Source organism: Kitasatospora cineracea, assembly GCF_003751605.1.
Lineage (GTDB): Bacteria > Actinomycetota > Actinomycetes > Streptomycetales > Streptomycetaceae > Kitasatospora > Kitasatospora cineracea.
Genome location: NZ_RJVJ01000001.1, coordinates 1,705,532 through 1,760,681, shown reverse-complemented (window position 1 = coordinate 1,760,681; position 55,150 = coordinate 1,705,532). Strand labels below are relative to the sequence as shown.

The 55,150-nt window shown below is 74.6% G+C and carries 53 protein-coding genes and 1 pseudogene (2 of these 54 cut by a window edge); 26 read left to right on the top strand and 28 right to left on the bottom strand.

Annotated elements, in window-relative coordinates; all coding sequences use genetic code 11:
* Together EDD39_RS08000 and EDD39_RS07995 are read left to right on the top strand one after the other, a co-directional pair.
* On the top strand, positions 1–539 hold the 3' portion of the coding sequence (locus tag EDD39_RS08000; protein WP_123554339.1) for a hypothetical protein. 130 nt of this gene lie to the left of the window's left edge; the window shows 539 of its 669 coding nt (coding positions 131–669); the start codon falls outside the window, past its left edge; its stop codon occupies positions 537–539.
* A gap of 486 nt (positions 540–1,025) precedes the next feature.
* Entirely contained in the window at positions 1,026–3,467 is a 2,442-nt protein-coding gene (locus EDD39_RS07995; RefSeq protein ID WP_244256640.1) for a helicase C-terminal domain-containing protein, read from the top strand.
* Between the two features lie 277 nt (positions 3,468–3,744).
* Here EDD39_RS07995 and EDD39_RS07990 read toward each other — a convergent pair whose 3' ends face one another.
* Positions 3,745–6,117 (bottom strand): Dyp-type peroxidase, encoded by a 2,373-nt coding sequence (locus EDD39_RS07990; RefSeq protein WP_123554337.1) that lies wholly within the window; start codon positions 6,115–6,117, stop codon positions 3,745–3,747.
* A 97-nt stretch (positions 6,118–6,214) separates the two neighbouring features.
* On the bottom strand, positions 6,215–8,095 hold the full coding sequence (locus EDD39_RS07985; RefSeq protein ID WP_123554335.1) for a galactose oxidase early set domain-containing protein: 1,881 nt from the start codon (positions 8,093–8,095) through the stop codon (positions 6,215–6,217).
* A gap of 217 nt (positions 8,096–8,312) precedes the next feature.
* On the opposite strand from EDD39_RS07985, the gene EDD39_RS07980 reads away from it, so the two are divergent.
* Entirely contained in the window at positions 8,313–8,720 is a 408-nt protein-coding gene (locus EDD39_RS07980) for a hypothetical protein (RefSeq protein ID WP_123554333.1), read from the top strand.
* A gap of 175 nt (positions 8,721–8,895) precedes the next feature.
* On the opposite strand, the gene EDD39_RS07975 is transcribed toward EDD39_RS07980, so the two are convergent.
* A complete protein-coding gene (locus EDD39_RS07975) occupies positions 8,896–9,117 on the bottom strand; it encodes a hypothetical protein (protein WP_030464383.1) in 222 nt (73 codons plus the stop codon).
* Between the two features lie 452 nt (positions 9,118–9,569).
* Here EDD39_RS07975 and EDD39_RS07970 point away from each other — a divergent pair, with 452 nt between their 5' ends.
* From EDD39_RS07970 to EDD39_RS39410, 3 genes are all read left to right on the top strand, one after another.
* Positions 9,570–9,773 (top strand): cold-shock protein, encoded by a 204-nt coding sequence (locus EDD39_RS07970; protein ID WP_030916923.1) that lies wholly within the window; start codon positions 9,570–9,572, stop codon positions 9,771–9,773.
* A 6-nt stretch (positions 9,774–9,779) separates the two neighbouring features.
* Entirely contained in the window at positions 9,780–11,234 is a 1,455-nt protein-coding gene (locus EDD39_RS07965) for a DEAD/DEAH box helicase (RefSeq protein ID WP_425269742.1), read from the top strand.
* Positions 11,235–11,345: 111 nt separating this feature from the next.
* Positions 11,346–13,400, top strand: a complete 2,055-nt coding sequence (locus EDD39_RS39410) for a sensor histidine kinase (RefSeq protein ID WP_123554329.1) — start codon at positions 11,346–11,348, stop codon at positions 13,398–13,400.
* 72 nt (positions 13,401–13,472) lie between these two features.
* Here the strand turns inward: EDD39_RS39410 and EDD39_RS07955 are convergent, their stop codons facing one another.
* On the bottom strand, positions 13,473–14,081 hold the full coding sequence (locus EDD39_RS07955; protein ID WP_123554327.1) for a response regulator transcription factor: 609 nt from the start codon (positions 14,079–14,081) through the stop codon (positions 13,473–13,475).
* Positions 14,082–14,166: 85 nt separating this feature from the next.
* Between EDD39_RS07955 and EDD39_RS07950 the strand changes: the two genes are divergently transcribed.
* Together EDD39_RS07950 and EDD39_RS07945 are read left to right on the top strand one after the other, a co-directional pair.
* Complete coding sequence (locus EDD39_RS07950; RefSeq protein ID WP_208765464.1) at positions 14,167–14,901, top strand: ABC transporter ATP-binding protein; 735 nt, start codon at positions 14,167–14,169, stop codon at positions 14,899–14,901.
* Entirely contained in the window at positions 14,898–17,366 is a 2,469-nt protein-coding gene (locus tag EDD39_RS07945; protein WP_123554323.1) for an ABC transporter permease, read from the top strand. Before EDD39_RS07950 ends, EDD39_RS07945 begins: the two co-directional genes overlap by 4 nt.
* 21 nt (positions 17,367–17,387) lie before the next feature.
* On the opposite strand, the gene EDD39_RS07940 is transcribed toward EDD39_RS07945, so the two are convergent.
* From EDD39_RS07940 to EDD39_RS07920, 5 genes are all read right to left on the bottom strand, one after another.
* Positions 17,388–18,023 (bottom strand): hypothetical protein, encoded by a 636-nt coding sequence (locus EDD39_RS07940; protein ID WP_123554321.1) that lies wholly within the window; start codon positions 18,021–18,023, stop codon positions 17,388–17,390.
* On the bottom strand, positions 18,020–18,598 hold the full coding sequence (locus EDD39_RS07935) for an RNA polymerase sigma factor (RefSeq protein ID WP_123554319.1): 579 nt from the start codon (positions 18,596–18,598) through the stop codon (positions 18,020–18,022). The genes EDD39_RS07940 and EDD39_RS07935 overlap by 4 nt, the downstream gene beginning before the upstream one ends.
* Positions 18,599–18,724: 126 nt before the next feature.
* Entirely contained in the window at positions 18,725–19,870 is a 1,146-nt protein-coding gene (locus EDD39_RS07930; protein WP_123554317.1) for an alpha/beta hydrolase, read from the bottom strand.
* A 630-nt stretch (positions 19,871–20,500) separates the two neighbouring features.
* Positions 20,501–20,965, bottom strand: a complete 465-nt coding sequence (locus EDD39_RS07925) for an SRPBCC family protein (protein ID WP_123554315.1) — start codon at positions 20,963–20,965, stop codon at positions 20,501–20,503.
* A 75-nt stretch (positions 20,966–21,040) separates the two neighbouring features.
* Positions 21,041–21,934 (bottom strand): ketopantoate reductase family protein, encoded by an 894-nt coding sequence (locus EDD39_RS07920; protein WP_123554313.1) that lies wholly within the window; start codon positions 21,932–21,934, stop codon positions 21,041–21,043.
* A gap of 196 nt (positions 21,935–22,130) precedes the next feature.
* Between EDD39_RS07920 and EDD39_RS07915 the strand changes: the two genes are divergently transcribed.
* Together EDD39_RS07915 and EDD39_RS07910 are read left to right on the top strand one after the other, a co-directional pair.
* Positions 22,131–23,030, top strand: a complete 900-nt coding sequence (locus EDD39_RS07915) for a LysR family transcriptional regulator (RefSeq protein ID WP_123560239.1) — start codon at positions 22,131–22,133, stop codon at positions 23,028–23,030.
* A gap of 149 nt (positions 23,031–23,179) precedes the next feature.
* Positions 23,180–24,403: a hypothetical protein gene (locus EDD39_RS07910; RefSeq protein WP_244256639.1), complete on the top strand. Its 1,224-nt coding sequence runs from the start codon at positions 23,180–23,182 to the stop codon at positions 24,401–24,403.
* Here the strand turns inward: EDD39_RS07910 and EDD39_RS07905 are convergent.
* Entirely contained in the window at positions 24,388–24,771 is a 384-nt protein-coding gene (locus tag EDD39_RS07905) for a hypothetical protein (RefSeq protein ID WP_244256638.1), read from the bottom strand. The two genes, EDD39_RS07910 and EDD39_RS07905, sit on opposite strands and share 16 nt — an antisense overlap.
* Before the next feature lie 213 nt (positions 24,772–24,984).
* On the opposite strand from EDD39_RS07905, the gene EDD39_RS07900 reads away from it, so the two are divergent.
* Positions 24,985–26,250 carry a metallophosphoesterase gene (locus tag EDD39_RS07900; protein ID WP_425269660.1) on the top strand — a complete coding sequence of 422 codons (1,266 nt, stop codon included), beginning with the start codon at positions 24,985–24,987 and terminating at the stop codon, positions 26,248–26,250.
* A 65-nt stretch (positions 26,251–26,315) separates the two neighbouring features.
* Here the strand turns inward: EDD39_RS07900 and EDD39_RS07895 are convergent, their stop codons facing one another.
* Positions 26,316–27,248 carry a LysR family transcriptional regulator gene (locus tag EDD39_RS07895; protein WP_123554311.1) on the bottom strand — a complete coding sequence of 311 codons (933 nt, stop codon included), beginning with the start codon at positions 27,246–27,248 and terminating at the stop codon, positions 26,316–26,318.
* Positions 27,249–27,478: 230 nt separating this feature from the next.
* On the opposite strand from EDD39_RS07895, the gene EDD39_RS07890 reads away from it, so the two are divergent.
* On the top strand, positions 27,479–29,452 hold the full coding sequence (locus EDD39_RS07890; protein WP_244256637.1) for a lamin tail domain-containing protein: 1,974 nt from the start codon (positions 27,479–27,481) through the stop codon (positions 29,450–29,452).
* 119 nt (positions 29,453–29,571) lie between these two features.
* Here EDD39_RS07890 and EDD39_RS07885 read toward each other — a convergent pair whose 3' ends face one another.
* Positions 29,572–30,357, bottom strand: a complete 786-nt coding sequence (locus tag EDD39_RS07885) for a helix-turn-helix domain-containing protein (RefSeq protein ID WP_123554310.1) — start codon at positions 30,355–30,357, stop codon at positions 29,572–29,574.
* Between the two features lie 254 nt (positions 30,358–30,611).
* Here EDD39_RS07885 and EDD39_RS07880 point away from each other — a divergent pair, with 254 nt between their 5' ends.
* From EDD39_RS07880 to EDD39_RS07870, 3 genes are all read left to right on the top strand, one after another.
* The gene (locus tag EDD39_RS07880) at positions 30,612–31,280 is read left to right on the top strand and encodes a DUF4097 family beta strand repeat-containing protein (protein WP_123554308.1); all 669 of its coding nucleotides are present in this window, start codon (positions 30,612–30,614) and stop codon (positions 31,278–31,280) included.
* 64 nt (positions 31,281–31,344) lie between these two features.
* The gene (locus EDD39_RS07875; protein ID WP_123554306.1) at positions 31,345–32,349 is read left to right on the top strand and encodes an ATP-binding cassette domain-containing protein; all 1,005 of its coding nucleotides are present in this window, start codon (positions 31,345–31,347) and stop codon (positions 32,347–32,349) included.
* The gene (locus tag EDD39_RS07870) at positions 32,346–33,122 is read left to right on the top strand and encodes an ABC transporter permease (RefSeq protein WP_123554304.1); all 777 of its coding nucleotides are present in this window, start codon (positions 32,346–32,348) and stop codon (positions 33,120–33,122) included. The genes EDD39_RS07875 and EDD39_RS07870 overlap by 4 nt, the downstream gene beginning before the upstream one ends.
* A gap of 480 nt (positions 33,123–33,602) precedes the next feature.
* On the opposite strand, the gene EDD39_RS07865 is transcribed toward EDD39_RS07870, so the two are convergent.
* Positions 33,603–34,475: a hypothetical protein gene (locus tag EDD39_RS07865; RefSeq protein ID WP_123554302.1), complete on the bottom strand. Its 873-nt coding sequence runs from the start codon at positions 34,473–34,475 to the stop codon at positions 33,603–33,605.
* Positions 34,472–34,984 carry a SigE family RNA polymerase sigma factor gene (locus EDD39_RS07860; protein WP_123554300.1) on the bottom strand — a complete coding sequence of 171 codons (513 nt, stop codon included), beginning with the start codon at positions 34,982–34,984 and terminating at the stop codon, positions 34,472–34,474. The genes EDD39_RS07865 and EDD39_RS07860 overlap by 4 nt, the downstream gene beginning before the upstream one ends.
* A 185-nt stretch (positions 34,985–35,169) precedes the next feature.
* Between EDD39_RS07860 and EDD39_RS07855 the strand changes: the two genes are divergently transcribed.
* Positions 35,170–35,631: a hypothetical protein gene (locus EDD39_RS07855; RefSeq protein WP_123554298.1), complete on the top strand. Its 462-nt coding sequence runs from the start codon at positions 35,170–35,172 to the stop codon at positions 35,629–35,631.
* On the opposite strand, the gene EDD39_RS40715 is transcribed toward EDD39_RS07855, so the two are convergent.
* Both EDD39_RS40715 and EDD39_RS07850 read right to left on the bottom strand, forming a co-directional pair.
* Positions 35,619–35,924, bottom strand: coding sequence for a sigma-70 family RNA polymerase sigma factor family protein (locus EDD39_RS40715; RefSeq protein WP_244257131.1), 306 nt, complete (start codon positions 35,922–35,924; stop codon positions 35,619–35,621). The genes EDD39_RS07855 and EDD39_RS40715 overlap by 13 nt on opposite strands.
* Positions 35,828–36,655 carry an RNA polymerase subunit sigma-70 gene (locus EDD39_RS07850; protein WP_244256636.1) on the bottom strand — a complete coding sequence of 276 codons (828 nt, stop codon included), beginning with the start codon at positions 36,653–36,655 and terminating at the stop codon, positions 35,828–35,830. Before EDD39_RS07850 ends, EDD39_RS40715 begins: the two co-directional genes overlap by 97 nt.
* A gap of 75 nt (positions 36,656–36,730) precedes the next feature.
* On the opposite strand from EDD39_RS07850, the gene EDD39_RS07845 reads away from it, so the two are divergent.
* Positions 36,731–37,096 carry a VOC family protein gene (locus EDD39_RS07845; protein ID WP_123554296.1) on the top strand — a complete coding sequence of 122 codons (366 nt, stop codon included), beginning with the start codon at positions 36,731–36,733 and terminating at the stop codon, positions 37,094–37,096.
* 55 nt (positions 37,097–37,151) lie between these two features.
* Here the strand turns inward: EDD39_RS07845 and gap are convergent, their stop codons facing one another.
* The 5 genes from gap to EDD39_RS07820 all read right to left on the bottom strand — a co-directional run bounded on the left by gap (position 37,152) and on the right by EDD39_RS07820 (position 41,950).
* The gene (gap, locus tag EDD39_RS07840; RefSeq protein WP_123554294.1) at positions 37,152–38,150 is read right to left on the bottom strand and encodes a type I glyceraldehyde-3-phosphate dehydrogenase; all 999 of its coding nucleotides are present in this window, start codon (positions 38,148–38,150) and stop codon (positions 37,152–37,154) included.
* A gap of 116 nt (positions 38,151–38,266) precedes the next feature.
* Positions 38,267–39,223, bottom strand: a complete 957-nt coding sequence (locus EDD39_RS07835) for a GlxA family transcriptional regulator (protein ID WP_123554292.1) — start codon at positions 39,221–39,223, stop codon at positions 38,267–38,269.
* 40 nt (positions 39,224–39,263) lie between these two features.
* On the bottom strand, positions 39,264–39,932 hold the full coding sequence (locus EDD39_RS07830; protein ID WP_123554290.1) for an NAD(P)-dependent oxidoreductase: 669 nt from the start codon (positions 39,930–39,932) through the stop codon (positions 39,264–39,266).
* A 373-nt stretch (positions 39,933–40,305) separates the two neighbouring features.
* Positions 40,306–41,190: a sigma-70 family RNA polymerase sigma factor gene (locus EDD39_RS07825; RefSeq protein ID WP_123554288.1), complete on the bottom strand. Its 885-nt coding sequence runs from the start codon at positions 41,188–41,190 to the stop codon at positions 40,306–40,308.
* Between the two features lie 145 nt (positions 41,191–41,335).
* Complete coding sequence (locus EDD39_RS07820; RefSeq protein ID WP_123554286.1) at positions 41,336–41,950, bottom strand: DinB family protein; 615 nt, start codon at positions 41,948–41,950, stop codon at positions 41,336–41,338.
* A 145-nt stretch (positions 41,951–42,095) separates the two neighbouring features.
* Here EDD39_RS07820 and EDD39_RS07815 point away from each other — a divergent pair, with 145 nt between their 5' ends.
* From EDD39_RS07815 to EDD39_RS07805, 3 genes are all read left to right on the top strand, one after another.
* Complete coding sequence (locus tag EDD39_RS07815; protein ID WP_123554284.1) at positions 42,096–43,082, top strand: helix-turn-helix transcriptional regulator; 987 nt, start codon at positions 42,096–42,098, stop codon at positions 43,080–43,082.
* Positions 43,079–43,459, top strand: a complete 381-nt coding sequence (locus tag EDD39_RS07810; protein ID WP_123554282.1) for a MerR family transcriptional regulator — start codon at positions 43,079–43,081, stop codon at positions 43,457–43,459. The genes EDD39_RS07815 and EDD39_RS07810 overlap by 4 nt, the downstream gene beginning before the upstream one ends.
* 67 nt (positions 43,460–43,526) lie before the next feature.
* A complete protein-coding gene (locus EDD39_RS07805; protein WP_244256635.1) occupies positions 43,527–45,026 on the top strand; it encodes an amidase in 1,500 nt (499 codons plus the stop codon).
* Positions 45,027–45,033: 7 nt separating this feature from the next.
* Here EDD39_RS07805 and EDD39_RS07800 read toward each other — a convergent pair whose 3' ends face one another.
* Both EDD39_RS07800 and EDD39_RS07795 read right to left on the bottom strand, forming a co-directional pair.
* Positions 45,034–45,555: a DinB family protein gene (locus tag EDD39_RS07800; protein ID WP_123554278.1), complete on the bottom strand. Its 522-nt coding sequence runs from the start codon at positions 45,553–45,555 to the stop codon at positions 45,034–45,036.
* Between the two features lie 3 nt (positions 45,556–45,558).
* Positions 45,559–46,356 carry a VOC family protein gene (locus EDD39_RS07795; RefSeq protein WP_123554276.1) on the bottom strand — a complete coding sequence of 266 codons (798 nt, stop codon included), beginning with the start codon at positions 46,354–46,356 and terminating at the stop codon, positions 45,559–45,561.
* 266 nt (positions 46,357–46,622) lie between these two features.
* Between EDD39_RS07795 and EDD39_RS07790 the strand changes: the two genes are divergently transcribed.
* Positions 46,623–47,744 carry a TolB-like translocation protein gene (locus EDD39_RS07790; protein WP_123554274.1) on the top strand — a complete coding sequence of 374 codons (1,122 nt, stop codon included), beginning with the start codon at positions 46,623–46,625 and terminating at the stop codon, positions 47,742–47,744.
* Between the two features lie 108 nt (positions 47,745–47,852).
* On the opposite strand, the gene EDD39_RS07785 is transcribed toward EDD39_RS07790, so the two are convergent.
* Together EDD39_RS07785 and EDD39_RS07780 are read right to left on the bottom strand one after the other, a co-directional pair.
* Positions 47,853–48,446 carry a hypothetical protein gene (locus EDD39_RS07785; RefSeq protein WP_123554272.1) on the bottom strand — a complete coding sequence of 198 codons (594 nt, stop codon included), beginning with the start codon at positions 48,444–48,446 and terminating at the stop codon, positions 47,853–47,855.
* A gap of 27 nt (positions 48,447–48,473) precedes the next feature.
* The gene (locus EDD39_RS07780) at positions 48,474–48,983 is read right to left on the bottom strand and encodes a SixA phosphatase family protein (protein WP_123554269.1); all 510 of its coding nucleotides are present in this window, start codon (positions 48,981–48,983) and stop codon (positions 48,474–48,476) included.
* Between the two features lie 112 nt (positions 48,984–49,095).
* Here EDD39_RS07780 and EDD39_RS07775 point away from each other — a divergent pair, with 112 nt between their 5' ends.
* Complete coding sequence (locus tag EDD39_RS07775; protein ID WP_123554267.1) at positions 49,096–49,590, top strand: FBP domain-containing protein; 495 nt, start codon at positions 49,096–49,098, stop codon at positions 49,588–49,590.
* A 12-nt stretch (positions 49,591–49,602) separates the two neighbouring features.
* On the opposite strand, the pseudogene EDD39_RS07770 reads toward EDD39_RS07775, so the two are convergent.
* Positions 49,603–50,122: pseudogene (locus tag EDD39_RS07770) on the bottom strand (YbhB/YbcL family Raf kinase inhibitor-like protein).
* Between the two features lie 435 nt (positions 50,123–50,557).
* Positions 50,558–51,403 (bottom strand): alpha/beta hydrolase, encoded by an 846-nt coding sequence (locus EDD39_RS07760; RefSeq protein ID WP_123554265.1) that lies wholly within the window; start codon positions 51,401–51,403, stop codon positions 50,558–50,560.
* Positions 51,404–51,524: 121 nt separating this feature from the next.
* On the opposite strand from EDD39_RS07760, the gene EDD39_RS07755 reads away from it, so the two are divergent.
* The 3 genes from EDD39_RS07755 to EDD39_RS07745 all read left to right on the top strand — a co-directional run bounded on the left by EDD39_RS07755 (position 51,525) and on the right by EDD39_RS07745 (position 54,050).
* Complete coding sequence (locus EDD39_RS07755; RefSeq protein WP_123554263.1) at positions 51,525–52,688, top strand: alpha-amylase family protein; 1,164 nt, start codon at positions 51,525–51,527, stop codon at positions 52,686–52,688.
* Positions 52,689–52,821: 133 nt separating this feature from the next.
* Complete coding sequence (locus tag EDD39_RS07750) at positions 52,822–53,118, top strand: type II toxin-antitoxin system VapB family antitoxin (protein ID WP_014136828.1); 297 nt, start codon at positions 52,822–52,824, stop codon at positions 53,116–53,118.
* 236 nt (positions 53,119–53,354) lie between these two features.
* A complete protein-coding gene (locus EDD39_RS07745) occupies positions 53,355–54,050 on the top strand; it encodes a LytR C-terminal domain-containing protein (RefSeq protein ID WP_123554261.1) in 696 nt (231 codons plus the stop codon).
* A gap of 97 nt (positions 54,051–54,147) precedes the next feature.
* On the opposite strand, the gene upp is transcribed toward EDD39_RS07745, so the two are convergent.
* The gene (gene upp, locus EDD39_RS07740; protein ID WP_030457462.1) at positions 54,148–54,783 is read right to left on the bottom strand and encodes a uracil phosphoribosyltransferase; all 636 of its coding nucleotides are present in this window, start codon (positions 54,781–54,783) and stop codon (positions 54,148–54,150) included.
* Positions 54,784–54,940: 157 nt separating this feature from the next.
* Here upp and EDD39_RS07735 point away from each other — a divergent pair, with 157 nt between their 5' ends.
* Positions 54,941–55,150: the 5' portion of a hypothetical protein gene (locus EDD39_RS07735; protein ID WP_030905420.1), read on the top strand. Its footprint extends 39 nt past the window's final position; only the first 210 of its 249 coding nucleotides appear in the window; the start codon lies at positions 54,941–54,943; its stop codon lies beyond the right edge, outside the window.

The window sequence follows — 55,150 nt, the reverse complement described above, 5'->3', positions numbered from 1 at the left end:
CCGGAGAGGCGCGCGGCATCCTCCGGAGGATGCGGGCCTCGTTGCAGGCCGCGGCGGTCAAGGACGTGGACCTCGATCTCGGGTGCATGATCAGGTTCAGCGACGGCCGCAAGACCGTCGTCCAGGCACTGGGCAACTCGTTCGGCTCGGCGGACCGCTTTCCGTACGTCGCGCTCGACGCGGACGACCGGACCGGCGCCCGAACCACCGGCGAGAACCTCGTGATCAACCTGGATCACCAGGCCGGGTTCTCCAAACTGCTGCTCTTCGTCTACATCTACGAGGGCTCCGGGGACTTCCGCGGCCTCGACGCGGTGGTGACCCTCACCTCCGACCGCGGTGACCAGTTCGAGGTGCGCCTCGACGAGTGCCCACCGCAGGCGCACGCTTGCGCGATCGCCCTGATCAAGCGGCAGAAGGGCGAACTCGTCGTCGGACGCGAGGTCAGGTGGTTCACCCCGAAGGACGGCCCGGGAATCCAGGACGTGATTTCCCGGGCGTACCGGCTCGGCATGAAGTGGACGCCAGGCCGCAAGTAGAACGGCGGGCAACCGACCGGCTTCCCGTTCCGCTCAGCCCGCGCACCCAGCCGTCTCAGCTACGCCATTTCGACCGATGCCATGGCGGACGCCGAACTGCGTCGGCACAGAACATGCAATCACCGCTGTGCGCGCGATGGTGGCCCTGCGACGGCGAAACCGGAGGGCAGACACTTCATCATCTGCTGTGCTGCACCGTGGTCTCAGTTTTGGTCTCATTCGTCCCGGTCCAGCTGGGTTCAGCCCCTACCTGGCGAACCACTCCGCTGCAGGCCAGGACGGATTTGAACGCCAGTGGACACCGTTCGGGAGAATTGGAAAGCGCGTTCGGGGCGACCCCTCACGGGTTCGAATCCCGCACCCTCCGCCTGCTCGAAGGCCCGGGCCGCACCTGCGGTCCGGGCCTTCGGCGTTCCCGCCTCCCGCCGGTACGCCATCCTGGTGTCCCCGGACGGCTTCGGCAGGGCGTTGGCGTCCTCCTGCGCGGTGAGGTGTCCCATCGGTAAGAAGAGCGGATCGGCACTGGCCTCGTGGCTGCGCGGCCTCGATGCTGCCGAGTTGGAGCGGGTCCTGGCGGCGCGCCCTGACACCGTGTCGGCTCCGGAGCCGCAGTCGGTCGGTGAGCTGGCGGACCGTCTTCAGCGCCCGGCGTCAGTGGCGCTGGTCCTGCCCCGGCTCGCGCTGCCGTGCCTGCAGTTGGCGGAGGCCCTCGCCGCGCTGACGGTTGCGTCGCTGGACGAACTGGCATTCCTGCTGGGGGCGTCGGACGGTGAACGCGCCCGCGGATTCGCCTTCACGCTGCAGGCGTTGATGGACTGCGCCCTGGTGTGGCCGGACGGCGACGGCCGGCTCCACCTGGCGGCACCTCTGCGGAACGCGTGGGCCTCGCCCCTGGGGCTCGACGCACCGCTCGGGCAACTGCTCGCGGGCTCTAGCTCCGACGAGTTGGGCCGGATGCTGGCGAAGCTCGGCGTCAAACCTGCGGCCAACCGGAAAGCGCAGCGGCTGGCAGCACTGGTCGAGCAGCACGGCGATCCGGCTCGGGTCGCCGCGTTGGTGGCCAAGGCGCCCACGGCCACCCGTGAACTGCTCGATCGACGCGCACGACAAGCTCCGGAGCGGCCGGGCTTCGTCCTGTTCGGTACGCCGCAGGCCGACGCCGGGCCCGGCGAGCAGTGGGCGGTCGAGCGAGGGCTGCTGGTCCGGGACCGGCACCGCTACGGGCCCGCCCGGATGCCCGCGGAGGTGGCGCTCGCCCTGCGCGGCTCCGACTGGCACGCCCCGTTCACACCCGTCCCGCCCGAGGTGCGCTCCGTCCCCGTCACCGGCTCGGACGTCGAACGGGAAGCCGCGGCCGCTTCCATGGCGTTCGCCGCCCACGCCGTGTCCGTCCTGGGGGTGTGCGCCGCCGCCCCACCGGCCCGGCTCAAGGCCGGCGGGATCGGCGCCCGCGAGCTGTCCCGGATCGGCAGGGCGGCGCAGTGCGACGAGATCCCGGTGCGCCTCGTGCTGGAGGCGGCGAGCGCGGCCGGGCTGCTGGCCCGGGACGGCGACCGGGTCACGGCGACCGCGGCCTACGACACCTGGGCCGGGAAGGAACCCGCCGACCAGTTCGCGGTGCTGCTCCGGGCCTGGTGGGCACTCCCGCTGGCCCCCGGCGGGAGCCGCGACGAGGACGGGAAGGCGCTGCCGGCCCTCGCCGGGGCACCGCCCTGCGAGGGCTGCGTCCAGGCCCGGCACGGGCTGCTCGCGGCCGCGTCGCGGCTCCCGGCCGGCGAAGGCGCGGCAGCGTCGGCGGACCTCGGGGCGCTGCTGGTGTGGCTGCGTCCGCTCGCCGACGAACTCCCCCAGGACGCCACGCCGTTCGCCACCCTGGTCACAGAGGCGGAACTGCTCGGCGCACTCGCCCTCGGGGCCGTGTCCCCGCTCGGGGCCGCCCTGCTCGCCGACGACGCCGAAGCGCTGGCCGACGCCTGCCGGCGTCTGCTGCCCGCCGCCAGCGGGACCGCCCGCTTCGGCAGCGACCTCACGGCCGTGGTCGCCGGTACGCCGTCGGCGCACCTCTTCGAGCTGCTGGACTCCGTCGCGGACCGGGAGGCTGCCGGTGCGGCGTCCGTGTGGCGGTTCAGCCCGGGTAGCGTCCGCCGCGCCCTCGACGCCGGCCGCACCGCGGACGCCCTCACGACCGACCTGGCCGCCGTCGCCGTCGAGCCGCTTCCCCAACCGCTCTCGTACCTGATCCACGACACCGCGCGCAGCCACGGCCGGGTACGGGTCGTCTCCGCGGCCTGCGTGATCCACGGCCAGGAGCCCGCCCTGCTGGCCGAACTGGCCGCCCATCGGGGGCTCGTGCATCTCGGCCTGCGACAGCTGGCACCGACGGTGCTGATCAGCCGGACCGCGGCGGACAAGACCCTCGCCGCGCTGCGCGCCGCGGGTTACGCCCCGGTCGCGGAGGAGCCCGACGGATCCGTCCGGATCGAACGGGCCCGACGCCACCGCGCGGCGAGCCCGGTCCCGCCCCCTCGTCGTCCCGGTGGCAGGACCCGCGCGCAGCGGACGGACGCCCGCACGGCGGACGTGGGGACGGCCGTCGACCTGCACGCCCTCGCCCGCCGGCTCCGGGACGCCCCGCAGGACCTCGCGAAGCCCGACCCGTACGACGGCCGCCCGTACGCGAGCGACACCGAGGAGATCATCGCCGAAACCGCACGCAACCTCTCCTTCACCGACGCCCGCCAGCTGGCCCATGCCGTGGACGAAGGGCGGTCGATCACCATCGAGTACGTCGCCACCTCGGGCAGCACGACCGTCCGCACCCTCAGCCGCCTCGAACTCGATGCCCCCTACCTCCACGCCTGGTGCCACCTCCGGGATGACGAGCGCATGTTCACCATTTCCCGCATCCACGGCGTGATGCCCGCGTAGCCCGGGACCGGGGCAGCGCCGCGGGCGGCGGAACGGCCGGTCTCGGTTCTGGTCTCGTTCGCCCCGTCCAACCGGGTTCGGCCGCCGCCCAGCTGGCCCCTACACCGCAGGTCAGGACGGGTGTGAACCCTGGCGGGCAGCGTCCGGGAGAATCGGAAGGCGCGTTGGGGGCGATCCCTCACGAGTTCGAGGCTCGTCTCCTCCGCCTCGCGCGAAGGCCCGGACCGCGGCTGCGGTCCGGGCCTTCGGGGTGCTGTGGCCGTGGCTGGTCGGGGGGTTACGGCTTGCGGCACCAGACTGCGGTCGGGCGGTCCTCCCGCAGGAGGTCGTCCTGGTGGTTGCCGCCGTGGTCGACCATGATCACTCGGTACTTGTCCTGGTGGAACGCCCAGTACCAGTGCTGGCCGCCGCCGGGGTCGTCCTTGCCGGGGACGGGGAGGAAGGCGTCGACCCTGGTGACGCCCTCGAGGGAGCGCCACTGGCTGAGCTGCCGGTCGTCCCGCTGGAGGCGGTCGGGGTGGGCGTTGCCGGAGCGGCCGATGGAGATCAGCCGGTAGCGCTGGCCCACCGGGGTGTTGTGGAACATCCAGTACCAGAACGAGCCGTCGCCGGCCGGCCGCTGGTCGGGCACCGGCAGGAAGGCGTCGACGTGGGTGACGGGGGTGGCTCCGCCGAACGACCTCCACCTGCTCACCGGCTGGTCGTCGGCCTCCAGTCGGCTGGCGTAGGGCTCGGCGGCCCCGATCGTGACGTAGCGGTAGAACTGGTTGCCGCCCACGGTGTGGAAGACCCAGTACGCGCTCTTCCCGTCGACCCGCTGCTCGTCGAAGACCGGCAGGACGGTGTCGATCCGGGTGACGCCCTTCAGGGCGGGCCAGGACGAGTACGGTCCCACGTCCTTGACGACGACCCCGGTGCGGTCGTCGACCGTTCCGGTGGTGAGCCGGCGGACCTCGGTGTCGCCGGTGCCGATCAGGCGGATCGTGCCCTGCTGGAACGTCCAGTAGCGGCCCGGCGCGTCGGGCAGTGGCAGGACGCAGTCCACCGGCAGGTCCTGCGCCACGGGCCGGTGGCCGGTCTCCTCCTCGAGTTCGCCGGTGAGGCGGCCCTGGGCGAGCCGGCGCAGCGTGGTGATGGAGGGGGTGAAGCAGTAGAGCGCGCCGCGGGTGTGGACGAACGGCCGGAAGTCCAGCACGGTGGTCTGCCGCTCGCCCGCCGGGGAGGTGCCCTCCCAGCTGGTCCGGCCGTCGTTCACGGTGGCGAGCTGGCCGCTGACCAGCGGGTCGGGGCCGGGCTCGGGCTTGCGGCCGGGCGGGAAGTCGGGGTCGTTGATCCAGTTGACCTGGATGAACTCGAACTGGGCGACCAGGTCGGACTGGTAGCAGACGAAGAGCAGGCCGCGCTCGGCGTCGGGGCCGTTCAGCTCGTCGCTGCTCGTGGGGTCGAAGGGCTGTCCGTAGGGAGCGCCGCGGCGGATGATCCGGCGGGCGTCGATGAACGACTCGTCGACCGGGGTGCCGGCGACCAGCCCGGCCCGGGGGTTGGTCTTGCGCAGGTGGGAGAAGAGCGGGGTGATCAGGCCGTCCGGGTCGTCCGGGTCGCCCAGGTACTTGAAGTCGTTGTCCGATCCGGCGGCCGTGCCACCGGGCCGGTCGGGGTGCTTGCACACCGGGGAGCCGTCGCGCCAGCGGCCCACCAGCCGGGCGGCGAACCAGTCCCGCGTGGTGTCCTCCGGTACGGCCTTGAGGTCCTTCAGGCGCCGCAGTTGGGCGTCCACCTGCGCCCACCAGCCGGCGACGTCCTGCTCCAGGCGGCGCACCACCTGGAAGGAGCCGTCGTGCATCCAGTCGGGGACGGTCTCGACCGCGGCGGTGGCCCGGTTGTGCGCCGCGGTGAGCTTCTTGCCGACGACGAACTCGCCGGCCGGGAGGATCCGGGTGCCGGGGTGCTTCTTCGAGTAGAAGACCTTGTCGGGGCCCTCGCCGGTGAACCTGTCGGGGTCCGGTTCGTCGAAGCCCTCGACCTCCGGCTCGCTGACGCCGTCCTTGAAGCCGAAGTGCTCCTTGCCCTTCTTCTCGCCGGGCAGGGCGGCGCCCTTCTGCTCGTAGACGACGACCGCACCGGCCTGGCTGGCGGCGGCCTTCTGCTCCTCCAGCGCCCCGGCGAGGCCGTTCTCGGTGTCGGAGGCGACGGTCAGCACCGCGTGGACGGTGGGCTTGGTGGCGCAGCCGAACACCCAGTGCTTCGGGTCGTTGTCGTCGGTGTCGCCGAGCACCATCGACCGTCCGGGGTCGGCCGGGCCCTGGATGAACGCCTGCAGCGTGTCGCCGGTCCGGGCCCGGTCCTTCAGCAGGTCCGGCTGCCCGGTGAGGAACTGCAGGCCCGGGTAGGTGAAGCTGAGGCCCAGCCAGGTGGCCCGGAGCGTCGCCGGGTCGTCGCCGCCGGACGCCTGGCGGGCCTGGCTGTAGTCCTCGTTGAACCCGGCGACCGCCTTGGTGGTGGCGATCCGGGGGGTGATCTTCTCCAGCCAGCTCCGGGCCGCCTGGGCGTCACCGAACTGGAGGAGCAGGAGTGTCATGTGGTCTTTCTTGAACCCGGCGACGATGTCGCCCTGGATCTCGGTGTCTTGACGCAGGCTCAGGTCGGCCATGGGGGATCCGTTCGTCGGCTCCGTCTGATGGGGCCCCGGGTGCCCGTCGCGGGCCCGCCGGTCGCGGGCCCGGCCACCCGGGGTGTCGGGGGTGGGGTCAGGCGTTCGGGCTCAGCTGGATCCACTTGGCCACGCTGGGCACCCCGGCGTCGTTGAGCAGGAAGAGCATGTACCAGCCGGGAGGGGCGTCGGCGGCCGAGGCCGGGCTGTCGAGCAGGAGCTGGCTGCCGGCGCCGGCGAGCTTGAGCTCCAGGCGGCGCTGGCTGGTGTCGACCGAGTGCGTGGAGGTGACGGGGGCGAGCAGGACGGCGCGGGCGGCCTGGTCCGGCGAGTCGGTGTTGACCCGGAACTTCTTGCCGTAACCCACCGGTTGGGTCGGTACGGTCCTGATGTCCGGGCGTTTTCCGCCCTGGTGCAGGTACGGCGGCTCGTAGATCTCGATGGTGCCGTTGTTGCCGGACTTGATGTCCGGGTTGTTGGCGATCTGCTGGAGCTCGTCCCCGGTGACCATGATCCGGCCGTCGGGCAGGACGACCGCGTTGGAGTGGTAGCCGCGCGGCAGCCGCTGCTTCGGGCCGAGGGTCCAGTTGCCGTCGGCGTCCCGCAGTTCGACCTGGCGGAACCGGTCGTCGGGGACGTTCGGGTTGTAGTCACCGAGGCCGTAGTCGCGGATGCCGACGGCTCCGTTGACGGTGAACAGGTTGCCGTCGGGGAAGATCAGCGTGTCGTCCTGGGCGCGGCCGAGGTTGCGCGGCTTGTCCTTGGTCCACCGGCCGCCCGAGAACTTGAAGGTGTCGGGGTCCTTGTAGTTGCCGCCGAGGACGAGCACCGAGTCCGGGCCGGCGGTGCCGTTGGGCAGGGCGACGGCCGATCCGTACAGGCGGGGGAAGCCGTCGGGCCGGTTGGGCAGCGGGCTGCGGGTCTCGTTCGCCGGGTCGAAGACGAACTGCTGGTCGGAGCTGCGGCCGAAGCCGTAGATCCTGCCGTCCCTGAGCGAGAACAGGTGCGGGTAGTCCATCCGGTACGGGGCGTCCGCCTTCCACCGGTCCAGCGCGACGTTGTCGGGCGCCGCCGACCTGGCGTGGGGGACGTCGGTGCCCTTGGCCGGGAAGCGTTCGATCACCGGGGTCGGGGTGCCGAAGCCGAGCTCGGACTGGCCGGACATGATGGTCTGCCGGCCGTCGGCCCCGGTGACCACGCTCGGGTACCAGCGGCCGACCGACATGTCCTGCTCCCGGTGCCAGGTCTCGGTCCACGGGTCGAAGACCAGGGCCAGCTTGGCTCCGGTGCCGCCGTTGCCGCCGAGGTTGCCGCCGAAGACGCCGACCATGCCGTTGGGCAGGTAGGAGTGCCCGGCGCAGAAGAACGGCGCGGGGCGCGGCTCGTCCAGGCCGTCCGGCATGTCGACGACCGGGGGCGGGACGGCCTTGAACTCGCCCGGGTCGGTGTCGTTCGCGGGCGGCGTCCAGAGGTAGGCGCGGCCGGCGTTCTGCCTGCCGATGACGTCGGTGGGCGCGGTCTCCTTCTGCGGGTTGTCCTCGACGGACTCGAAGGAGAACATCAGCACCTTGCCGGTGGGCAGCAGCGCGACGTGGTCGGCGAACTCGGGAGAGGGGATGTACTGCTTGAACTGCCCGGACTTCGCGGGGTCGAAGGTGCTGTTGAACTCCCCCTGCGTCCTGGTCAGCATGGTGAACCGGTTGGTGCGGGTGGTCTGCGGATAGCCGGTCTGGACGGCCCGCAGGCCGATCCGGTCCCGGGCCATCGACTCGGCGGCCGGGCGTCCGAACGCGGCCACTTCGGCGGCGCGGACCTCGGCCTGCAGCTGCTCGCCGGTGATGCGCAGCCCGCGGTTCCCCGCGAAGGGGTCGGTCGTGGCGGAGGCCGCCGGAGCGGGGGCGGTCAGGATCGTGGTGGTCGCCAGGGCGGCGGTGACGGCGGCGGCCGCCAGTACTGCCCTCGGTCTTCTGTGCGTCATGGGGTCCTCACGGCGTGCTGGTCGAGGCTGCGGGGCAGCCACACGGGGGACAGCGGTTCGCCGCCAGTAGAGCACCCTGAGTAGTGGTTCGTTTGCAGACACTCCAGCATTCCCAAGATCGACCGCCGACGGCACGTCACCGTGCGTGTCGACCTGACGGCCCGTCACCCCCGTGCTGGAATGTCCGCACACCCCCACCGGACCCCAGGAGTGACACGTGTCCAGCAAGACCAGGATCGCCACGGCCCTCGCCGCGGGAGCCGCCGTCCTCGCCGCCACGGGCGGCAGCGCGGCAGCGACCACGAGCCTCCTCGCGCCACAGGCGGTGACCGGCCCCACCATCCCGGGCGGCGCCGACGGGAAACCGCACGAGCTGCTCTGCCCCGCGGACGAGAGCGTCTACGGCGGCGGGTTCAGCATCACCCCCGGCGAGAACCGGCAGCTCGACCGGTGGCCGACCGACGTGCTGGAGAGCCGCCCCAACGACGAGGCCACCGGCTGGATCGTCACCGTGCGCAGGAACGACTGCCCGCCGGAGGGCGCGAAGGGCGAGCCGAGGCCCGCGGACCTCACCATCCGCATCGTGTGCACCGACGGCGAGAACAACGTCAGCCTCGGCGGCTGACGCTCCCCGCCGGCCCGGGGGCGGCGGCGGGGCTGCGGGACGGGCCCTCACGGGTTCGGGTCCCGCACCCTCCGCCACGCTCGAAGGCCCGGACCGCAACTGCGGTCCGGGCCTTCGTCGTTGGCGCTTCTGCGGATGAGCCGCCGGTGGCGGGTCGGGAGGGGGTTCAGGGCGGTCAGAGGTTGAACATTCCGCGGTAGGGCTCGGCGATGCGCTCCTGGTGGGAGCCGAAGTCGACCAGGACTGCGGTGTCGCCCTCGACGGCGACGACCCGGCCGAGGCCGTAGGCGTCGTGGGTGACGCGGTCGCCGACGGCGAAGTGCTTGCGCGGGGCTTCGGCCTTGGCCTTGAAGGGGCTGGTGGGCAGGTGTCGGCGGACTGCTTCAGGCTTTTTCATCCAAGCCAGTATGCGCCGTGGAGCGCGGGCGGCGCCCCTTTCTGACGGGGCGAATTCTGGATGCCCGAAATGCCGGGTGTGTCGAACGGCACTCCCGGCGGGGGTCCGGGCCGGGGGACGCCGCGGGGCGGGTGGAGCGCCGCGCGCGCCCCCACCGACCGGGCCAACCGTCCCGACCGGTCCGGGTGTTGGCGGGCGGGGGCGGCCCCGGCCCGCCCCCGGCGGGGGGGACCCGCTCCGGAACCGGGGAAAAATGTCCCCCCGCTACGGGCCCGGGGCTGCTACAGTCGAAGGAGTTGCAGTAGTGGTTCCCATGAACTTTGTGTGCGCCTGCTGATGTATCGCGGGCGTATTTCTGTTTTCCGGACATTCTCCGGACGGGTACTCATCGCAGTGACTCGGCTCCCGTAACGTGCGGGTCCCGGAAAGTGCCTTGAAGGAGATTTTTTTACATGGCTAACGGCACCGTGAAGTGGTTCAACGCGGAAAAGGGCTTCGGCTTCATCGAGCAGGAGGGTGGCGGCCCGGACGTGTTCGCCCACTACTCGAACATCAACGCCAGCGGCTTCCGCGAGCTGCTCGAGGGCCAGAAGGTCGAGTTCGACGTCACGCAGGGCCAGAAGGGCCCGCAGGCGGAGAACATTCGCCCGCTGTAGTTCCCACTGCCACGGCAACCGCCTGGCAGCGAGGGGCCCGCGCCGCGCACCTGGTGCCCGGTGCGGGCCCCTCGGCTTTTCCACCGCCCCCGTGCCGCTTCCGTGCCGCTTCCGTGCCGCCGTCCGAGAGGGGCCTCCCGCATGAGCCTGCCCGCCGTCACTTCCTTCGAGGAACTGGACCTGCCGGGAGAACTGCTGACGATCCTGGCGCGCCGGGGCCTCACCACCCCCTTCCCGATCCAGGCCGCGACGCTGCCGAGCTCGCTGGTCGGCCGGGACGTGCTGGGGCGGGGCCGCACCGGCTCCGGCAAGACGCTCGCGTTCGGCCTCGCCGTGCTGGCCCGCACCGCCGGGCAGCAGGCCGAGCCGCGCTGCCCGGTCGCGCTGGTCCTGGTCCCCACCCGTGAGCTCGCGCAGCAGGTCGCCGAGGTCCTCACCCCGTACGCCCACGCGGCGCGGCTGCGGATGGCCACCGTGGTCGGCGGGGTGCCGGTCCGCCGCCAGGCGCAGGTGCTGAACCGCGGCGCGGAGATCGTGGTGGCCACGCCCGGCCGGCTGAAGGACCTGGTCGAGCGCAGGCTCTGCCGCCTGGACCGGGTCGCCGTCACCGTCCTCGACGAGGCCGACCGGATGGCCGACATGGGCTTCCTGCCCGAGGTCACCGCGTTCCTCGAACAGGTCCCCGGGGGCGGCCAGACGCTGCTGTTCTCCGCCACCCTCGACCGCAAGGTCGACGGCCTGGTGCGGCGTTTCCTGAAGGACCCGGTCACCCACTCGGTGGACCCGTCCGCGGGGGCGGTCGGCACGATGGAGCACCACGTGCTGCACGTCCGGAACGCCGACAAGGACGCCACGATCGCCCACATCGCCGCCCGCGACGGCCGGGTGATCATGTTCACCGACACCAAGAACGGCGCGGACCGCCTGGTCGAGACGCTGCTGGCGAGCGGTGTGAAGGCCGCGGCCCTGCACGGGGACAAGTCCCAGCCGCAGCGTACCCGCACCCTGGAGCAGTTCCGCAGCGGCGAGGTCGCCGCGCTCGTCGCCACCGACGTCGCCGCCCGCGGCATCCACGTCGACGGCCTCGACCTGGTCGTCAACCTGGACCCGCCCACCGACCACAAGGACTACCTGCACCGCGGCGGCCGCACCGCCCGGGCCGGCGAGTCCGGCACCGTCGTCACCCTGGTCCTCCCCCACCAGCGCCGCCGGACGGCCCGGATGATGGCCACGGCCGGCGTCACCCCCCTCAGCACCGAGGTCCGGGCCGGCGACGAGAAGCTCGTCCGGATCACCGGCGCCCGCGTCCCCACCGGCGTGCCCGTCACCGTCCCCGACCCCGTGGTCGAGCGCCCCCGCCGCAACCGGTCCGCCGCCGGCCGGCCCCGCCGCCCCGCCCCCGCCCGCAGCCGGTCGGCCGCCGGCGGCTCGGGCGGCGCGTCCCGGGCCCAGCACGGCTAGCCGTCGCCCCGACCGGAGGCCCGGACCGCGACCGCGGTCCGGGCCTCCGTCGTGTCGGGGGCCGCGTACGATGCGCCGGGTGGAGGGGGAACGCGGGCCGGGGGACGGCGGTTGGCGGCGGCGGTGGCCGTGGCGCTGGTGCTGGTGCACCTGGTGCGGGGGGCCGGGCGGGTCGTGGCGGAGCCTGCCGCGGGGGTGGCGGTCGTGGCGGCCTGCCTGGTGCTGGCGGGGCTGCAGCTGCGGCACACCCGAGGGGCGGCCGGGTGGGGCGGGTGGGCGGCCGTGGAGGTGGGGGTCGGGTTCCTCGCGGTCGGTCCGCTCGGGGTGTCGGTCGGGCTGCTGTGCCTGCCGGCGGCTTCGCTGCTGCTGGAGCGGCGCCGGGTGCTGCTGGCCCTGCTGGTGGCGGGGGCGGCGGCGGTGGAGGCGGGCCGGGCCGCGGAACCGCGGGAGGTCGTCGACCTGCTACTGACCGTCGCGCTGGGCGGCGCCATGCTCTACGCCGTGACCGCGCTGGCGCTGCTGGCGGGCCGGGTCCACGGGGCCCGGCTGGAGCTGGCGGCCTCCGCGGTCACCGACGAGCGGCTGCGCATCGCGTCCGCGCTGGGGAGCGGGCTGGACGCGGGCATGGCCCGGATCCGGGAGGCCGCGGAGCGCCGGGACCCGGCGGCGCTGGACGGGCTGATCGACACGGCGCAGCGGACGCTGGGGGCGGTCCGGGCCGCCGCTGCCGAGCTGCGCAGCCTCTCGCTGGCCCCGGAGGCGGCGAGCGCCCGCGCCCTGCTGGGTTCGGCGGGCATCGCGGCCGACCTGCGGATCGGGCACCGCGAGCCGCTCGGTCCGGCCGGGACGGTGCTGGCGGTGGTGCTGCGGGAGGCGGTGACCGCGGTGGTGCGGGTCGGGGACGCCCGGCGGTGCGAGGTCTCCACCGAGGAGCGGGCCGGGCGGGTGGTGCTGCGGGTGGTCAGCGACGGGGTGCCGACGGCGGCGCTCGGCGCGGACGTCCTCGACGACCTGGCGGAGCGGGTGCGGGCCGTCGGCGGGCGGCTGGCGGCGGGTCTGGAGCCGGACGGGCGCTTCGCGGTGGAGGCGTCGGTGGCGGTGGCGCCGGCCCCGGCCGCCGTCGACCCGCCCGAGCTGCGGACCGCGCTGGGCCTGTACTGGTTCCTGCTCGCGGTGTTCTGCGCGAAGGCGCTGATGTTCGTCCCCCCGTCCCGGCTCTGGCTCGGAGCGGGGTGCGTGGCGGTGTTCTGCGCCTTCCAGGTCCGTTTCTCGATCCGGGACGCGACCCGGCACGCCCGCGCCGCGCTGCTCGCCTCGGCGGTGCTCGCCCTGCTGCCGCTGCCCTGGCTGGGCCGGAACTGGATCGGCGCGGCCGGCATCCTGGCCGGTTCGCTGCTGATCGCCCTGCCGCTGCGCGCGGGCGCGGCGGCGGCCGTCGCGGTGGTGGCGGCCGCCGGGGTGGTCGGCGGGCACGGCCCGGTGCCGGTGCTGCTGACCGCGGTCAGCGCGCTGGTCACCTGCGTGGTGGTGTACGCGGTGCTGCGCCTGGTCCGGCTGGTGCGGGAGTTGCAGCGGGCGGCGGCCGGGCGGCGGGCGGCCGCCGTCGTCACCGAGCGGCTGCGGGCCGCCCGGGACCTGCACGACCTGCTCGGGCACGGTCTGACCGCGATCCTGCTCAGGGCGGAGCTGGCCCGGCGGCTGGCGGACGGCGATCCGGCCCGCTGCCGGGCCGAGCTGGCGGGCATCGCGCGGCTGGCCGAGCGCGGCCGCGCCGAGCTGGGGGCGCTGGCGGACGACGGGCCCCGGCTGTCCTTCACCGCCGAACTGGCGTCGGCGGCGGTGGTGTTGGAGGCCGCCGGGATCGTGGTGGAGCTGGAGGACGGGCCGGTGCCGGACGCGGCGGGGGCGGTGCTGGGCGTGGTGCTGCGCGAGGCCGTCACCAACGTCCTGCGGCACAGCCGGGCCCGGCACGCGCGGATCGCCGTCTCGGCGGCCGGCGGGGCGGTGCGGCTGGAGGTGGAGAACGACGGCGTCGGGGCGGACGTCACCGCGCCCGGCTCCGGGATCGGCGGGCTGACGGTCCGGCTGGCCGGGGCGGGCGGCACGCTGGCCGCCGGGCCGGACGACGGGTGGTACCTGCTGCGGGCCGAAGTGCCGCTGCGCTGAGCCGGGCCCGCCCCCGTGGATCCGCCCGCGCGGATCCGCCCCCGCGGGTCGGGACCGGCGGGTCGGAGCGGGTCAGAGCCAGCCGGCCTCGCGGGCGATCCGGACGGCGTCGGTGCGGTTGCGGGCGTTCAGTTTGCCGACGACCGCGGTCAGCACGTTGCGCACGGTGCCGGTGGACAGGTGCAGGCAGGCGGCGATCTCGGGCGGTTCGGCGCCGCCGGCCAGTTCGCGCAGGACGTCGTTCTCGCGGGGGGTGAGCGGGTTGTCCGCCAGGTCCCAGGCGGCGACGGCCAGGGCCGGGTCCAGCACCCTTCCGCCGGCGGCCACCCGGCGGATGGCCGCAACCAGGTCGGCGGGCGGTGCGGTCTTCAGCAGGAAGCCGTCGACCTTGGCGTCCAGGGCGCGGCGGAGCAGTCCGGGGCGGCCGAGCGAGGTGAGCATCAGCGTCCGGCAGGCGGGCAGCCGCTCCTTGAGCGCGGCGGCCGCTTGGAGTCCGTCCGTCCGGCCGGGCATCTCGATGTCCAGGACCGCCACGTCGGGGCGGAAGACCAGGGCCCGGGGCAGCACGTCGTCCGCCGAGTCCGCCTCCGCGACGACGTCCAGGTCGGGTTCCAGCCCGAGGAGGGCCACCAGGGCGCCGCGCACCACGTGCTGGTCCTCGGCCAGCAGGAGTCTGATCATGGCCCGACCCTACCCGTGACGAGGTCACGGGTCGCGCGTGTTCCCGTCCCTGGGAAGGGAGTTCGCGGGCCGGGAGGCTGGAGGCATGAGCGATGCGATCACTTTGGACGCCGTGAGCAAGGTCCACGGCAAGGGGCGGGGCGCGGTCGCCGCGCTGCGGGAGGTGACGGTGCGGCTGCCGAAGGGCGGCTTCACCGCGGTGATGGGGCCGTCCGGTTCGGGCAAGAGCACCTTCCTGCACTGCGCGGCGGGCCTGGACCGCCCGTCCTCCGGGACGGTCCGGCTCGGCGGCACCGACCTGTCCCGGCTGGGCGAGCGGGAGCTGACCGAACTGCGGCGCGAGCGCGCCGGGTTCGTGTTCCAGTCGTTCAACCTGGTCTCCGCGCTGACCGTCGAGCAGAACGTCACGCTGCCGCTGCGGCTGGCCGGGCGGCGGGCCGACGCCGGGCGGCTGGCGGAACTCGTCCGCCGGGTGGGCCTGCAGGACCGCACCGGGCACCGGCCGGGCCAGCTGTCCGGCGGTCAGCAGCAGCGGGTGGCGATCGCGCGGGCGCTGGTCGCGGACCCGGAGGTGGTGTTCGCCGACGAACCCACCGGTGCGCTGGACACCATGACGGCCCGTGAGGTGCTCGTCCTGCTGCGGCAGACCGTCGACGAGCTCGGCCAGACCCTGGTCATGGTCACCCACGACCCGGTCGCCGCGTCCTACGCCGACGAGGTGCTGTTCCTGGCCGACGGCCGGGTCGTCGACACCCTGACCGGGCCGACCGCCGCCGCGGTCGCCGACCGCATGATCCGGCTGGGGGCGTGGAACCGATGATGCTGGGACTCGCCCTCGCCACCCTCCGGCACCGCCGGGCCGGGTTCGCCGGCGCCTTCGTCGCCCTGTTCTGCGCCGCCGCCCTGGTCTGCGGCTGCGGGACGCTGCTGGTCACCGGCTTGGTCGGCACCGTCCGGCCGGAGCGGTACGCGGCCGCGCCGATCGTCGTCTCCGGCGACCAGGAGGTGCACGCCACCGTCGACAAGGGGAAGGGGAAGGTCAAGGAGAAGTCCAAGCCGATCGCGGACCGCGCCTGGGTGCCGGCCGCCCTCGCCGACCGGGTCGCGGCCCTGCCGTCGGTGCGGGCCGTCGCCACCGAGGTGACCTTCCCGGCGCTGCTGCCCGGCGGGCCGGACCGCGGTGCGTGGGGCCACGGCTGGGAGTCGGCGCCGCTGGCCGGTCTCGTCCTGGCCGCCGGCCGCGCGCCCGCCGCCGACGACGAGGTGGTCGTGGACGCGGCCACCGCGGCCCGGGCGCGCCTGGCGCCCGGCTCCGCCACGGCCGTCCGCACGCCCTCGGGGACGCTGGGCGTGCGGGTGGTGGGGGTGACCGCGCAGGGCTTCGCCGACCAGTCCGCGGTCTTCTTCGCCACCGGCCGGGCCCGGGCGCTCGCCGGCCACGACGGCCTGGTCGGCGCGATCGGCGTCTTCCCGGCCGCGCCGTCGGCCGCCGCCGACGTCCGGGCGCTGCTGGCCGGCACCCCCGGCGCGGTGGTCCGCACCGGCGACGGCCGCGGCGCGGCGGAGTTCCCGGACGCCGCCGGGGCCGGGGTGCGCCTGGTCAGCACGGGCGCCGTGCTGGCCGGCACCTCGCTGCTGGTGGCCCTGCTGATCGTGGTCGGCACCTTCGGCCTGTCGGTCCGGCAGCGACAGCGGGAGATCGCGGTGCTGCGGGCGGTGGCCGCGACCGGGCGGCAGGTCCGGAAGATGATCGGCGGCGAGGCGCTGCTGCTCGGCCTGTCCGCCGGGGTCCTGGGCGCCACCGCCGGTCTGCCGCTGGGCAGTTGGCTGCACGGCCGGTTCGTCGCCCTGGGCGTCGCCCCGGCGAACCTGCCGGTGGTGCTCTCGCCCTTCCCGGCGCTGGCCGCCGCGGCCGCCACCCTGCTGGCCGGCTGGGCGGCGGCCCGGATCTCGGCCCGGCGGGCGACCGCGGTCAGGCCGGTCGAGGCGCTCGGCGAGGCGGAGGTGGCGCCGGCCCGCCCGGCCGCGGCCCGGACCGTCCTCGGGGTGCTGGCCGCCGCCGGCGCGGTGGTGCTGACCGTCCTGCTGACCGCCCTGCACACCGACCAGGCCGCGACACCGGTCTGCTTCCTCACCGTCCTGCTGTGGTGCACCGCGCTCTCCCTGCTCGGCCCGCTGGTGGCCCGGGCCGGGACGGCCGTCCTGGGCCTGCCGCTGCGGGCGTCCCGGATCGGCGGCTGGCTGGCCGTCCGGCACCTTCGGGCCGGGGCGCACCGGCTGGCGTCGGTGGTGGTGCCGCTGACCCTGCTGATCGCCATGGCCTGCACCATCCTGTTCACCCAGACCACCACCGGGCACGCGGCCGCCGCCCAGCGCGAACGCGGCAGCACCGCCGACTTCGTGGTCGGCCCGCACGCCCCGGCCTCCGCCGCCGAGGCGCTGGCCGCGGTGCCGGGCGTCCGGACGGTGACCCGGGTCCTGCACAGCCAGGTCCGGGACGGGCTCACCCGGCGCAGCGTGCAGGCCGTCACCCCCGAGCGGCTGGCCGACACCCTCGACCTCGGCGTCACCGCCGGCGACCCCGGCCGGCTGGCGGACGACACGGCGGCGGCCGCGGACGGGCTGGGCTACCGGCTCGGCCAGCGGGTCCGGCTGACCCTCGCCGACGGCACCCCGGCGGAGGTGACGGTGGTCGCGCTCTACGGCCGCGGCCTGGGCTTCGGCGACCTGACCCTCGCGCACCACCTGGTCGCCGCCCACGTCGACGTGCCGCTGGACGACGAGCTGCTGGTCCGCGGCGACGGCCTGACCCGGCAGTCGCTCACCGCCGCCCTGCGGGGCGAGCCCGGGCTCGGGGTGCTCGACCGGGCCTCCGCGTCCGCCGCCGCCGCGGCGAACCGGACCGGCGCGCAGATCGGCTACGTCATGCTCGGGCTGATCATCACCTTCGTGGCCATCGCCGTCCTGAACACCCTGGCCATGGGCATCGCCGACCGCCGCCACGAGTTCGCCGCGCTGGCCCTGGCCGGCGCCACCCGCCGCCAGATCCGGCGGATGCTCGGCTGGGAGACCGCCGTCGCCGTCGTCCTCGCCACCGCGCTGGGTCTGGCCGTCGCCCTCGCGGTGCTCACCACCTACGCCGAGGGCATCACCCGCGGCACCGCCGGGGTCGCCGTCCCCGGCGCCGAGCTCGCCCTGGTCCTGCTCGGCGCGGCCGCCCTGGCCGCCCTCGGCACCTGGCTCCCCGCCCGCGCCACCCTGCGGGGGCCGCACCGCCGGGCCTGACCGGCCCGGCGGTGCGGGCGGTCAGCCCTCGCCGACGTCGACCTGCGCGGCGGGGAAGCAGGCCGGGGCCGGGTTGGTCAGCATGACGGCCAGGCTCCCGACGGACTTGTGGAGCGCGCCCGGCGGGGCCTCGTCGACGACCAGCAGGGTGTCGCCGGCCGGGACCGCGCCGGGGTCGAGCAGGGCGACGCGGCCGTTCTCCGGGTCCAGGGACATCGCCCGGCCGAGGTGGCCGGTGTCGACCGGGGTGACCTTCGCGGAGCAGGAGGCCGACGGGGACAGGACGACGGCGGGCAGCCCCGCCCGGCGCAGCGCGTCCTGCAGCCCGGAGAGCTCGGTGCCGATGATCTCCACGGCGACGAGGTGGTCGGGGCGGACCGTCACGGTGTAGCCGACCTCGTCGAGGGCGCCGCCGCCCACCGCCGGGGGGACCGCCTCCTGGCGGGTGGCGGGGCCGCTGCCGGCCTGGGCGCCCAGCAGGACGGCGGCGACGGCCGCGGCCAGGCCCAGCGAGGTGACCGCGATCCGCCCGGTGCGGCGCCGCCGGACGGGCAGCGGCACGAGCACGGGGCGGGCGGCGGCGCGGGCGGTCAGCTCGTCCTCGAGGCGCTGCCGGAAGTTCGCGGGGGTGTCCAGGACGTCCAGGGGGGTGTTCACGAGGCGACCTCCAGAAGGGTGTTCAGGGACGGGCCGGTCTGCGGGGCGACGCCCTTCAGCGCCTTGCGGGCCCGGTGCAGGCGCATCCGCGCGGTGGCGGCGCCGATCCCCAGCGCCTGGGCGGCCTCGCGGACGGTCAGCCCGTCGAGCGCCACCAGGTCCAGCACGGCGCGCAGCGGTTCGGACAGCGCCGCGTGCCGCCCGGCCAGCTGCCGGGCGGCGCGGTCCGCGTCGATCCGGGCCTCGATCACGGCGGCGTCCTGCTCGTCGAGCATCCGGTGGCCGGCGATCCGGGAGACGGCGTGCCGCTCCCGGGCACTGCCGCGGAAGTGGGCGGCCAGCACGTTCCGGGCGATGCCGTACAGCCAGGCGGCGGGCGTCCCCCGCCGGGCGTCGTAGCCGTCCGCCTGTTCCAGCGCGGTCAGGAAGACGTCGGCGGTCAGGTCGGCCGCCAGGTGCACGCTGTCGGTGCGCCGGGTGACGAAGCCGAGGACCGCGGCGAAGTTCTGCCGGTAGAACTCGGCGAACCCGGCCGGATCCGGCGCGGGTGGGACGGTTGGGTGCTCCGTGGGCACGGACGCTCCTTGGGACGGACGAGTGACTGCTTACGCCTCTACTTGGCTCCGGCGCCGAAAAGCGTCACACGGCCCCACCGGGAACGCCGTACCGGACCTCCGTCCGGCGGGCTGCGGGGTCAGGGTTCAGGGTTCACGGGTGGGCGGGGCGGGGTGGGTGGTGGTCCAGGTGGTGAAGTCTTCGATGCCGTCGATGAGGGCTTCGAAGCGGAAGGAGTGGAAGAGGTCGAAGGCGTGGTGGGCGCCGGGGAGTTCGATGGAGACGACGGGGGAGGTGGAGGTGGTGCGGAGGGCGTGGACGAGGGCGCGGGGGTTCTCCAGGTCGACGAGTTCGTCGAGGTCGCCGTGGGCGATGAGGAAGGGCGGGGCGTCGGGGCGGGCGAGGTTGACGGGGGAGGTGGCGGGGTCGCCGTCGAAGTAGGTGCCGAGGAAGCCGTTGAGGCAGACGGCGGCGGTGACGGCGGTGTCGGCGGATTCGAAGCCGGGCTGGTAGGCGGGGTCGTTGGGGGTGAGGGCGGCGAGGGCGGCGAGGTGGCCGCCGGCGGAGCTGCCGGAGACGAAGACCGGGGCGTCGGGGTGGGCGCCGTACTCGGGGGCGTGGGCGCGGGCCCAGGCGATGACCTTCTTGGCGTCGATCAGGTGGTGGGGGTGGGAGAAGGCGGGGCGCAGGCGGTAGTTGGCGCTGATGCAGACCCAGCCCCGCGCCGCGAAGCGGTGCAGGAGGGGGAGGGACTGGGTGTTCTTGCGGCCCTGGTCGTAGTGGCCGCCGTGGAAGTGGATGAGGACGGGGCCGCCCTGCGGGCGGGCGCGGTGGTGGTAGACGTCCAGCAGGTTGCGGGGGCCGGCGTCGCCGTAGCGGAGGTCGGGGACGCGGACGACCTCGCGGCGGCGGCGGAGGAAGGGGTGGAGCAGGATGCGGGTCAGGGGCGGCCGGTGCGGGGTGCCGGCGTCGGGGCCGAGTGCCTCGGCGAGGGCGCGGCGGACCACGGGGGCGGTGCGGATGCCACGGCGGGCGACGACGGCGAGGCCGGTGGCGGTGACGGCGGCGAGGGCGACGGCCAGCCGGTCCGCGGTGGTCGTGATGTCACCCTCGGCGAAGGCGAGCGCGGTCGAGGCGGCGAGGGCGTAGAGGACGAGGAAGGGCAGTTCGTTGAAGACCAGGCCGAGGCGGTAGCTGAACCAGAAGAGCGCGCTCGGCCCGCGGACGGGCACCAGGCAGAACACCGTGACCGCGGTGGCCAGCAGCACGGTCGTCAGGTATCCCACGGCCATCGGAACCACTCCCGTCGTGACTCGGTTCAGGACCTCGCACAGGTACACACGGTTCGGGGCGGCTTTTCGGTGCGGCCCGTCCCGGCCGGATCGCCGAGGACACCGCCGCTGCCGCAGGGCGCCTGACCCGCGGCTCCCCCGCTTCCCTTCACCAGGAGCGGACCCCCCGTGGCTTCCGCCTCCGTCAGCCGCACCGTCCACGCCACCCCCGAGCGGGTCCGGGGCCTCGTCGGCGGCTTCGACTCACTGCCCGACCGGCTGCCCCGCGTCCCCGGCCGGGCGGACCTCGCCGAGGTGCAGTGGTCCGGACGGTTCAGCCCGACGGACGGCGCCACCGGGCAGGAGGCCGTCGACCTGTTCTCACCGGCACCTGCGCCGACGGGCTGGACGCACTGGGCGCGGCCCTCGACCGCCGAGACCGCCCGAGACCGCCCGAGGCCGCCCGAGGCCGCCCGAGACCGCCCGAGACCGCCCGAGACCGCCCGAGACCGCCCGAGACCGGGACGCCGGGACGCGCCGCGGCGTCTCCGCCCTGGAGCTCTTCTTCGGCCTGGTCTTCGTCTTCGCCGCCGGCCCGCTCGCCGGGCACCCGCTCGCCGAACTGTCCTGGCAGGCGTGCCCGATCGGCCCTCAGGGGGCGGGGGCCAGGCGGGCGGCGAGGACGCGGGCGCGGGACTGCTGGACGGCGGCGGCCTGGCGGGCGGCGAAGCGGAGGAGGCCGAACGGGGCGTGCAGGTGCAGGGTGTCGGAGAGGCGGGAGGTGGTGCCGCTGCCGGGGGTGATGGTGAAGCGGTAGGACATCCGGACGCCGCCGGGGCTGGCCACGTCGCCGCTGACGGTCGCCTCGGCCGGAAGGCGGGACGGGTCGGCGCGGAGGGTGACCTCGATGCGGTTGTCGTGGGTGAACAGGCCGAGGAAGCGGAAGCGTTCGACCGCCACGTAGCGGGTCGTCCCGTCGCCCCCGGGCCGGACCTCGCGCACGTCGACGAGGAGCGGGGAGAGGCCGATGTAGTGGGCGGGGTCCGCGAGATGGGCGAGGACGTCGGCGGGCGGCGCCCCCACCTCGTAGCTGTGGTGCAGTTCGGTGCTGGGCACTCGGGCTCCCCCCGGGCGGCTGGCGGACGTCCGGTGGATGATCGCACCGCCCGGCCGGGGTGGCCAGGGGGCGGGTCAGGGGGCGGCCGCCGGGATGGCGGCGAGCAGGCGGGCGGTGGCGGGGGTGGGGATGCCGTGGGTCCGTGCGGTGCGCAGGACGGCGCCGGCGATGGCGTCGAGTTCGAGGGGGCGGGCGGCTTCGGCGTCGCGTTGCATCGAGGACTTGGCGGTGGGCGGGAAGCGGTCGAAGACGGCGAGCAGGGTTTCGGCTTCGACGGGGGCTCCGGCGGCGCGGGCCACGGCGGCGGTCTCGGCGAGGACGGTGAGCAGTTCGGCGCGGTGCCGGGTGCGGACGGTGCCGGTGTCGGCGCGGTGGCGGGTGGTCAGCAGGGCGAACGGGGCGAGGAAGGAGAGCTTGTCCCAGAGCACCGCGTTCTCGTCGTCGCGCAGCCGGACACCGAGTCCGGCTTCGCGCAGGAGTTCCGCGAGGGGAGCGAACTCGGCTTCGGGGGCGGCGAGTTCGAGGTCGGCGAAGGGGCTGGTGTGGGCGATCCGGCCGGGTGCGGTGCGGGTCGCCTCGACCTTGACGGTGCCCGCGAGGACCCGGGCCGCGGGGAAGCGGGCGCGCAGCAGGGCGACGTGGTCGAGGCCGTTGAGCAGCGGGATCACGGTGGCCGGGCCGAGGACGTCGGCCGGGACGCGGTCGAGGGCTTCGGGGAGCGCGGTCTGCTTGACCGTGACGAAGAGGGTGTCCACCGGTTCGCGCAGCACGGTGCCGGCCTCGACCGGCACGGTGAACTCGCCGTGGTGGACGCTGTCGACGTGCAGTCCGCGTTCGCGCAGCGCGGCGGCGGTGCGGTCGCCGGCCAGGCAGCGGACCCGGTGTCCGGCGCGGGCGAGCAGGGCGGCGATCAGGCCGCCGACGCCGCCCGGGCCGAGGACGGCCACGGTCTGCCTGCTGGTGCTCATGGGTGCTCCTGGGGTGTTCCTGGGAGGGGCGGGTGCGTGGTGGCGGGTCGACACCCGCCCGCGTCGGGCCGCGTCCGGAGCGCGGGGGTGACGCGGGCGGGTTGCCGCCCTGGGCCCTGAACGATGGTCAAACCTGGCGCGGTCCAAGTCAATCCATGGGTTTGCTGGGGGTGGGCCGAGCTTAGGCTTGGGGGTCGTGACTCTTGATGATCTGCGGGTGTTCGGGGCGGTCTGCCGGGCCGGGTCGCTCAGTGCGGCGGGCCGGGAGCTGGGCTGCACGCAGTCGGCGGTGAGCCAGCACGTGAAGCGGCTGGAGCGGGAGCTGGGGCTGAGCCTGCTAGAGCGGCAGCCGCGCGGGGTGGTGCCGACGCCGGCCGGGCGGGTGCTGTGGGGGGCGGTGACCGAGGGACTGGGGCGGATCGACCAGGCGGTGCGGCGGATCGAGGAGCTCGCCCGGGCGGAGGGCGGGTCGGTGCGGGTCACCACCGGGGCGACGACCGTCCGGCACTTCATGGCCGCGGCGGTGGTGGACTTCCGGCGGCGGTTCCCGCGGGCCAGCCTGGAGTTCCAGACCGAGACGTCCAGCCGGGGCTGCTTCGACGCGCTCGCCGCCGGGGCGGTGGACCTGGCGTGGATCACGCTGCGGCCGGCGGGCGGGGAGGTGGAGCAGCGTCCGGTCGTGCACCTGCCCTGGGCGCTGGCGGTGGCGGCCGGGGACCCGCTGGCCGGGCGGGAGTCCGTCGAGCCCGCGGACCTGCAGGACGTCCGGCTGATCGGGCTGCCCGAGAACTCGACCGCGCGGACCCAGCTCGGCACCTGGCTCGCCGGGGCGGGGATCCGGCCGGTCTTCGACACCAGCGTCACGGACTGGGACACCGCGATCCTGCTGGCCGGGCTCGGGCTCGGCCGGGCGGTCGTCCCGGCGCTGCCCGAGTGGAACGGGCCGGGGCACCCGGACCTGCGACTGGTGCCGATCCCCGCGCTGCCGCCGCTCACCGCGGGCTGGGCGGTCCGCCGCTGGGACGCCCTCTCGCCGCTGGCCCGGGCCTTCGCGGACACCGTCGCCGAACACTGCTCCCGCCGGGAGGCGGGGTGAGGACGGGCGCGGGCGCGACGGGACGAGGGCGGGCGCGACGGGACGAGGGCAGGCGCGACGGGGCGAGGGCGGGCGCGACGGGGGTGTTGCGCACACGTCCGGATCACGCCTAGCGTGAGTCGCCGTTGATCCAGAGGTGATCCGTTCACATGGAGAGGCAGGACCTGATGATCCGTCAAGTCAGAACCGTGGCAAGGGCGGTGCTCGCCGCCGGACTGCTGGTCACCGGCGTGCTCACCGCCGCTCCCCCGGCGGCCGCGGCCACCGCGCCGACCGCGCTCGACACGTCCGACTACACGCTCAGCGCGGACTACCACCAGTACGACGCGCTCAACACCGCGCTGGTCTCGACGCTCGGGACCAGCGCCGTGCACACCGTGATGGACAACGCGAACCACGACCGGCAGGGGCTGGCGTCGTCCTTCTCGGTCGCCGGCCTGTCCGGCGGCTTCCGGTTCGACGACGGTGACGACGGCGACTGCCAGAGCTACCCGCAGGGCATCACCACCAGCCGGGACGCGATCGGCACCGCGAACAGCGGCAACTACGACGGCCACCAGCTGGTGCTGGTCAGCTGGTACACCAAGGACGGCTGCGACGGCGCCCAGCAGCGCAGCCGGATCACCCTGGTCGACTGGGACGCCACCTACCCCAACAAGTACCGCAAGATCCTCCTGGTGGAGCCGACCGGCACCACGGCCGCACCGAGCTTCAAGGACATCCCGGTCCACGCCGGCGGCGTCTCCTGGTACGGCGACTACCTGTACGTCGCCGACACCGGGCGCGGCATGCGGGTCTTCGACATGCGCAAGATCCTCAACACCGACACCGGCGGCACCGCCGACCAGATCGGCCGCCAGTCCGGGTCCGTCTACTACGCGCACAACTACGCCTACGTGCTGCCCCAGATCGGCACCGTCACCGCGCAGACCTCCGCCGCGGACAAGCTGGTGTGGTCGTCGATCTCCCTGGACCGGGTCAGCAGGTCGATCGTGATGACGGAGTACACCTGCCAGTCGGGCTGCACCGCCTACCCCAACCGGGCGCCGCGGGCGGTCCGCTTCCCGTTCGCCTCCGGGGCCACCACGTTCGCCGCGACCACCACCGCCAGCCAGGCGCTCCAACTGCCCTGGTACAACCTCAACGGCGTGGCCTCGCACAACGGCCGCTGGTGGTTCAACTCCTCGAGCCAGAAGAAGCTCTACTACTGGACCCCGACCGCCGGGTCCTCCTCCTTCGCCTGGGTCAGCGGCGGCGAGAGCATCTCCTACTGGGAGGACGCCACCGGGCCCGACCTGCTGTGGTCCCTCCAGGAGCCCGCGAACAACCGGAACGTCTTCGCGGTCACCCAGGCCACCTACGGCGGCGGCTGACGGTCCGTCGGGTCGGCTCCCCGGTACCGGCCCCGGGCCGGTGCCGGGCCGGCCGGCCGGGGCGCGGAGAGGCACAGCACGAACGGCGAGCCGTCGGCGCCGGGCGTCCAGCCGTCCGCCAGGGCGACCCGGACGCCCGCGGCGACCTCGCCCGGCAGGACGAGCTGCTCCGGCACCTCCTCCGGGGGGAAGACGGCGGGCCGCCCGGTGTCCACGACCAGCGTCGTGCCGGGGCGGGCGGCGTGCTCCACCGCGTAGCCCAGGGGGCGCGGGTCGTGGTCGCAGCACCAGTGCTTGCTGCTCACCCGCCAGCGGTACTCGACGCCGTCGACGACGATCCGCCGGGAGCCCTTCTTCGCCAGTGCCACGTCCCGCCCCTGTCGTGAGAAACCCCGCCCGCGCGGGCCGGTGGGTCCGAGTCTCCCCGGCCGGCGGGCGGGTGTCACGGGCGCCGGGGCGCACCTCGGGCTACCACCGCCCCCGCCCGTGCGCGAGACTCGGCATCACCTCCCGCACGGAGCCGGCCCGGATCGCCTGCTGACCGGGCACGTGCCGGAGGGGCACGCACAGGAGGCGGCGCGGTGGCGGACAGCGGAACCCTGGACGGGACGGACACCGAGGACGGGGCGGGCAGCGCGCACGTCCCCGGGCCGCGGGCACCCGGCGACGGCGACGGTGGAGGCTGCGGCCGGACGCCCCGGCGGACGGTGCTGCGGCGGCTGGGCGTGCTGGTGCTCGCCCTGGTGCTGCTCTGCCTGCCGCCGTGGTGGACGCTGCTCGCCTCCGGCGCCGACTGGCCGCTGCCGGTGGTCCTGGCGGGCACCGCCGTGCTGCTGGCCTGGATGGTCGGCTTCCCGTTCCTGATGGTCGCGGGCCACCGCCCGCGGTCCCGCGACGACCGGGCGGCCCGGATCGCGGACACCAGCCTGGGCGTGGTGTGGGTGCTGTTCACCTGGTCGGTGCTGGGCGGCCTGGCGGACCTGCTGCTGGCCGGGTTCGGCGTCGGCGGCACCGGCCGGGCCCGGCTCGTCGCGGCGGCCGTCCTGCTGGTGTCGGCCGTCCTGCTGGCCTGGGGGCACCACGAGGCGATGCGGGTGCCCCGGGTGCGGCGGTTGGACGTCCGCCTGCCGCGGCTCGGCGCCGGCCTGGACGGCACCCGGGTCGTGGTGCTGGCCGACACCCACTACGGGCCGATCGACCGGGCGGCCTGGTCGGCGAAGGTCACCGAGGCGGTCAACGCGCTGGCGGCGGACGTGGTGGTGCACGCCGGCGACATCGCGGACGGCACCCCCGACCGGCGCCGCGCGCAGTCCGCGCCGCTGGGCGCGGTCCGGGCCGCCCTGGCCCGGGTGTACGTGACGGGCAACCACGAGTACGGCGGCGAGGCCCAGGGCTGGCTGGACCGGATGGCCGAGCTGGGCTGGGAGGCGCTGCACAACCGGCACGTGGTGGTGGAGCGCGGCGGGGACGCCCTGGTGCTGGCCGGGGTGGACGACGTCACCGCGGCGTCCTCCGGCGAGGCCGGGCACCGGGCCGACCTGTCCGGCGCGCTGGCCGGGGCGGACCCGCAACTGCCGGTGCTGCTGGTCGCCCACCAGCCCAAGTACGTGCCGCAGGCGGTGGCGGCCGGGGTCGACCTGCAGGTCTCCGGGCACACCCACGGCGGCCAGATCTGGCCGTTCCGCTACCTGGTCCGGCTGGACCAGCCGGTGGTGCAGGGCCTGAGCCGGCACGGGGAGCGCACCCAGCTCTACACCAGCCGGGGCACCGGCTTCTGGGGGCCGCCGTTCCGGGTGTTCGCGCCGAGCGAGATCACCCTGCTGACGCTGCGCGCGGGCGGGGCGTGACGGCGCCGCACGCGGGCGGGGCGTGACGGCGGGGCGTAGGGGCGGCCCGGCCCGGTCGGCGTGGTTCAGCGGGCCCAGGACGGGATCCAGCCGCCGACGACGGGGGCCGTGGTGGCGGTGGCGGCGGCGAGGTGGGCGCGCAGCGCCGGGAGGGCGGGGTGCGGGTCGTCCCGGCGGTGCAGCAGCGAGTGCGGGTAGACCGGGACGGGGTCGGTGACCGGGATGCGGCGCAGGCCGTACCCGGTGGGCCAGACCAGCCGGGTGTCCTCGCCCATGAAGGTGGCCAGGGCGGGGGTGTCGGCGATGGTGTCGAGCAGCGCGTCGGAGCCGAAGTTGGGGCCGGTCGACTCGATGGTCAGGCCGAACTCGCCCGCCAGCGCCTCGTAGTAGGCGCCCCACTCGCTGCCGGGGAGGAGGCCGGGCATCCAGATCCGGTGCCCGGCCAGTTCGGCGAGCGGCACCGTGCGGGCGGCGGCGAGGGCGTGCGCGGGGCCGGTGAGCAGGTGCAGCGGCTCGTCGACGACCCGGACGGCGGTGAGGTCCTCGGGCAGCGGCCGGCCGGGCATGGCGACGGCCCGGAACGAGGCGTCGACGCTGCCGGAGCGGATCGCGGCGACGGCGGCCTCGATGTCGAGCAGCATCACGATGTCCAACTCGACGTCCGGGTGGGCCCGGTGGAAGTCGCGCATCAGCCGGGCGGCCGCCCCGCGCGAGTTGATCACGTCGACCCGCAGCGGGCGGCGGCCGGCCCGGACGGAGGCGGCGGCCCGGTCGGCGACCCGCAGCAGTTCGCGGGCGTGCGGCAGGAACGCCAGGCCGTCGATGGTGGGTTCGGCGCCGCGCGGGGTGCGGGCGAACAGCCGGACGCCGAGGTCGCGTTCGAGCCCGGCGATCCGCTTGGAGACGGCCTGCTGGGTGACCGCCAGGTCGGTGGCGGCCTTCTGGAACTGGCCCGCCTCCGCGACGGCGACGTAGGTGCGTACGGCTTCGAGGTCCATGACGCCCACCCTACTGAACAATCACAGGTTGTTGATCGGTCGGTAGGGAGCGGCACGACCTGCGAAAATGCCTCACAATGGTCAACCACCAGTTGTGCGGTGGCCACCCGGGTCGGTTGGCCGGATCCGGTCGGGCCGGCGGCCCGCCAACCTGGCGTTCCGGCGGGAAGAGCCCGGGATTCAACCCGCGTACACGCTGTTTCCACGTCGGGTCGCCAGAGTTCCGCCCCGTGCCTAACTCACACTCGCGTGTCGGCGTCGCCTCCCTGTGCGCCGCGTCCCTGACCTTCTCCGGGCTGGTCGTCACCGGGCTGCTCGCCGCGCAGCCCGCCGCGGCCGCCGACCCGGCCGGCTACCAGAACGTGCGCATCAACGAGGTGAGCTCCGCCAACAGCGACACGGTGGAGCTCTACAACAGCGGTTCGACGGCGGTGAGCCTCAGCGGCTGGAAGATGTCCGACGACGGCTTCTCCCCGCAGTCCTTCAACCCGTCCGCGAGCAGCATCCCGGCCGGCGGCTTCGTCACCTTCAACTCGCCCAAGGGGCTGGGTGATTCGGACAAGGTGGTGATCTACACCGCCGACGGCACCGTGGTCGACCGGGTCGACTGGGCCGCCGGCAAGGCGAAGCCCGCGATGGCCCGCTGCGGCGGCGACGGCACCGGCACCTGGGTGACCGGCACCGGCACGACCACCTTCGGTGCGGCGAACGCCGCCGGCTGCCCGGCGTCGCCGCCCGCCGCGAGCCGGGTCCGGATCAACGAGGTCAGCTCGGACGGCTCGGACACCGTCGAGCTGTACAACGGCGGCACCAGCGCGGTCAGCATCGGCTCGTGGAAGTACGTCGACAACGACACCACGCACTCCGCCGCCTCGATCTCGTCCTCCGCCCCGAGCGCGACCAGCATCCCCGCGGGCGGCTACGTCACGTTCGGCTCGACCATCGGCCTGGGCGGCAGCGACTCGCTGTTCCTGCTCGACGGCAGCGGCAACACCGTCGACTCGGTCAGCTGGGCCGCGTCCGGCGCCTCGCCCTCGGACGAGCGCTGCGCCACCGGCTTCCAGACCTCCGCGAGCGCGACCTTCGGCGCGGTGAACTCCTGCGCGGGCAGCACCCCCGGCGGCGGCACCGGCGGCGGCACCGCCGGCCAACTGCTGGGCGGCGGCGGCACGTTGACCAGCGGCTGCACCCCGGAGGCCCCCGGCGGCACCGGTTCCACCCCGTCCGGCACCCAGTCCTGGCCCGGCGGCCTGGACGTCACCATCGCCGACAACGTCTGCGCGTTCACCACCTCCACCGGCCCCGAGGGCCGCGACGTCAGCGGGCTGGCCTTCGACCCGGCGAACCCGTCCGTGCTGTGGGCCGCCAAGAACAAGAACTGGCTGTACAAGCTGGTCAAGAGCAACGGCAAGTGGGTCCCGGACGCCACCTGGAGCGCCACCGGCAAACAGATCCGCTTCGCGGGCGGCACCGGCCAGCCCGACTCCGAGGGCCTGACCGTCGGCGGCAACGGCCACCTCTACGTGACCTCCGAGCGCGACAACGGCAACAACACCGTGCCGAAGGACACCGTCATGGAGTTCGACCCGGCGGCCACCGGCAGCACCCTCACCCCGCTGCACCAGTGGGACATGACCGCGCAGTTCCCGCAGCTGAACACCGGCAGCAAGGACGACGCCAACCTCGGCTTCGAGGGCGTCGGCTACGTCCCGGACAGCTGGCTGACCGCCAACGGCTGGACCGACCCGCTCACCGGCGCCGCCTACTCCCCGGCGAACTACCCGCTGCACGGCGCCGGCCTGTTCTTCGCCGGCCTGGAGTACGACGGCACCCTGCACGTCTACGGCCTCAACTCGGACGGCAGCTTCACCACCTTCGGCACCGTCTCCACCGGAAAGCCGGGCGTGATGGACGTGACCTTCGACGCCGGCGCCCAGCGCATCGTCGCCACCTGCGACAACACCTGCGGCGAGACCCACACCTTCCTGAAGGTCAACGCCTCCGGCGCGATCGTCCCCGACGTGACCTACACCAACCCCGCCGTCATGCCGGTCGACAACCTGGAGGGCTTCGCCCTCGCCCCGGCCTCCACCTGCGCGGGCGGCTTCCGCGAGGCGGTCTGGAGCGACGACGGCATCTACGGCTTCGGCTCCGGCAGCTCCTCGTACGGCCACGCCCTCTACAGCGGCACCTTCCCCTGCTGACGCCCCGCTGATTCCCTGTTGATGCCCTGTTGATGCCCTGCTGATCACCGCCCGCCCGACACCGGGGCCCCGACCGCAGCACCACGCGGTCGGGGCCCCCGCCGTTCCCGGGGCGCCGCTCAGCCCCGGCCGTCCGCCGCGCTCCCCGCCCCCTCGGCAGGCCCGTCGGGCGCGCCCGGCCCGTCGGGCTCCGGCGCGGGCTTGGCGAGCAGCACGTCGCGGGCCTGCTCGGCGGCGCGCAGCAGCATCTCGGAGAGGTGGTCGAGGAACCGGGCGACGTTCTCCAGCCGCGTCCCGGCGGGGCTGGACGAGCCGAGGAGCGGCACACCCTGGCGGGCGGCGGCGGCCACCGCGGAGTTGGAGTGGGCGCTGGCCACCGCGGACTGGTACCAGATCTCGTCGTCCACCACGTAGCGCTCGCGGCGGCGCTCGTCGCGCTCCCGGCGGACCATCGACTGCTCGTCCAGGAAGGCCACCGCCTTGGACACCGACGCCGGGCTGACCTGGAGGCGCTGGGCGAGTTCACCGGCGGTCAGGCTGCCGGAGTCGGTGACCAGCAGTGCGGCCAGCACCCGGGCGGGCATCCGGCTCAGGCCGGACTGCATGAAGACGGTGGTGATCGACTCCTCGAAGGCGCCGATCGCGCCGGGGTCGCGTCCGTCGCCGGGGCGGTCGGCCGGGCGCGGGTCGCGGGACGGCGCGGTCCGGCGGTGGGCGCGGTGCTCGGTGGCCCGGTGGGCGAGGTCGGCCCGGTAGCCGGTCGGGCCGCCGTTGCGCATGACCTCGCGGGTGACGGTGGAGGTCGGACGGTCGAGCCGGCGGGCGATCTCCGCGTAGGCGAGGTCGTCGGCCAGCCCCAGCGCGATCTGCTGGCGCTCCTGCTGGGTGAGCCTGCCTCCCGGCATCGGGGGCCTCCTTCTGCGGTGCGTGACGTTGCCGCGCCCAGCATAGCGTTCACCCTCAGCCTATTGCAACGAATACCTCCCCTGACGTTGCGTTAGCTTCAGCACCATTGCAACGATTTATCTACCCTGAACTGCACTGATGCCATTCGATTGCAACAAGCTTGTTGCTCGATCCTTGAACGCAACGTAGCGTTTCCAATGTCAGAAACGAAGCGGCGCCGCACCGGCACCGCACCGCGAACAGGGAGCCCCCCATGCAGAAGTTCCACACCGCCGCCCCGATCACCGTCGCCCTGGACATCCCGGCCGGCCTGGTCCGGTTCATCGCCGCCGACCGCACCGACACCGTGGTCGAGCTGCTCCCCGCCGACCCGGCGAAGAGCCGCGACACCAAGGCCGTCGAGCAGACCGAGGTCGCCTACGCCGACGGCGTGCTGCGGATCACCACCGACGCCGCCGCGCACCGCCTGCTCGGCCCGTCCGGCGCCCTGGAGGTCACCGTGCAGCTGCCCGCCGGCTCCACGGTCGAGGCGAAGAGCGCGGACGCCCGGCTCCGGGGCGTCGGCCGGCTCGGCGACGTCGCCTTCGAGAGCGCCCGGGGCACCGTCAAGCTCGACGAGGCGTCCGCCGCCCGACTCACCCTGCAGGACGGCGACATCGAGGTCGGCCGCCTCACCGGCCCCGCCGCGTTCAGCACCCAGCGCGGCGACCTGACCGTCACCGAGGCGGTGCGCGGCACGCTCGACCTGACCACCAAGTCCGGCTCGATCTCGGTCGGCGTGGCCCGCGGCGTCTCCGCCTCGCTGGACGCCGGCACCGGCTACGGCCGCATCCACAACGCGCTGCGCAACGCCGACGACGTCCCCGCCGTCACCATCCGCGCCACCACCGCGCACGGCGACATCTCCGCCCGCACCGCCTGACGCGCCGCCACCTCACCGGCGCAGCAAGCCCCGCACGTCACACCCACTTCCCAAGGAGCACCTCATGACCGGCTTGGCCATCGCGGCGGACGGGCTGCGCAAGTCCTACGGCGACAAGGACGTCCTGAAGGGCGTCGACCTGGCCGTCCCCGCGGGCACGGTCTTCGCCCTGCTCGGCCAGAACGGGGCCGGCAAGACCACCGCCGTCAAGATCCTCTCCACCCTGGTCCGCCCGGACGCCGGACAGATCCGCATCGCCGGGCACGACGTGGCCACCGCCCCCCAGCAAGTGCGCGCCTCGATCGGCGTCACCGGCCAGTTCTCCGCCGTGGACGGCCTGATCACCGGCCGGGAGAACATGCACCTGATGGCCGACCTGCACCACCTGCCCAAGGCCGAGGGCCGGGCCAGGGCCGTCGAGCTGCTGGCCCGCTTCGACCTCACCGACGCCGCCGACAAGCCCGCCGCCACCTACTCCGGCGGCATGAAGCGCCGCCTGGACATCGCCATGACCCTGGTCGGCGACCCGCAGGTCATCTTCCTCGACGAGCCCACCACCGGACTCGATCCCCGCAGCCGGCACCAGATGTGGCAGACCATCCGCCGGCTCGTCACCGGCGGCACCACCGTCCTGCTCACCACCCAGTACCTCGAGGAAGCCGACCAGCTCGCCGACCGCATCGCCGTCCTGCACAACGGCACCATCGCCGCCCAGGGCACCCCCGACGAACTCAAGCGCCTCGTCCCCGGCGGCCACGTCCGCCTGCGCTTCACCGACCCGGCCACCTACCGCACCGCCGCCCGCACCCTGCCGCACGCCGCCCACGACGACGACGCCCTCACCCTGCGCGCCCCCAGCGACGGCAGCCAGCGCGCCCTGCGCACCCTCCTGGACCACCTGGACGCCGCCGGAATCGAAGCCGACGAACTCACCCTCCACACCCCCGACCTCGACGACGTCTTCTTCGCCCTCACCGGCGCCCCCACCAGCACCGTCCCCGCCCAGAACACCGCCGACACCGCCGACACCGCCGACACCGCCGACACCGCAACGGAGAACGCCCGATGAGCACCCCCGCCCTGGCCTTCCGCGACTCCGCCACCATGCTGCGCCGCAACCTCCTGCACGCCCGCCGCTACCCCTCCCTCACCCTCAACCTGCTGCTCACCCCGGTGATGCTGCTCCTGCTGTTCGTCTACGTCTTCGGCAACGCGATGAGCGGCGGCACCGGCCGCACCGCCTACCTCGCCTACCTCGTGCCCGGCATCCTGATGATGACCATCGGCTCGACCGTGATCGGCTCCGCCGTCTCCATGGCCACCGACATGAACGAGGGCATCGTCGCCCGCTTCCGCACCATGGCCATCCACCGCAGCTCGGTGCTGTTCGGCCGGGTCGTGGGCAGCGTCCTGCAGTGCGTCGCCTCGGTGGTGCTGGTCGGCGCCGTCGCCCTGGCCATCGGCTTCCGCTCGCACGGCGCCACCGCGCTGGAGTGGCTGGCCGCCCTCGGTCTGCTCGCCCTGGTCTCCCTCGCCTTCACCTGGATCGCCGTCGCCCTCGGCCTGGGCAGCCCCAACGCCGAGGCCGCCAGCAACGCCGCCATGCCGCTGATCCTGCTCCCGATGATCTCCAGCGCCTTCGTCCCCCTGCACTCCATGCCCGGCTGGTTCCAGCCCGTCGCCCAGTACCAGCCCTTCACCCCCGCCATCGAAACCCTGCGCGGCCTGCTCCTGGGCACCCACATCGGCAACAACTGGTGGATCGCCCTCCTCTGGTGCGCGGCCCTCACCGTCCTCGGCCACCGCTGGTCCCGCGCCCAGTTCGACCGCGACCCGCAGTAATCCGTGCCACCCGCCCCGCCCCGCGCACCGCCCCGGCCCTTCCGACGGCACGTCGAACCACCCGCACGGCAACGGCAGTTGACCACAGCGGGGAGGTGGTGACGAACCGTCGGAAGGGCCGTTCCGCGTACGCGTGCGCGCCCCGCACACCCGCTGCCGCCGCCGCGGACGGGCACGGACGGGGACGGTTCGCGGCGGGTGCCGTGGAGGTGGGGGTGGCGCTGCGGCGCCGGGGGTCGACCGCCCGGACGCCGGGGTTCCGCGTGTCGCGGTGCTGCCGCGCGGCGCCGGCGGGCCGTCGCGGAGGGCCGGAACGGGCGGTGTGCGCCGTCGTTCCGGGGCGGCAGGAAGGTGTGCGTCCTGCCGGACTTCAGTCACGTGCAGGGGCGTCGGGCGTCATCGCCCGCCACCGCCGGCGTCCTGCTCCGGTCGATGGCCCGCCCCGGGGGCGGTGGTCCGCCCTCCTCGGTGTCCTGCGGTTCAGTGTCCGGCGGCCCCCCGGGTCCAGACCGGGTCGAGGACGAGTGCGGTGAGCGCCTCGCCGGTCATCGGCGGCGGCCCGGCGTACAGGTCCTGGCCGTGGCCGGGGAGCGGGACGTTGCCGGACTCGGCCAGGACCTGGGTGCCGTCGGTGCGGTACAGCTCGGCCTGCCACACCTGCGGGAGGTCCGGCGGCATCTTCGGCAGGTAGAGCATCACGGTGCTGCCGTCCGGCTGCTGGACGAGGGAGCAGTCCGGCCGCTCGCCGCACAGGTTCGACGACAGGGGCACGCCCGCGGACGCGGCCGCGTTCGACCTGCGAATGATGCTGATCTGCACGGTGCCGGTCTTGGTGCCGTTGGTGACGGTGTACCCCGCGCCGATCGTGTCCGGCAGGGTGCGGACCGCCGCGGGGAGCCCGCCCTGCTGCTCGGCCAGCTTCTTCAACTCCTCTTCGCTGCCCGCCTTCTTCCGGTTGTCGAGCAGCGCCGGGTCGCCGTCCGGGTGGTACCCGGCCGGGAGCCGGGACTTGAGCAGCTCGGCGATCTCCTCGGCGGTGGCCGGCCCGGTGCGGGTGGCGCCGGGCGAGGCGGAAGCCGACGCGGACGCGGATGTCGACGCGGACGCGGTGCCCCCGCCGGCCGGGCCGACCGCGGTGGTGGCGGGCGTCGCCCCGCCCCCGAGGGCGGTCGCGCCGAGCACCGCGACGGCGGCGACGGCCGCGACGCTGCCCGTGACGGCGGCGAGCCGCAGGCCCCGGCGGCGGCGCCCCCGGTGCAGCAGTTCGGCCACCGGGGCCGGTCCGGCGGGTCCGTGACGGTCCGCCAGGTCCCGCAGGGCGCGGGACACCTCCTGGTCTTCGGTGTCGTTCATCGGATGACGCTCTCCTGGTTCTTCGACTGGTTGCCGGACAGCACGGTGCGCAACCGGGCCATCGCCCGGAAGTGCTGGCTCTTGACGGTGCCGACCGAGCAGCCGAGAGTCGCGGCGGTGTCCTTCTCCGAGAGGTCCTCGAAGTGCCGCAGCACGACCACCGCCCGTTGCCGGGGCGGCAGTTCGCGCAGGGCGCGGTACAGCTCGTCGGTCGTCTCCGGCGACGCCCCGCTTCCTGCGGGGGCGTCCGGCGGCTCGGCGGTGAGCAGTTCCCTCCGGCGGCGCCGCCACCAACTGATGTGGTTGTTGACCAGCATCCGCCGCAGGTAGGCGTGCGGATCCTCGGTCCTCATCCGCCCCCAGCGCACGTACAACTTGACCAGGCAGTCCTGGAGCAGCTCTTCGCCCCGGTGCCGGTCGCCGGTGATCAGCGTCGCGGTGCGCAGGTGCCGGGGCCAGGCGGTCCCGACGAAATCGGCGTAGGCGTCGTCCTCGGTTTTTCGGCTCACACCGACCAGACGCCGGGCCCCGCGGAAAGGTTGTCACCGCTTCCGGCACCGGGTCCGCGCGGCCGGCGCCGGGTCCGCGCGGCCGGCGCCCGACCGTGCGGAACCGAACGACCCCGGCCGGGGCTCCTGTTGACCACGGGGGGCGGCGTTCCGGCCGTCCCGCCGACCGGGTCGGAGGCCGTGCCGTGCTGCTCCTGCTGTTCCTCGTGCTGGTGCCCGTGTTCTTCGGGACGCTGGTCGCGCTGCTGGTGCGCTCCGGCCGCGCGGCGTTCGACCGGCGGTGGGAGCGGCTGCTGGCGCTGCTGCTGTCCGGGGCGGCCCTGCTGGTGCTGGGCCTGGTGCTGCTGCACCTCGCGGGCGCGGTCTTCACGGCGGAGGAGGGCGGCACCGACTCCTCGCCGATGCGGCCGTGCCGGATCCCCGGGAATCCCGCCGAGCACGTGATCGGCTACCGGATCGACCTGGTGCCGGTGGTCGGCTTCTCCTGCGTCCTGACCGACGGCTCCTCGTACGGCACCGACGAGGTCCCGGCGCACCTGACCCCGCTGGCGGTCGGCCTCGGCCTGCTGGCCGCCGGCGCCCGGTCCGCGGACCGGCGCCGGACCCGGGCCGAGGAGGCGAACGGCCTCACCGCTCAGTCGAGTTGAGCGGGCAGGCCGAACGGCGCGAAGTGCTCGGCCCCCAGGAAGGAGACCAGCCCGGCGATCCGGCCGTCCGCGGCCAGGTCGAGGACGGTGACCGACCAGGCGGTGTGCACCGCGTCGGCCGAGGCACCGAGGTAACAGGCCACGGCGGGACGGGAGTTGGCCTCGACCGGGACGGTCCGCCAGCTGGGGCAGCGGGTCAGCGGGACGGCCCGCGCGAACGCCATGACGGCGTCCCGGCCCCGGTACCAGTGCGGCAGCGGCGGCATCGACCAGGTGACGTCCTCGGTGAGCAGCGCGACCAGGGCGTCGGCGTCGCCGCGCTCCAGCGCCCCGCGGCCACCGTGGCCCGGGCCCGCGCGTCGCCGGGTCCCGGCGCGGACGGGGAACCGGACGGGGCGGCGGCGAGTCGGCGGCGGGCCCGGGCGAGCGCCGAGTTGACCGAGCCGGGGGTGGTGTTCAGCAGCCCGGCGATCTCGGCGACGGAGAACCCGAGCACGTCGAACAGCAGCAGCGCGGCCCGCTGGTTTCCGGGCAGCTGCTGGAGCGCCGCGACGAACGCCAACTCGACGGCCTCGTACCGCTCGTAGCGTTCGGCCGGGTCGCCGCCGGCCCCGGTGGGGTACGGGCCGAGCCAGGCCACCCCGGTGGCGGGCGCGCTGTCCAGGACGACCCGTTCGCTGGCCGGTCCGAGGTCGACAGGCAGTGCGCGCCGGCCGCGCCGCTCGGCGGCGTCCAGGCAGGTGCGGGTGGCCACGGTGTACAGCCAGCCGCGCAGTGAGCCGCGCCCCTCGAACCGGCCGATCCCGCGCCAGGCCCGCAGCAGCGCCTCCTGCAGGGCGTCGTCGGCGTCGTGCACCGAGCCGAGCATCCGGTAGCAGTGCGCGTGCAGCTCGCGCCGCAGCGGCGCGAGCAGCCGGGTGAACGCCGCGCCGTCCCCGGCCCGGGCGAGCAGCAGGTCCGCCGCGGCCCCGTCCGTTCCGCCCGGCCCGCCCGATCCGTCCGGTTCCGGAGAAACCTCGCTCATGGGCGACGATTCTGCCGCACCGCGCCGGTCTCCTCCTCGAACGGCTTTCCCGTTCCCGACCCCGAGGAGCCCCCGATGGCAAACGTTCCGCACACCGCCGCCTGGTTCGACCTGTCCTCCCCCGACGCCCCACGCGCCCGCGCCTTCTACGGCGGCCTGTTCGGCTGGCCGGTGCACGTCCTGGACGGGAGCGGGACGTACGCGCTGGTCGGCGACGACGGCGCCGGGCAGCCGACCGGCGGCATCGGCCAGGCCGGGCCGGACGCCCCGTACACCGGTTTCGCCGTCTACTTCCGGGTGGACGACCTGGACGCGGCCCTGGAGCGGGCGGTGGAGCTGGGCGGCGCCCGCCGCCTGGAGCCGCACCCGGTGCCGGGCGGCGACCGCCTGGCGGTGTTCACCGACCCGGACGGCAACGCGGTCGGCCTGCTCGGCAGGTGAGCGGGCAGCGGGCCCGCACCGTGCTCCGCGGTGCGGGCCCTCGTCCGCCGGGGCGTCAGCTCGCGGCGAGCAGCTCCAGGGTGTCGATCACCCGGTTGGAGAAGCCCCACTCGTTGTCGTACCAGGCGACCACCTTCACGTGGCGGCCGTCGACCCGGGTCAGCTCGGAGTCGAAGATCGAGGACGCCGGGTTGCCGGTGATGTCGGAGGAGACCAGCGGGTCCTCCGAGTACTCCAGCACGCCCGCCAGCTTGCCCGCCGCGGCCTCGCGGTAGGCGGCGAGCACCTCCGCGCGGGTGACGTCGCGGGCGACGACGGTGTTCAGCTCGACGATCGAGCCGACCGGCACCGGCACCCGGATCGAGTCGCCGGACAGCTTGCCGTCCAGCTGCGGCAGCACCAGGCCGATCGCCTTGGCGGCGCCGGTGGTGGTCGGGACGATGTTGACGGCGGCGGCGCGGGCCCGGCGCGGGTCGCGGTGCGGGCCGTCCTGGAGGTTCTGCTCCTGGGTGTAGGCGTGCACGGTGGTCATGAACCCGTGCTCGATGCCCGCGAGTTCGTCGAGGACGGCGGCCAGCGGGGCGAGCGCGTTGGTGGTGCAGGAGGCGTTGGAGACGATCGTGTGCACGGCCGGGTCGTACGCGTCGGTGTTGACGCCGTAGGCGAGGGTGACGTCGGCGCCGTCGGACGGGGCGGAGACCAGCACCTTCTTCGCGCCCGCGGTGAGGTGGGCGCGGGCGGCGTCGGCGGAGGTGAACCGGCCGGTGGCCTCCAGCACGATGTCGACGCCGAGTTCGGCCCAGGGCAGGTCGACCGGGTTGCGCTCGGCGAGGACCTTGATCCGGCGGCCGTCGACCACCAGGGTGTCGCCCTCGACGGTGACCGGGCGGCCGAGCCGGCCCGAGGTGGTGTCGTAGGCGAGCAGCCGGCCGAGCGCGGTGGGCTCGGTCAGGTCGTTGACGGCGACGACCTCCAGCTTGCTGTCGCGCTCCAGCAGGGCGCGCAGCACGTTGCGTCCGATGCGGCCGAATCCGTTGACGGCGATGCGGGTCATGGGTGGTGCCCTTCTCTGCGGCTCTCCTGCGGGGTGGTGTGCTTCCACTCTCGCTCGCCGGACGGGCGGTCGGCAGTGGCGCCCGTGCCACTGTTCGCAAGGATCGTGCCAGCCGGTCACTGCCCCCTGGTGAAGGTCCGCCGGTACTCGCTGGGCGTGGTCCCGAGGATCTGCTGGAAGTGCGCGCGCAGGTTCGCGCCGGTGCCCAGGCCGGTCTCGGCGGCGATCCGCTCGACGCTGTGCTCCGAGCGTTCCAGCAGCTCACGGGCCAGGTCGACGCGGGCCCGCAGCACCCACTGCATCGGCGTGTAGCCGGTGTCCTCGACGAAGCGGCGGGAGAAGGTGCGCGGCGAGACGGCGGCGTGCCGGGCCAGCGCCCGGACGGTCAGCGGCCCGTCCAGCCGGTGCAGCGCCCACTCCCGGGTGGCCGCGAACCGCTCGCCGACCGGCTCGGGCACGCTGCGCGGCACGTACTGGGCCTGGCCGCCGCTGCGGTAGGGCGCGGCGACCAGCCGGCGCGCGGTGTGGTTGGAGGCGGCCACCCCGAGGTCGCTGCGCAGCACGTGCAGGCACAGGTCGATGCCGGACGCGGCGCCCGCCGAGGTGAGCACGCTGCCCTCGTCGACGAACAGCACGTTCTCGTCCACCCGCACCTCGGGGTACTTGGCGGCCAGCGCCCGGGTGTAGTGCCAGTGCGTGGTGGCCCGGCGGCCGTCCAGCAGCCCGGTCGCGGCCAGCGCGAACGCCCCGGTGGAGATCGCCGCCAGCCGGGCCCCGCGGGCGTGCGCGGCGCGCAGCGCGTCGACCACGGCGGGCGGCGGGTCGTCCCGGTCGGGGTGCCGGTAGCCGGGCACGAACACCGACTCGGCCCACTCCAGCGCCTCCAGCCCGTGCGCCACGTGGTACGACAGGCCGTCCCCGCCCGCGACCAGCCCGGGCGCCGCCCCGCACACCCGCACCTCGTACGGCATGCTGCCCCGGGTGGAGAACACCTGCGCCGGGATCCCGACGTCGAGCGGCTTGGCGCCGTCCAGGACCAGCACGGCCACCCGGCGCAGACGAGGAGATGACATCCCCTCAGCGTAGGCGCCGCCCGCCGCCCGCCCCGGCCGGTCAGTAGGCGACGCCGAGGATCCGCCCGACGGTGTCCGGGTCGGACACGCCGCGCAGCATGCAGTGCGCGACGTCCGCCCGCGACACCTTCGACCCGCCGCGCAGGTTCTGCCCGTACGCGACCCGGTAGTCACAGGTCAGCGGGCCGTCGGTGAGCCGGGGCGGCCGCACCACCGTCCAGTCCAGGCCGCCGGCCAGCACCACGTCCTCCATCCGGGCCAGGTCCGCGTAGTGCGCGCGCAGCACCCGCTTCACCACCGGCGTCAGCACGTACCGCATCACCGGCCCCTCGCCCGGGTCGTGCCGCGGCGGGTTCGGCCGGTCCGGCGAGGCCACCGTCCCGACCGGCGCGGCACTCACCACCAGCAGCCGCCGCACCCCGGCCTCCCGCATCGCCCCCACCACCGCCCGCGTCCCGGCCTCCGCGACCCCGACCCCCGCCTTCCCGACCGCTCCCAGCCCGGACAGCACCGCATCCGCCCCCGCCACCGCCTCCCGCAACTCCCCCGCCCCGGCCCGCGCCAGATCCGCCCGCACCACCCGGACCCCCACGTCCCCCAACTTCCCCGGATCCCGCACCACCGCCGTCACCTCGTGCCCGGCCCCCACCGCCTGCTCCAACAACTGCCGCCCGATCCCCCCGCTGGCAGCCACCACAGTCAGCTTCATCGTCTTCTCCCGTCATCCCGATTAATCGTCAATTCCATTACCGAACACCACAGTTACCGCCCCCACTCGCCCCCCACCGGAGCCCGCGGCACAGCCGCACCCCCGCCGCCCCTGCCGGGCCTGCGCCGCATCCCCGTTCCCCTCCCACCCGCCGGAACCCCCGCCCCTCCCCCTCTCCCTCCCTTCCTCCCGCCGGAGCCCGCGGCGCAGCCGCACCCCCGCCCCTTCGACCGCCCACCGCCCTCAGCCCTCCTCCCCCACCCGCCGGAACCCCCGCCCCTTCCCCCTCCCCATCCCTTCCTCCCACCGGAGCCCGCGGCGCAGCCGCACCCCCGCCCCTTCGACCCTTCGACCCTTCGACCGCCCATCGGCCTCATCCCTCCTCCCCCACCCGCGCGAGCTTGTCCGGGTTGGTCACGAAGTAGATGTCCGTGACCTGTTCCCCGTCCGCCGACAGGTCCAGCACCAGCACCGCGAACGGTGCCGTGCCGACGAACAGGACGGCTGACGGGTCGCCGTTGGTGGTGGCCCACTGGACCCGGATGCCTTGCGGGGCCCGGGTGGAGCCGCCGATGAGCAGTCGGGCGATCTGTTCGCGGCCGTGCACCGGACGGGCCCCGGCGGCCGTCGCCTTGCCGCCGCCGTCGGCCCAGAGGGTGACGTCGGGGGCGAGCAGTTGCAGTAGCGCGTCGAGGTTCCCGCCGCCGACGGCGGCGGCGAAGCGTTCGGTGGCCTGGCGCCGGACGGCCGGATCGGCCCGGTAGCGGGGGCGCCGGGCGCGGACGTGTTCGCGGGCCCGGTGGGCGAGTTGGCGGACGGCGGCGGGGGTGCGGCCGAGGATCTCGGCGGTCTCCGGGTGGCTGTACCCGAAGACTTCGTGCAGCACGAACACGGCGCGTTCCAGCGGTGTGAGCGTCTCCAGCACGACCAGCAGGGCGATCGAGACGGCTTCGGCGCGTTCGCCCGGGTCTTCTTCGGCCGGGGCGACGAGCGGTTCGGGCAGCCAGGGACCGAAGTAGCTCTCGCGGCGTCGGCTGATCTCGGTGCGTCGGGCGAGTGCGGTGTTGACCGCGGTGCGCACCAGGTAGGCGCGGGGGTGGAGGATCGGTCCGGCTTCGGCGGACCGGTGTCGGCCGGACCAGGCGAGCCAGGTCTCCTGCAGGACGTCCTCGGTGTCGGTGACGGTGCCGAGCAGGTTGTAGACCATGGAGAACAGCAGTTCCCGGTGGTCGGTGAACACCTCGGTGGCCTCGTCCATCGCGTCGGTCTCCTCCGTTTTCCGCTTCCGGCTGCACCCCGAGAGTGGCGGATGCCCCGGGGTGTGACACGGAGGCGGGAGAAAACGCGGAGGAGGTCCGCGCCGCTGTCGGCGGCGCGGACCTCTGCGCAACGGTGCCCGGGCGTCAGCCCATGCTCTTCTGCCCGTCCAACGACTCCCGGATGATGTCGGCGTGCCCGGCGTGCTGGGCGGTCTCGGCGATGATGTGCAGCACGGTGCGGCGGGCCGACCAGCTCACGCCGGGGGCGAACCAGGGCGCCGCGGGCAGCGGCTGCGAGACGCCCAGGTCGGGCAGGCCGAGCAGCAGTTCGTCGGTGCCGCGGGCCACCGCCTCGTACGCGGTGAGCACGCCGAGCAGGGTCTCCTCGGGCAGCAGCCGGAACTCGTCCACCCGGGCCTGCAGGTCGGCCTCGGTGAAGGAGCTGAAGTCCGGCATCGCGGACGGGCCCCGGACGATGAACGCCGACCAGGCCCGCTCCATCGAGGTGACGTGCTTGATCAGGCCGCCGATGGTCAGCTCGCTGACGGTGGTGCGCTGCCGGGCCTGCTCGTCGGTGAGGCCGCGGGCGGTCAGCCGCAGGAAGTGCCGGATGGCGCGGAGCTCCGCGATCAGGTCGGCGTGCTCGGGGGTCGGCCCCTCGACGGTGGCGGCGGGGTACTGGCCGTCCTCGGTCTGGACGGTCTCGACGGCCTCGGCGGTCCGGGTGGCCTCAGTGGTCTCAGCGGTCTCGGTGATCATGGTGTCGCCCTCTCCGAAGTGCGGTGCCGTTGCGGTGCGTTGAGGTGCTCCGAAGCGGTGCTCTGCGCGCTCCCCCTCGCTTCGTGTTCCACGTTACGGGCCATTGCGGCCACTTTCCGTCCGCAATTGCCGGAGGATGGGAACCATGGCCGACACCAGTGCCCGCACCCTGCGGCTGCTCACCCTGCTCCAGTCCCACCGCTACTGGCCGGGCGAGGAGCTCTCCACCCGGCTGGGCGTCTCCGCCCGCACCCTGCGCCGCGACGTCGACCGGCTGCGCGAGCTGGGTTACCCGGTGGAGGCCCGGCGCGGCGTCGACGGCGGCTACCAGCTGGCCGCGGGCGCCGCGCTGCCCCCGTTGGTGATCGACGACGAGGAGGCGGTCGCGCTGGCCGTCGGCCTGCAGGCGGCGGCGGACGGCGCGGTGGAGGGCATCGCGGAGGCGTCGGTGCGGGCGCTGGCCAAGGTGGTCCAGGTGATGCCGGCCCGGCTGCGCCGCCGGGTGGAGGCGCTGCGGTCGGTCACCGTCCCCGCGCAGTGGCAGACCGACACCGCCGCCCGGATCGACCCGGACACCCTGACCGCCGTCGCCCTGGCCTGCCGGGACACCGAGCGGCTGCACTTCCGCTACCGGGCCGCCGACGGCACCGCCACCGAACGGCACACCGAGCCGCACGGCCTGGTCCGGCTCGGCCGCCGCTGGTACCTGGTCGCCTACGACCTCACCCGGCAGGCGTGGCGCACCTTCCGCCTCGACCGCCTCGCCGGCCCCGAGCCCACCGGCGCCCGCTTCCTGCCCCGTACCCTGCCGGCCGAGGACGCCGCCGAGTTCGTCCGGGCCGGCCTCCAGGGCCAGCCCCGCCCGCACCGGGTCGAGGCCCTGGTGGACGCCCCCGCCGCGACGGTCCGGCAGAAGATCGGCGCCTGGTCCGAGGTCGAGGAGATCGCCCCCGGCCGCACCCGGGTGCGGATGAACGCCGACGCCCTGGAGTGGCCCGCGATGGCCCTCGGCTCGCTGGAGGCGGACTTCCGGATCGTCTCCCCGCCCGAACTCGCCGCCCTGCTGGCCGCCTGGGGCGAACGCTTCACCCGCTGCACCGGCTCCGACGAACAGGCAGAATCGGGCCGGTGACGACACCGCAGCTGCTCACTCCCGCCGAGGCCGCCGAACGCTCGGGGTTCAGCCTGGACACCCTGCGCTACTACGAACGGATCGGCCTGCTCACCTCCATCACCCGCGCCACCAGCGGCCACCGCCGCTTCACCCCCGAGGACATCGGCTGGCTCGGCATCCTGCGCTGCCTGCGCGACACCGGCATGCCGATCGCCGACATGCGCCGCTACGCCGAACTCGCCCGCACCGAGGGCCCCGACAGCCTGCTCGGCCGCATCGAACTCCTGGAACGCCACGACACCGCCGTCACCGACCAGATCGCCCTCCTGGAACGCCAACGCACCCACCTCCGCGACAAGATCGACCACTACCGCGGCGTCCTCGCCCAGGACTGACCCCTTGTCGCCGGGCCCCTGGGCAGCGGAGCTACCCGGCGGTAGGGTCGCCGCACGCTCGGGCTGGGTGATCTCGGAGGTTGCGGTGGAGTACGGCGAGTACCGGGGGTACGACGCGGTGGGGCTGGCCGCCCTGGTGGCGGCCCGGGAGGTGACGGCCGGGGAGCTGCTGGAGGTCGCGATCGGTCGGGCCGAGCAGGTCGGCGGGCGGCTGAACGCGGTGGTCCGGCCGATGTACGCGCAGGCCCGGGAGCGGGCGGCGGGGGAGCTGTCCGGCCCGTTCGCGGGGGTGCCGTTCCTGGTCAAGGACCTGCTCCAGGACTACGCGGGCCTGCCCACCGGCAGCGGCTGCCGGGCGCTGCAGCACACGCCCGCGGCCGCGCACAGCGAGTCGGTGCGGCGCTGGCTGGACGCCGGGCTGGTGGTGTTCGGGAAGACCAACACGCCGGAGTTCGGCAGCAAGGGCGTCACCGAGCCGGAGGCCACCGGCCCGGCCCGCAACCCGTGGGACACCGCCCGCACCCCGGGCGGCTCCTCGGGCGGTTCGGCGGCGGCCGTCGCCGCGGGCGTCGTCCCGGTGGCGGGCGCCAACGACGGCGGCGGCTCGATCCGGATACCGGCGGCCTGCTGCGGCCTGTTCGGCCTCAAGCCGGGCCGCGGCCTGGTCCCGGCCGGTCCGGCCGCCGCCGAGCACCTGCACGGGGCCGCCACCGACGGCGTCGTCTCGCGCAGCGTCCGGGACACCGCCGCGATGCTGGACGTGCTGGCGGGCGCCCCCGACCCGGCCGGCCCGTACCTGCCGCACCGTTCCGCCGAGCCGTTCGCCGAACTGGCCCGCCGCGCGCCCGGCCCGCTGCGGATCGGCTTCACCACCCGTTCCCCGCTGGGCACCGAGGTGCACCCGCAGGCGGTGGCCGCCGTCGCGGACGCCGCGGCCCTGCTGGAGGAGCTCGGCCACCACGTCGAGGAGGCCGGCACCGGCATCGACGAACGCGGCCTGGCGATGGACTTCCTGGCCATGTGGGCCACCGAGACCGCCGCCACCGTGGACGAGGTCAAGCGCCTGACCGGCTCCGGGAACGCGGGCTTCGAGCTCGACACCCACGTGCTGGCCGCCGCCGGCCGCCGGCTGCGCGCGCCCGCCTACTACGCCGCCCACCAGCGCTGGAACCTGTACAACCGGCAGCTCGCCGCCTTCCACACCCGGCACGACCTGCTGCTCACCCCGACCCTGGCGCAACCCCCCGTCCGGATCGGCGAGTTGGACACCCCGCCGGCGGTCCGGGCGCTGGCCCGGCTGCTGCTGCCGCTCGGCCTGCTGGGCCTGCTCAGCCGGACGAAGGCGTACGAGGACGCGGTGATCACCAACCTGGCGCCGGTCCCGTTCACCCAGCTCGCCAACATCACCGGCCGGCCCGCCGCCAGCGTCCCGCTGCACCGCACCCCCGACGGCCTGCCGCTGGGCGTGCAGTTCGTGGCGCCGCTGGGCGGCGAGGGCACCCTGCTCGCCCTCGCCGCCCAGTTGGAGTCGGCCCGCCCCTGGGCCCACCTAGAGCCCGGTCCCTGAGGGGGCCTCAGCCCATCGTCTTCTGCCCGTCCAGGGCCTCGCGCAGGATGTCGGCGTGCCCGGCGTGCTGCGCGGTCTCCGCGACCACGTGCAGCAGCACCCGGCGCACGCTCCAGGTCGCGCCCGGCTCGAACCAGGGCGCGGCGGGCAGCGCCTGCTCGCTGTCCAGGTCGAGGGTGGCGACCAGGTTGTCGGTGTGCTCGGCGACGGCCCGGTAGCGCTCCAGCAGGACGTCCAGCGTCTCGCCGTCCAGCATCCGGAACTGTTCGGCCCAGCTGTCGGCGTCGTGCGGCGCGCCCTCGGCGTGCATCGCCTCGGCGCCGCCGACGGCGAACCGCAGCCAGCGCTCCTCGACCCCGGCGACGTGCTTGACCAGCCCGCCGAGGGTGAGTTCGCTGACGGTGGTGCGCTGCCGGGCCTGCTCGTCGGTGAGGCCGCGGACGGTGTAGCGCAGGAAACCGCGCTGCTTGTCGAGCGCGGCCAGCAGGTCCGCGCGTTCGCCGGTGAGGCCGGTGATCGGGACGACCATCGTTCAGGCCACCTCCACCGTGCTCGGCGGTTCGCCCTCGGCGGCGCCCGGGTCGATCAGCGAGAACGCCGCGCCCTGCGGGTCGACGAAGGACGCGAACCGCCCGAACGGGCTGGTCATCGGCCCGAACACCAGCTGCCCGCCGGCCTGCGCGACCCGCCCGGCCGCCGCGTCGCAGTCGTCCACCACGAAGTGGACGCTGACGAACGGCGCCACCTGGGACGGCACGTCCGGCCCCATGCCCATCACACCGAGCGCGGGCGTGTCGCCGAGGGTGTGGACGCTGTAGTCCACCTTGTCGTCGACGATCTTCCGCACCCGGTACGGGAACACCTGCGGGAAGAAGGAGTTGGCCGCGGCGGTGTCCCGGGTGAAGACCTCCGCCCAGCCGTAGCTGCCGGGCGCGTCGCGCAGTTCGAAGCCCCGGTGCCGGTCGGCCTGCCAGACGCCGAACAGCACGCCCGCCGGGTCCCGGGCGAGCGCCATCGAGCCGAGGTCGCCGACCTTCGTCGGCTCCATCAGCAGCGTGCCGCCGGCCGCCCGGATCCGCTCCGCGGCGGCCTCCGCGTCGACCGTGGCCAGGTAGAGCACCCACGCGGAGCGGTCCTCCTGCCCGGGCGGCGGCGGGACGATCGCGGCGACCGCCCTGCCGTCCTTCGACGCCTGGGTGTAGCCGCCGAACTCGGACGCGGCCTCGCCGAACGTCCAGCCCAGCACCGCGCCGTAGAACGCCTCGGCGCCCTCCGGATCGGCGAACATCGCGTCCGCCCAGACGGGTGTGCCCTCGGGTTGCGCTGCCATGCTGCGGCTCCCTCCGCCGTCGGCCCCCGGGGCGCCGCCCCGGGGGAAAGCACGTTCCCCGCCACGCTAACCAGTGCGCCCGGCGGGCGCCCGGCGACGCGCTCGGCCGTACCCGAACGCCTGTTGCCCCGCAGTGACAATTCGTGCACCCTGCGGGGTCATTGGGCCGCCAGGATTGAGTCATCGCCCCGGACGACGGAACGGAAGAACCGGCGGGGGCCGACCCACCGCACACCACCGGCCACCGTTCCTGGGGGGAACAATCCATGTCCGTGCGCACCCGCCTCCGCCGCTCCTCCGCCGTCGCCCTCGTCTCCGCGGTCACCGCCGGCTCGGCCCTGCTGCTGACCGCCTGCGACCCGTCCGGCGACACCGCCGGCGCGCAGCCCGCCACCACCGCCCCGAGCCGCACCGCCACGGCCACCCCGACCGCCACCCCGACCGCGACCGCGACCGGCACCCCGGGCACCTCCGCCACCCCGTCGGCCACCGCGAGCCCCTCCGCCGCGGCCACCCCGACCACCGCCCCGACCACCCCCGCCAAGCAGCCGTCGGCCACGCCGACCAAGGCCGCGCTCAACCTCACCAAGGGCACCGGGCTGACCATCAGCAACGGCACCCGCTACGTGGTGATGGACGGCCGGACGGTCGACTTCGGCACCGTGGTCCGCGACCTGGCCTGGTCCCCGGACGGCAAGCGCGCCGCCTTCGTCGACGGCGACGGCAACCTGGAGACCTCCGACCCGGACGGCAGCCACAAGGTCCTGGTCGCCCGGGCCTCCTCCGGCGTCACCTGGTCCCACCCGACCTGGCAGGTCTTCGTCCCCAGCGAGAACGACGCCGCCATGTACCTGCAGCCCAAGAACAACCTGCAGTTCACCGCCGACGACCACGGCACCCTGCGGCTGCTCACCGTCCCCTCCAAGGGTGGCGCCCCGGCGCAGCTCTCCCTGGGCGTCTTCAGCGACCAGGACTCCAAGCCGCTCCCGGAGACCGGCAACCTGTGGCCGAACGGCGGCGGGCGCTACGGCTCCTCGGCCTACGCCAACCGGAACGACGGCCAGGTGTACCTCCGCGACGACTACCTGCGCCAGCAGGGCGGCGCCGTCACCAAGGGCGCCCAGCCCGACCTGTCCGACCAGGGCGACCTGGTGTTCGTCCGCTCCGTCGACGGCCACGACCACCTGTTCACCAAGACCGGCGGCTACGACGGCCCGGAGCACGACCTCACCCCGAAGGCCACCACGGACTGCACCGAGCCGGTCTTCTCCTCCGACGGCAAGACCGTCGCCTTCCGCGCCCCCGACGGCGTCTACACCGTCGCGGCCAAGGGCGGCACCCCCACCAAGGTCTCCGACACCGCCGGCCTGCCCGCCTACCGCGGCTGAGCCGGACCACCCCGCCGTACCGTCCCGGTCCACGCATTCAGGGTCCGCGGACCGGGACTCCCACCCGCCGGACCGGACGGCCCTGCCGTCCGGTCCGGCTCCTCCGCACTACTCCGCGATCCGCGCCAACTCGGCTTCCAGGTTCGGCAGTTGCTGGTCGGAATTGTCGTGCGGCAGCCACTCGACCGGGTCGAGGAAGCGGAACAGCACCCGGTCCGGGGTGATCGCGTACTCGTACTCGGCGAAGCCGACCACCGCGCCCAGCTCCCCCCGGGCCGCCCCGCGCAGCACGTGCGCGGTGAGCCCGTCCGCCTCCTCGCCCGGCGCGGCCGACACCCGGCGGCGGGCGTTCGACCGGGCCAGGTACGGGCAGACCATCGAGGCGTACAGCATGCACGCCCGGTGGCCGGGACCCTCCAGGGTGGGCGCCATGTTCCGGTAGGGCCGGCCGGCCGCCAGCGCCTCGCCGATCGCCGCCGCCTCCGTCCCGCCGACCACCCGCCACACCGTCCCGCGCGGCATCCGCGTGTTGCACACCGAGCACAGCCGCTCCCGGGCGCAGGCCGCGGACCGCTCGTGGTCGGTCAGCGCGAACTGCGGCCTCCCCTCCTCCCACGGGGTGATCGCGGGCACCGGGTAGCCCCGCTCGTCACGCGGGCGGGCCGCCACCGCGGGCGGCTTGGGAACGATGTCGAAGCGCATGGGCCCATCCCTATCACGCCCCCCCGATCACCCGCGCGGCACCGCGAAATCGACCAACTCGGCACGTCCCGGCACGAGTTGCCCCCATTCACCGGGCACCTCCAGCACCGCCACCCCGGCCGTCGAGAACTTCTCCCGCACCCGCTCCAGCGCCTCGCCCGCACCCTCCCCGGCCAGCTCCAGCACCAGCCCCTGCACCTCGGGCCGGTGCCCGACCAGCAACACGGTGCGCACCACCGGCGGCAACTCCCGCAGCAGCTCCACGAGTTCACCCGCCTCGGCACGGTACGCCCGCGGCTCCAGGACGAGTTCGGGCGCGCCGCCGAGCTCCGGCTCGGCCAGCTCCCAGGTCTGCCGGGTGCGCACCGCGGTGGAGCACAGCACCCGGTCCGGCACCAGCCCGTGCTCGGCCAGCCACCGCCCGGCCGCCACCGCGTCGGCCCGGCCGCGCTCGGCCAGCGGCCGCAGCTCGTCCGGGACGTCCGGCCAGTCCGCCTTGGCGTGCCGCAGCACGATCAACCGCCGCTGTTCCGTCATCCCCCCAGTGTGGCCCGCCCGCGCGCGGCCCGGCCCGGGGACGCGCTGACCGCCGCCGATACCGGCGGAAAACCGGACGACACCCCCGCCCCCGCCCGGTTACCGTCGGGGCATGCGTGCCCTGACCGAGTCCGAGATCCGCGCGTCCTTCGTCAACTGCTCCAAGGGCGAGGCCAAGCGGCTCCCCGTCCCGCGGGACTTGGCCGAGCGCCGCTGGCCCGACCTGGACTTCCTCGGCTGGCGCGACCTCGGCGCCCCCGACCGGGCCTACCTGGTCGCCGTGCTCGACGACCGGCCGGTCGGCATCACCCTGCGCTCACCGAACGTGAGGCGCAGCCTGACCCGCACCAACGTCTGCTCGGTCTGCATCACCGCCCACGCGGGCAGCGGCGTCTCCCTGCTCACCGCCCCCCGGGCCGGCGCCGCCGGCCGGGACGGCAACTCGGTCGGCACCTACCTCTGCGCCGACCTGGCCTGCTCGCTCTACGTCCGCGGCCTGCGCCGCACCGCCACCACCAGCCGCCCGGACGAGTCCCTCCCGCTCGAGGAGCAGATCGCCCGGACGACCGCGAACCTGACGGCGTTCCTCCGCCAGGTCCTGGCCTGACGCCGTCCCGGCTCACGGAGCCGACTGGTACTCCACCGTCAGCACGGCCCGCCCCAACGCGTGCGCCGTCAGGTTGAACCCCACCTGCGCGGCCGGCGTGTCCGGCCCGACCCCCAGCGTCGGCACGTCCAGCGCGTGCACCACGAACACGTACCGGTGCGCCGGCCCGGGCGGCGGCGCCGCCCCGTCGTACCGGTGTCCCGGGAAGTCGTTGCGCACGTGGAACGCCCCGCCCGGCAGCCCCCCGTCATCGGCCCCGCCCCCGCGCCAGCCCCGCCGTCTCCGCCGGCAGGTCCACCGCCAGCCAGTGCCACCACCCCGCCCCCGTCGGCGCGTCCGGGTCGTAACACGTCACCGCGAACGACCGCGTCCCCTCCGGAGCCCCCGCCCACGACAACTCCGGCGACACGTTCCCCACCCCGTACACCTGCGCGTCCGGCATCACCCCACCGTCCACCAGATCCGCACTGCGCACCTCGAACGCCGGCACCGGCGGCAAGAAGTCATACGAAAGCGGAATGCGCGCGGTCATCACTCACCATCCCCATCGAAGCAGTCCCAACCTCCCCGGCAGTCTACGGACCCCGCCCCCACCCCACCGCCCCCAACACCCGCCCCCACCCGGCCCCTTCCCCCACCTTCCCCGCCCCCCTTCCCCCACCCCTCGACCCCCACCTTCCCCGCCCACCTTCCCCGCCCCCCTTCTCCCATCCCCTCAGCCCGCCGCAGGCGACCTCTCATCCCCCCTCAACTCCGCCACGACACCTCAACCGCCGACCCTCAGCACCGTCCCCACCTCTCCCACCCCCTCCCCCTCAGCCCGCCGCAGGCGACCCCGCCCTCTCCTCAACCCCTCAGCCCCTCAACTCCGCCACAACGCCTCAACCGCCGCCCCTCAACACCGCCCCCACCTTCCCCACCCCTTCTGCCGTCCCCCCAGCCCGCCGCAGGCGACCTCTCATCCCCCTCAACTCCGCCACAGCACCTCGACCGCCGCCCCCAGCACCGTCCCCACCTTCCCCAGGTCGAAGACCAGGTCGAAGTGGTTGCGCCCCCCGACCAGCAGTTCGTGCACCCGGACCCCGTTCTCCCGGAGCGTCTCCGCGAACTCGGCCTGCTGCCGCCCGAACTCGTCCGTCTCGTGCTCCCCCAGCGCGAGCACCACCGGCGGCAGCGCCGCCAGCGCCCCGGGCGCGGCGTGCTGCGGGCTGAGCCGGCGGGCCCGGTCGGGGTCGAGGGCGAGCGGCTGGTTGACGTAGCTGAGGACGACGGGCTGCAGGTCGTAGACGCCGCTGAGCAGGGCCGCGCCCCGGATCCGCCCGCGCAGCCTCTCGTCGAGCAGGGCGCTCGCCGCCAGGTGCGCTCCGGCGGAGCTGCCGCTGAGCACGATGCGGTCCGGGTCGGCGCCGAGTTCCGCCGCGTGCTCGACCAGCCACAGCACCGCGGTCGTGACCTGTTCGGTGATCTGCTCCACGGTCCACTCGGGCGCGAGCCCGTAGCCGACGGCGGCGAACGCGGTGCCGCGCGGGACGAAGTCGAGTGCGGGGAAGTCCGAGTCCTCCTTGCCGAGTTCCTGCCAGAAGCCGCCGTGCACGAAGACGTGCAGCGGGGCGCCGGGCCCGGCCGGGAAGTAGTCGAGGAGTTCGGGGGCGGCGGCCCCGTACCGGAGTTCCCGGTGGCCGCCGAGTTCCTGGCGGGCCCGGCGGCTCTGGTCGGCGTACGCCGCGAGTTCGGCGTCGAAGTCGGCGACCTTGCTGCTGGGCGAGTACTCCCGGTCGAGTTCCCGCTGGTCGAAGCCCCGGTAGACCGCCATGCCGCCGTTCTCCTCACCCGAGGGGGCCGTCCCGGCAGGTCACCCAACAAGGTATAGACCAATACGGGAGGGCCCGGTTAGCGTGGTGACTTCCCCGTACTTCCTTCTCCGGAGTTGCCCCGTGGAGACGTCCGTCCTCGCCTTCGCCACCGATCTGCTCGACGAAGGGGCCGACACCTTCTTCGGCAACCTTACCGACCGGGCGGGCGTCGGCGGCGTCACGCTCGCGTCCGTCTACCACGAGGCGCGCGACGTCTTCCCGCACAACCCGCGCCGGGTGCTGCGCTACCTGGAGCCCGGCGCCGCGTACTTCCGCCCGGACCGGGCCCGCTGGGCCGGCCGGCGGCTCGCCCCGCTGCCGTCCACCGCGATCGGCTCCCGCGACCCGTTCGCCGAGGCCGCCGAGGAGACCCGCCGCCGCGGCCTGAAGCTGCACGCCTGGACGGTCTTCTGCCACAACGACCGGCTCGGCTTCGCGCACCCGGACTGCGCCCCCGCCAACGCCTTCGGCGACCGGCACCTGACCGAGCTGTGCCCGGCCAACCCGGAGGTCCGCGAGTACTGCCGGACGATCGTCGAGGAGCTCGCCCGCTACGGCGTGGACGCGATCCGCGCCGAGTCGCTGCACTTCCACGGCCTGGCGCACGGCTACCACCACGAGCGCTACTTCGAGGAGCTCGGCCCGGTCACCGAGGCCCTGCTGTCGGTCTGCTTCTGCCCGCACTGCCTGGCCGCCGCGACGGCCGCCGGCGTCCCGGCCGAGCACGTCCGCGACACCGTCCGGGCCGAGCTGCGGGCCCGCCTCGCCGACGGGTCCCGGGCGCTGGCACCCGCCCCGCTGGACGAGCTGGCCGGCGGCGCGCTGGCCGCCTACGTGGACGCCTCCGCCCGCACCGTGACCTCGCTGGCCGCCGAGCTGGCCGCCACCGCCGCCGAGCACGGCATGCGGCTGACCTTCATGGACGGCGGCGGCCCGGGCACCGGCTGGCTGTCCGGCATCGACCTGCCCGCCCTGGCGGGCGCCGCCCACCAGATCGAGACCCTCGGCTACGCGAAGACCCCGGAGGAGGTCCGCGAGAAGGTCGCCGCCTTCGCCCTGCACGGCGTGAGCCCGCGGGACATGGCGGTGATCCTGCGCCCGATGGCCTCCGACTGCGACGGCCCGGCCAACCTCACCGCCAAGATCGCCACCCTGCGCGAACTCGGGGTTCCGGAGATCGAGTTCTACAACTACGGTCTGATGCGGCTCTCCTCGATGGACCGCATCGGCCAGGCCCTGCGCTGACCCCCGGCCACCGCCCCGGACGGCCGGAATGCGCCATTCGCACACATAACGGCCGCTCCGTCCCCACCCCGACTCAACGCACCGTTCGCCCCGCCTGCTGCGCCCGGTGCGTCCCGAACGGTAGGCTTTCCGTGTGATCTTCAAGCGCATCGGCAACGGGCGGCCGTACCCGGATCACGGCCGGACCAGCACCCGCCAGTGGGCGGACGTCGCGCCGCGTCCGGTGCGGCTGGACCAGTTGGTGACCACCAAGGGCCAGCTGGACCTGGAGACCCTCCTCGCGGAGGACTCCACGTTCTACGGGGACTTGTTCGCCCACGTGGTGAAGTGGCGCGGCGACCTGTACCTGGAGGACGGGCTGCACCGCGCCGTCCGGGCCGCCCTCCAACAGCGGCAGGTCCTGCACGCCCGCGTGCTGGAGATGGACTGACGCCCCGTCATCCGCCGGGGCGTCCGGACGGCGCCGGAACCGCTCGGGAACGGGTGCAACCGGTGTCGGTGCCGGTACGTCCTTTCGAGTGCCGTCGTCCCCCGGATGATGATCGTTTAGTACCTGCGCACCCGTTGTCGGATTAGTCTGCTGACTACAGCGGTTCCGCGGTCCGTTCCCCACGGCCGCCCCGCGGTCACCGGCACCCCACCCTGGCACCTAGGGGGAGACAGACCATGAGCATGTTGACTCCCCGGGGTTTGAAGGGGAAGCAGTACCGCGTCACCGGAAACGCCTACCCCAGGCTCGGACGCCCCCCGCGCCGCGGCCGGAAGGCCGCCATCGCGCTGGGCGGCGTCCTCGCGCTGGGCCTGGTCTCGGTCGGCGGCGTCCAGCTGTACGACGTCTTCACCGGCAAGAGCAGCAAGAACGCCACCGCCCAGGCGTGCGCCTCGGCCTCCGGCAAGCCGCTGGCCGCCCCGGAGAGCTCCCCGTCGGCCGGCGCCCCCGCCGCCGCCCAGGCGTCCGGCGCCCCGGCGCCGGTGCCGAGCAACACCGCGGTGCCGCAGCCCGCCGCGGTCACGGTGAACGTCTACAACGCCACCGACAAGTCCGGCCTGGCCGCCCGCACCGCCGACGAGCTCCGCAAGCGCGGCTTCGTGGTCGACAAGGTCGGCAACGCGCCCGCCGCGCTCGACAAGAAGGTCCCCGGCACCGCGCAGATCCTCAGCGGCCCCGGCGGCCTCGGCGCGGCCGCCCTGCTCACCTCGCAGGTCGCCGCCGCGACCGCCACCGAGGACACCCGGGCCGACGCCACCGTCGACTTCGTCATCGGCGACACCTTCAGCGCCCTCGCCGACCCGGCCCAGGCCGCCGCCGCGCTCGCCGAGCTCACCAAGCCCTCCCCCACCCCGGAGCCCGGCCACTGCTGAGCCCCGCACGGACGAGGTCCGGCCGCCGACGGGAGTTCCCGTCGGCGGCCGGACCTCTTTCCGTCCGTACTCCCTGTTCCTGCCCCGCGGACCGGCCTCAGCCGGCCGTGCCGTACAGCCGGTCGCCCGCGTCGCCCAGCCCCGGCACGATGTACCCGTGCTCGTTGAGCCGCTCGTCGACCGCCGCGGTGACCACCGTGACCGGCCGGCCCGCCAGCTCGCGCTCCATCACCGCGACGCCCTCCGGCGCGGCCAGCAGCACCACCGCGGTGACGTCGGTGGCGCCCCGCTCCAGCAGCATCCGGATCGCCGCGACCAGGGTCCCGCCGGTGGCGAGCATCGGGTCGAGGACGTAGATCTGCCGCCCGGAGAGGTCGTCCGGCATCCGGGTCGCGTAGGTGGACGCCTCCAGCGTCTCCTCGTTGCGCACCATCCCGAGGAAGCCGACCTCGGCGGTGGGCAGCAGCCGGGTCATGCCGTCGAGCATGCCGAGCCCGGCCCGCAGGATCGGGACGACCAGCGGGCGCGGGTAGGAGAGCCGGGTGCCCCGGGTGACGGCGACCGGGGTGGTGATCTCGACCGTGTCGGTGCGGACGTCCCTGGTCGCCTCGTACGCGAGCAGGGTGACCAGCTCGTCGGTGAGCCGCCGGAAGGTCGGCGAGTCCGTGCGCTCGTCGCGCAGGGTGGACAGCTTGTGGGCGACCAGCGGGTGGTCGACGACGTGGAGACGCATGACACCAACGGTAACGGGCGCGAGCACGTGTGTACGACTCCGTACGAACCGGGACGACCGGGGCGGCCCGCCGAAATGCGCCGCAGTCCGTCCGCAATCACGGAAATCGGGCCGCTGCTGTGGTATCGGCGCGGCTGATCTGGGAAAGTCGGGACCTATGAAGAGCAACCCGACGCGGGCGTCCACCGCCGGCGCGGGCGGGTCAGGCTCGACGGCCGAGTCCCGTCCGGCGTCCGAGAGCGGAGCGGAGAGCACCGCGGAGACCGACGCGGAGCGGCGCAAGCGCCGCGCCGTCTTCCTCCGCGAGTTGACCGAGGCCCGGGAGCTGCGGGCCCGGGTGCAGCCGAGACGGACCAAGGAGCGCCGG

Bases quoted from the DNA above. Each gene is read 5' to 3' on its own strand.
- EDD39_RS07850 (WP_244256636.1), bottom strand. From the start codon at position 36,655: ATGAGCGAGGTTTCTCCGGAACCGGACGGATCGGGCGGGCCGGGCGGA.
- EDD39_RS07865 (WP_123554302.1), bottom strand. From the start codon at position 34,475: ATGAACGACACCGAAGACCAGGAGGTGTCCCGCGCCCTGCGGGACCTG.
- EDD39_RS07970 (WP_030916923.1), top strand. From the start codon at position 9,570: ATGGCTAACGGCACCGTGAAGTGGTTCAACGCGGAAAAGGGCTTCGGC.
- EDD39_RS07760 (WP_123554265.1), bottom strand. From the start codon at position 51,403: ATGGCGGTCTACCGGGGCTTCGACCAGCGGGAACTCGACCGGGAGTAC.
- EDD39_RS07815 (WP_123554284.1), top strand. From the start codon at position 42,096: ATGGCCGACACCAGTGCCCGCACCCTGCGGCTGCTCACCCTGCTCCAG.
- EDD39_RS07880 (WP_123554308.1), top strand. From the start codon at position 30,612: ATGCAGAAGTTCCACACCGCCGCCCCGATCACCGTCGCCCTGGACATC.
- EDD39_RS07885 (WP_123554310.1), bottom strand. From the start codon at position 30,357: ATGCCGGGAGGCAGGCTCACCCAGCAGGAGCGCCAGCAGATCGCGCTG.
- EDD39_RS07830 (WP_123554290.1), bottom strand. From the start codon at position 39,932: ATGAAGCTGACTGTGGTGGCTGCCAGCGGGGGGATCGGGCGGCAGTTG.
- EDD39_RS07835 (WP_123554292.1), bottom strand. From the start codon at position 39,223: ATGTCATCTCCTCGTCTGCGCCGGGTGGCCGTGCTGGTCCTGGACGGC.
- EDD39_RS07950 (WP_208765464.1), top strand. From the start codon at position 14,167: ATGAGCGATGCGATCACTTTGGACGCCGTGAGCAAGGTCCACGGCAAG.
- EDD39_RS07745 (WP_123554261.1), top strand. From the start codon at position 53,355: ATGAGCATGTTGACTCCCCGGGGTTTGAAGGGGAAGCAGTACCGCGTC.
- EDD39_RS07870 (WP_123554304.1), top strand. From the start codon at position 32,346: ATGAGCACCCCCGCCCTGGCCTTCCGCGACTCCGCCACCATGCTGCGC.
- EDD39_RS07930 (WP_123554317.1), bottom strand. From the start codon at position 19,870: ATGGCCGTGGGATACCTGACGACCGTGCTGCTGGCCACCGCGGTCACG.
- EDD39_RS07785 (WP_123554272.1), bottom strand. From the start codon at position 48,446: ATGCGCTTCGACATCGTTCCCAAGCCGCCCGCGGTGGCGGCCCGCCCG.
- EDD39_RS07845 (WP_123554296.1), top strand. From the start codon at position 36,731: ATGGCAAACGTTCCGCACACCGCCGCCTGGTTCGACCTGTCCTCCCCC.
- EDD39_RS07825 (WP_123554288.1), bottom strand. From the start codon at position 41,190: ATGGACGAGGCCACCGAGGTGTTCACCGACCACCGGGAACTGCTGTTC.
- EDD39_RS07975 (WP_030464383.1), bottom strand. From the start codon at position 9,117: ATGAAAAAGCCTGAAGCAGTCCGCCGACACCTGCCCACCAGCCCCTTC.
- EDD39_RS07800 (WP_123554278.1), bottom strand. From the start codon at position 45,555: ATGGTCGTCCCGATCACCGGCCTCACCGGCGAACGCGCGGACCTGCTG.
- EDD39_RS07895 (WP_123554311.1), bottom strand. From the start codon at position 27,248: ATGGACCTCGAAGCCGTACGCACCTACGTCGCCGTCGCGGAGGCGGGC.
- gap (WP_123554294.1), bottom strand. From the start codon at position 38,150: ATGACCCGCATCGCCGTCAACGGATTCGGCCGCATCGGACGCAACGTG.
- upp (WP_030457462.1), bottom strand. From the start codon at position 54,783: ATGCGTCTCCACGTCGTCGACCACCCGCTGGTCGCCCACAAGCTGTCC.
- EDD39_RS07945 (WP_123554323.1), top strand. From the start codon at position 14,898: ATGATGCTGGGACTCGCCCTCGCCACCCTCCGGCACCGCCGGGCCGGG.
- EDD39_RS07875 (WP_123554306.1), top strand. From the start codon at position 31,345: ATGACCGGCTTGGCCATCGCGGCGGACGGGCTGCGCAAGTCCTACGGC.
- EDD39_RS07820 (WP_123554286.1), bottom strand. From the start codon at position 41,950: ATGATCACCGAGACCGCTGAGACCACTGAGGCCACCCGGACCGCCGAG.
- EDD39_RS07990 (WP_123554337.1), bottom strand. From the start codon at position 6,117: ATGGCCGACCTGAGCCTGCGTCAAGACACCGAGATCCAGGGCGACATC.
- EDD39_RS07955 (WP_123554327.1), bottom strand. From the start codon at position 14,081: ATGATCAGACTCCTGCTGGCCGAGGACCAGCACGTGGTGCGCGGCGCC.
- EDD39_RS07775 (WP_123554267.1), top strand. From the start codon at position 49,096: ATGCGTGCCCTGACCGAGTCCGAGATCCGCGCGTCCTTCGTCAACTGC.
- EDD39_RS07795 (WP_123554276.1), bottom strand. From the start codon at position 46,356: ATGGCAGCGCAACCCGAGGGCACACCCGTCTGGGCGGACGCGATGTTC.
- EDD39_RS07920 (WP_123554313.1), bottom strand. From the start codon at position 21,934: ATGAGCACCAGCAGGCAGACCGTGGCCGTCCTCGGCCCGGGCGGCGTC.
- EDD39_RS07910 (WP_244256639.1), top strand. From the start codon at position 23,180: ATGGAGAGGCAGGACCTGATGATCCGTCAAGTCAGAACCGTGGCAAGG.
- EDD39_RS07780 (WP_123554269.1), bottom strand. From the start codon at position 48,983: ATGACGGAACAGCGGCGGTTGATCGTGCTGCGGCACGCCAAGGCGGAC.
- EDD39_RS07790 (WP_123554274.1), top strand. From the start codon at position 46,623: ATGTCCGTGCGCACCCGCCTCCGCCGCTCCTCCGCCGTCGCCCTCGTC.
- EDD39_RS07985 (WP_123554335.1), bottom strand. From the start codon at position 8,095: ATGACGCACAGAAGACCGAGGGCAGTACTGGCGGCCGCCGCCGTCACC.